At 69.5% G+C, this 57,381-nt stretch carries 52 protein-coding genes and 3 tRNA genes (2 of these 55 only partly in view); 11 read left to right on the forward strand and 44 right to left on the reverse strand.

Annotated features, from left to right (window positions below; translation table 11 throughout):
• Positions 1-319, forward strand: the 3' portion of a protein-coding gene (locus FK219_RS00550; RefSeq protein ID WP_152581946.1) for a molybdenum cofactor biosynthesis protein MoaE. 164 nt of this gene lie to the left of the window's left edge; the window shows 319 of its 483 coding nt (coding positions 165-483); its start codon lies off the left edge, out of view; it ends in the stop codon at positions 317-319.
• A gap of 9 nt (positions 320-328) precedes the next feature.
• Here FK219_RS00550 and FK219_RS00555 read toward each other — a convergent pair whose 3' ends face one another.
• Positions 329-586: a MoaD/ThiS family protein gene (locus FK219_RS00555; RefSeq protein WP_152581947.1), complete on the reverse strand. Its 258-nt coding sequence runs from the start codon at positions 584-586 to the stop codon at positions 329-331.
• Positions 579-1,649, reverse strand: a complete 1,071-nt coding sequence (gene moaA / locus FK219_RS00560) for a GTP 3',8-cyclase MoaA (protein WP_152581948.1) — start codon at positions 1,647-1,649, stop codon at positions 579-581. Before moaA ends, FK219_RS00555 begins: the two co-directional genes overlap by 8 nt.
• An 89-nt stretch (positions 1,650-1,738) precedes the next feature.
• On the opposite strand from moaA, the gene FK219_RS00565 reads away from it, so the two are divergent.
• Positions 1,739-2,512 carry a DUF1353 domain-containing protein gene (locus FK219_RS00565; protein WP_152581949.1) on the forward strand — a complete coding sequence of 258 codons (774 nt, stop codon included), beginning with the start codon at positions 1,739-1,741 and terminating at the stop codon, positions 2,510-2,512.
• A 31-nt stretch (positions 2,513-2,543) separates the two neighbouring features.
• On the opposite strand, the gene ilvC is transcribed toward FK219_RS00565, so the two are convergent.
• From ilvC to FK219_RS00625, 12 genes are all read right to left on the reverse strand, one after another.
• A complete protein-coding gene (gene ilvC, locus FK219_RS00570; RefSeq protein ID WP_152581950.1) occupies positions 2,544-3,569 on the reverse strand; it encodes a ketol-acid reductoisomerase in 1,026 nt (341 codons plus the stop codon).
• Positions 3,570-3,626: 57 nt separating this feature from the next.
• Positions 3,627-4,136: an acetolactate synthase small subunit gene (ilvN, locus tag FK219_RS00575; protein ID WP_100823200.1), complete on the reverse strand. Its 510-nt coding sequence runs from the start codon at positions 4,134-4,136 to the stop codon at positions 3,627-3,629.
• Between the two features lie 4 nt (positions 4,137-4,140).
• The gene (locus FK219_RS00580; RefSeq protein WP_152581951.1) at positions 4,141-5,979 is read right to left on the reverse strand and encodes an acetolactate synthase large subunit; all 1,839 of its coding nucleotides are present in this window, start codon (positions 5,977-5,979) and stop codon (positions 4,141-4,143) included.
• Positions 5,980-6,034: 55 nt separating this feature from the next.
• On the reverse strand, positions 6,035-7,729 hold the full coding sequence (ilvD, locus tag FK219_RS00585; protein ID WP_152581952.1) for a dihydroxy-acid dehydratase: 1,695 nt from the start codon (positions 7,727-7,729) through the stop codon (positions 6,035-6,037).
• A 55-nt stretch (positions 7,730-7,784) separates the two neighbouring features.
• The gene (gene mnhG, locus FK219_RS00590) at positions 7,785-8,183 is read right to left on the reverse strand and encodes a monovalent cation/H(+) antiporter subunit G (RefSeq protein WP_152582052.1); all 399 of its coding nucleotides are present in this window, start codon (positions 8,181-8,183) and stop codon (positions 7,785-7,787) included.
• Entirely contained in the window at positions 8,183-8,470 is a 288-nt protein-coding gene (locus tag FK219_RS00595) for a monovalent cation/H+ antiporter complex subunit F (protein ID WP_152581953.1), read from the reverse strand. The genes mnhG and FK219_RS00595 overlap by 1 nt, the downstream gene beginning before the upstream one ends.
• On the reverse strand, positions 8,470-9,072 hold the full coding sequence (locus tag FK219_RS00600; protein ID WP_152581954.1) for a Na+/H+ antiporter subunit E: 603 nt from the start codon (positions 9,070-9,072) through the stop codon (positions 8,470-8,472). The genes FK219_RS00595 and FK219_RS00600 overlap by 1 nt, the downstream gene beginning before the upstream one ends.
• Complete coding sequence (locus tag FK219_RS00605) at positions 9,069-10,634, reverse strand: Na+/H+ antiporter subunit D (protein ID WP_152581955.1); 1,566 nt, start codon at positions 10,632-10,634, stop codon at positions 9,069-9,071. The genes FK219_RS00600 and FK219_RS00605 overlap by 4 nt, the downstream gene beginning before the upstream one ends.
• Positions 10,631-11,068 (reverse strand): Na(+)/H(+) antiporter subunit C, encoded by a 438-nt coding sequence (locus tag FK219_RS00610; protein WP_152581956.1) that lies wholly within the window; start codon positions 11,066-11,068, stop codon positions 10,631-10,633. The genes FK219_RS00605 and FK219_RS00610 overlap by 4 nt, the downstream gene beginning before the upstream one ends.
• Positions 11,065-14,034: a Na+/H+ antiporter subunit A gene (locus FK219_RS00615; RefSeq protein ID WP_152581957.1), complete on the reverse strand. Its 2,970-nt coding sequence runs from the start codon at positions 14,032-14,034 to the stop codon at positions 11,065-11,067. Before FK219_RS00615 ends, FK219_RS00610 begins: the two co-directional genes overlap by 4 nt.
• 80 nt (positions 14,035-14,114) lie before the next feature.
• Complete coding sequence (gene otsB / locus FK219_RS00620) at positions 14,115-14,909, reverse strand: trehalose-phosphatase (protein ID WP_152582053.1); 795 nt, start codon at positions 14,907-14,909, stop codon at positions 14,115-14,117.
• Positions 14,906-16,342, reverse strand: a complete 1,437-nt coding sequence (locus tag FK219_RS00625) for an alpha,alpha-trehalose-phosphate synthase (UDP-forming) (protein WP_152581958.1) — start codon at positions 16,340-16,342, stop codon at positions 14,906-14,908. The genes otsB and FK219_RS00625 overlap by 4 nt, the downstream gene beginning before the upstream one ends.
• A 184-nt stretch (positions 16,343-16,526) precedes the next feature.
• On the opposite strand from FK219_RS00625, the gene FK219_RS00630 reads away from it, so the two are divergent.
• Complete coding sequence (locus FK219_RS00630) at positions 16,527-17,327, forward strand: sugar phosphate isomerase/epimerase family protein (RefSeq protein WP_152581959.1); 801 nt, start codon at positions 16,527-16,529, stop codon at positions 17,325-17,327.
• 43 nt (positions 17,328-17,370) lie between these two features.
• Here the strand turns inward: FK219_RS00630 and FK219_RS00635 are convergent, their stop codons facing one another.
• From FK219_RS00635 to FK219_RS00645, 3 genes are read right to left on the reverse strand one after another with little or no spacing between them, the layout of a single operon-like run.
• Positions 17,371-19,341: a YhgE/Pip domain-containing protein gene (locus FK219_RS00635; protein WP_152581960.1), complete on the reverse strand. Its 1,971-nt coding sequence runs from the start codon at positions 19,339-19,341 to the stop codon at positions 17,371-17,373.
• Complete coding sequence (locus tag FK219_RS00640; RefSeq protein ID WP_165638000.1) at positions 19,338-22,208, reverse strand: MMPL family transporter; 2,871 nt, start codon at positions 22,206-22,208, stop codon at positions 19,338-19,340. Before FK219_RS00640 ends, FK219_RS00635 begins: the two co-directional genes overlap by 4 nt.
• Before the next feature lies 1 nt (position 22,209).
• Positions 22,210-22,800: a TetR/AcrR family transcriptional regulator gene (locus FK219_RS00645; protein WP_152581962.1), complete on the reverse strand. Its 591-nt coding sequence runs from the start codon at positions 22,798-22,800 to the stop codon at positions 22,210-22,212.
• 176 nt (positions 22,801-22,976) lie between these two features.
• Here FK219_RS00645 and FK219_RS00650 point away from each other — a divergent pair, with 176 nt between their 5' ends.
• Positions 22,977-23,174, forward strand: coding sequence for a hypothetical protein (locus tag FK219_RS00650; RefSeq protein WP_152581963.1), 198 nt, complete (start codon positions 22,977-22,979; stop codon positions 23,172-23,174).
• Positions 23,175-23,231: 57 nt separating this feature from the next.
• Here FK219_RS00650 and FK219_RS00655 read toward each other — a convergent pair.
• A tRNA-Lys gene (locus FK219_RS00655) sits at positions 23,232-23,304 on the reverse strand.
• A gap of 154 nt (positions 23,305-23,458) precedes the next feature.
• On the opposite strand from FK219_RS00655, the gene bcp reads away from it, so the two are divergent.
• A complete protein-coding gene (bcp, locus tag FK219_RS00660; RefSeq protein ID WP_152581964.1) occupies positions 23,459-23,932 on the forward strand; it encodes a thioredoxin-dependent thiol peroxidase in 474 nt (157 codons plus the stop codon).
• A gap of 39 nt (positions 23,933-23,971) precedes the next feature.
• Here the strand turns inward: bcp and FK219_RS00665 are convergent, their stop codons facing one another.
• Positions 23,972-24,364, reverse strand: a complete 393-nt coding sequence (locus tag FK219_RS00665; protein ID WP_152581965.1) for a hypothetical protein — start codon at positions 24,362-24,364, stop codon at positions 23,972-23,974.
• A 198-nt stretch (positions 24,365-24,562) separates the two neighbouring features.
• On the opposite strand from FK219_RS00665, the gene FK219_RS00670 reads away from it, so the two are divergent.
• Positions 24,563-24,811, forward strand: coding sequence for a WhiB family transcriptional regulator (locus FK219_RS00670; protein ID WP_055859575.1), 249 nt, complete (start codon positions 24,563-24,565; stop codon positions 24,809-24,811).
• A gap of 22 nt (positions 24,812-24,833) precedes the next feature.
• Here the strand turns inward: FK219_RS00670 and thiL are convergent, their stop codons facing one another.
• Positions 24,834-25,955: a thiamine-phosphate kinase gene (gene thiL, locus FK219_RS00675; protein ID WP_152581966.1), complete on the reverse strand. Its 1,122-nt coding sequence runs from the start codon at positions 25,953-25,955 to the stop codon at positions 24,834-24,836.
• 25 nt (positions 25,956-25,980) lie between these two features.
• On the opposite strand from thiL, the gene FK219_RS00680 reads away from it, so the two are divergent.
• Entirely contained in the window at positions 25,981-26,481 is a 501-nt protein-coding gene (locus FK219_RS00680) for a DUF3515 family protein (RefSeq protein ID WP_152581967.1), read from the forward strand.
• Positions 26,482-26,833: 352 nt separating this feature from the next.
• On the opposite strand, the gene FK219_RS00685 is transcribed toward FK219_RS00680, so the two are convergent.
• The 10 genes from FK219_RS00685 to FK219_RS00730 form a co-directional block, all read right to left on the reverse strand.
• Positions 26,834-27,982 carry a D-alanine--D-alanine ligase family protein gene (locus FK219_RS00685; protein WP_152581968.1) on the reverse strand — a complete coding sequence of 383 codons (1,149 nt, stop codon included), beginning with the start codon at positions 27,980-27,982 and terminating at the stop codon, positions 26,834-26,836.
• A gap of 27 nt (positions 27,983-28,009) precedes the next feature.
• Entirely contained in the window at positions 28,010-29,608 is a 1,599-nt protein-coding gene (locus tag FK219_RS00690) for a Mur ligase family protein (RefSeq protein WP_152581969.1), read from the reverse strand.
• Positions 29,608-30,357 (reverse strand): alpha/beta fold hydrolase, encoded by a 750-nt coding sequence (locus tag FK219_RS00695; RefSeq protein ID WP_165638001.1) that lies wholly within the window; start codon positions 30,355-30,357, stop codon positions 29,608-29,610. Before FK219_RS00695 ends, FK219_RS00690 begins: the two co-directional genes overlap by 1 nt.
• Before the next feature lie 87 nt (positions 30,358-30,444).
• A complete protein-coding gene (locus tag FK219_RS00700) occupies positions 30,445-31,491 on the reverse strand; it encodes an NAD(P)H-dependent glycerol-3-phosphate dehydrogenase (RefSeq protein ID WP_407941877.1) in 1,047 nt (348 codons plus the stop codon).
• 28 nt (positions 31,492-31,519) lie between these two features.
• Positions 31,520-32,305, reverse strand: coding sequence for a lysophospholipid acyltransferase family protein (locus tag FK219_RS00705; RefSeq protein WP_246299299.1), 786 nt, complete (start codon positions 32,303-32,305; stop codon positions 31,520-31,522).
• A 66-nt stretch (positions 32,306-32,371) separates the two neighbouring features.
• Entirely contained in the window at positions 32,372-33,739 is a 1,368-nt protein-coding gene (gene murA / locus FK219_RS00710) for a UDP-N-acetylglucosamine 1-carboxyvinyltransferase (RefSeq protein WP_152581971.1), read from the reverse strand.
• A 38-nt stretch (positions 33,740-33,777) separates the two neighbouring features.
• On the reverse strand, positions 33,778-34,374 hold the full coding sequence (gene leuD / locus FK219_RS00715) for a 3-isopropylmalate dehydratase small subunit (protein WP_152581972.1): 597 nt from the start codon (positions 34,372-34,374) through the stop codon (positions 33,778-33,780).
• Positions 34,374-35,864 carry a 3-isopropylmalate dehydratase large subunit gene (gene leuC / locus FK219_RS00720; protein WP_152581973.1) on the reverse strand — a complete coding sequence of 497 codons (1,491 nt, stop codon included), beginning with the start codon at positions 35,862-35,864 and terminating at the stop codon, positions 34,374-34,376. Before leuC ends, leuD begins: the two co-directional genes overlap by 1 nt.
• A 155-nt stretch (positions 35,865-36,019) precedes the next feature.
• Entirely contained in the window at positions 36,020-37,102 is a 1,083-nt protein-coding gene (locus FK219_RS00725) for a TerC family protein (protein WP_152581974.1), read from the reverse strand.
• 239 nt (positions 37,103-37,341) lie between these two features.
• Entirely contained in the window at positions 37,342-39,375 is a 2,034-nt protein-coding gene (locus FK219_RS00730; protein WP_210416740.1) for a heavy metal translocating P-type ATPase, read from the reverse strand.
• A gap of 78 nt (positions 39,376-39,453) precedes the next feature.
• Between FK219_RS00730 and FK219_RS00735 the strand changes: the two genes are divergently transcribed.
• On the forward strand, positions 39,454-39,786 hold the full coding sequence (locus tag FK219_RS00735) for an ArsR/SmtB family transcription factor (protein ID WP_152581976.1): 333 nt from the start codon (positions 39,454-39,456) through the stop codon (positions 39,784-39,786).
• A gap of 237 nt (positions 39,787-40,023) precedes the next feature.
• Here FK219_RS00735 and FK219_RS00740 read toward each other — a convergent pair.
• The 4 genes from FK219_RS00740 to FK219_RS00755 all read right to left on the reverse strand — a co-directional run bounded on the left by FK219_RS00740 (position 40,024) and on the right by FK219_RS00755 (position 43,459).
• Positions 40,024-40,099 (reverse strand) — tRNA-Glu (locus tag FK219_RS00740).
• Between the two features lie 62 nt (positions 40,100-40,161).
• Positions 40,162-41,064 carry a diacylglycerol kinase family protein gene (locus FK219_RS00745; protein WP_152581977.1) on the reverse strand — a complete coding sequence of 301 codons (903 nt, stop codon included), beginning with the start codon at positions 41,062-41,064 and terminating at the stop codon, positions 40,162-40,164.
• Positions 41,065-41,126: 62 nt separating this feature from the next.
• Positions 41,127-43,175, reverse strand: a complete 2,049-nt coding sequence (locus tag FK219_RS00750; protein WP_152581978.1) for a heavy metal translocating P-type ATPase — start codon at positions 43,173-43,175, stop codon at positions 41,127-41,129.
• Positions 43,176-43,177: 2 nt separating this feature from the next.
• Positions 43,178-43,459, reverse strand: a complete 282-nt coding sequence (locus tag FK219_RS00755) for a metal-sensitive transcriptional regulator (protein ID WP_152581979.1) — start codon at positions 43,457-43,459, stop codon at positions 43,178-43,180.
• Positions 43,460-43,530: 71 nt separating this feature from the next.
• Between FK219_RS00755 and FK219_RS00760 the strand changes: the two genes are divergently transcribed.
• Positions 43,531-44,169, forward strand: a complete 639-nt coding sequence (locus tag FK219_RS00760) for an MBL fold metallo-hydrolase (RefSeq protein ID WP_152581980.1) — start codon at positions 43,531-43,533, stop codon at positions 44,167-44,169.
• 9 nt (positions 44,170-44,178) lie between these two features.
• Here the strand turns inward: FK219_RS00760 and FK219_RS00765 are convergent, their stop codons facing one another.
• Both FK219_RS00765 and FK219_RS00770 read right to left on the reverse strand, forming a co-directional pair.
• Positions 44,179-45,639: a phytoene desaturase family protein gene (locus FK219_RS00765; RefSeq protein ID WP_152581981.1), complete on the reverse strand. Its 1,461-nt coding sequence runs from the start codon at positions 45,637-45,639 to the stop codon at positions 44,179-44,181.
• 9 nt (positions 45,640-45,648) lie between these two features.
• A complete protein-coding gene (locus FK219_RS00770) occupies positions 45,649-45,936 on the reverse strand; it encodes a hypothetical protein (RefSeq protein WP_152581982.1) in 288 nt (95 codons plus the stop codon).
• Positions 45,937-46,031: 95 nt separating this feature from the next.
• Between FK219_RS00770 and FK219_RS00775 the strand changes: the two genes are divergently transcribed.
• Positions 46,032-46,742: a DUF3800 domain-containing protein gene (locus FK219_RS00775; protein WP_152581983.1), complete on the forward strand. Its 711-nt coding sequence runs from the start codon at positions 46,032-46,034 to the stop codon at positions 46,740-46,742.
• A 151-nt stretch (positions 46,743-46,893) separates the two neighbouring features.
• On the opposite strand, the gene FK219_RS00780 is transcribed toward FK219_RS00775, so the two are convergent.
• From FK219_RS00780 to FK219_RS00800, 5 genes are all read right to left on the reverse strand, one after another.
• Positions 46,894-49,323, reverse strand: a complete 2,430-nt coding sequence (locus tag FK219_RS00780; RefSeq protein WP_152581984.1) for a GIY-YIG nuclease family protein — start codon at positions 49,321-49,323, stop codon at positions 46,894-46,896.
• Positions 49,320-50,993: an Eco57I restriction-modification methylase domain-containing protein gene (locus FK219_RS00785; RefSeq protein ID WP_152581985.1), complete on the reverse strand. Its 1,674-nt coding sequence runs from the start codon at positions 50,991-50,993 to the stop codon at positions 49,320-49,322. The genes FK219_RS00780 and FK219_RS00785 overlap by 4 nt, the downstream gene beginning before the upstream one ends.
• On the reverse strand, positions 50,990-51,490 hold the full coding sequence (locus FK219_RS13540) for a hypothetical protein (protein WP_235923643.1): 501 nt from the start codon (positions 51,488-51,490) through the stop codon (positions 50,990-50,992). Before FK219_RS13540 ends, FK219_RS00785 begins: the two co-directional genes overlap by 4 nt.
• Before the next feature lie 236 nt (positions 51,491-51,726).
• Positions 51,727-51,801, reverse strand: a tRNA-Gln gene (locus FK219_RS00795).
• A gap of 34 nt (positions 51,802-51,835) precedes the next feature.
• Positions 51,836-52,507 (reverse strand): hypothetical protein, encoded by a 672-nt coding sequence (locus FK219_RS00800; protein WP_165638002.1) that lies wholly within the window; start codon positions 52,505-52,507, stop codon positions 51,836-51,838.
• Between the two features lie 117 nt (positions 52,508-52,624).
• Between FK219_RS00800 and FK219_RS00805 the strand changes: the two genes are divergently transcribed.
• A complete protein-coding gene (locus tag FK219_RS00805) occupies positions 52,625-53,560 on the forward strand; it encodes a cytochrome b/b6 domain-containing protein (RefSeq protein WP_165638003.1) in 936 nt (311 codons plus the stop codon).
• A gap of 152 nt (positions 53,561-53,712) precedes the next feature.
• On the opposite strand, the gene gltX is transcribed toward FK219_RS00805, so the two are convergent.
• The 3 genes from gltX to FK219_RS00820 all read right to left on the reverse strand — a co-directional run.
• Positions 53,713-55,212, reverse strand: a complete 1,500-nt coding sequence (gene gltX / locus FK219_RS00810; protein WP_152581987.1) for a glutamate--tRNA ligase — start codon at positions 55,210-55,212, stop codon at positions 53,713-53,715.
• 64 nt (positions 55,213-55,276) lie between these two features.
• Complete coding sequence (locus FK219_RS00815; RefSeq protein WP_235923665.1) at positions 55,277-56,761, reverse strand: cell wall-binding repeat-containing protein; 1,485 nt, start codon at positions 56,759-56,761, stop codon at positions 55,277-55,279.
• A 142-nt stretch (positions 56,762-56,903) separates the two neighbouring features.
• Positions 56,904-57,381: the 3' end of an MFS transporter gene (locus tag FK219_RS00820; protein ID WP_152581989.1), read on the reverse strand. 806 nt of this gene lie beyond the right edge of the window; the window shows 478 of its 1,284 coding nt (coding positions 807-1,284); its start codon lies beyond the right edge, outside the window — the gene reads right to left on this strand; it ends in the stop codon at positions 56,904-56,906.

Below are 57,381 nucleotides of genomic sequence, written 5' to 3' on the forward strand. Positions count from 1 at the left end.
GTTCCGCGGTGTCGTGCGCGACCACGACCACGGTGTGACCGTACGGGGGCTCGACTACCGCGCCCACCCGGAGGCCGAGAGCATGCTGCGCGCCGCGTGCGCGCGCCTCCACGAGCGCACGGGCCTGCGGGTCGCGGCGGCGCACCGCACCGGATCTCTCCTCGTCGGTGACATCGCCCTCGTCGCCGTCGTCGCCTCCCCCCACCGTGCAGAGGCGTTCGCCGCCGTCGACGGGCTCGTGGCGGAGATCAAGGCGAGCGTGCCGATCTGGAAGCGCCAGCACCTCGCCGACGGCTCGACGGAGTGGGTCGGGCTCTAGCTGTCGCGCTCAGCCGCCCGCGAAGGGCGGCAGCACGTCGACGCGCGCCCCGATCGGCGTCGCGTCATCCCGTTGCACGACGCCATCGACGAGGAACGAGCCGTTCTCGAGCACGCGCGCCATCGGCTCGCCGTACCGGGCGATGAGGTGCGCGCGCACGGCTCCGACTGTCGTGAGGGTGTCGGACTGCTCGGCGCCGAGCACCTCCTCCTCGCACCCGGCAGCGTCGGCCGCCGCAGCGAAATAGCGCACGAGCAGCTCAGCCACCGATGGCCCCCATCGTGCGCTCGGGGCGGCGGAACCCGGCCAGGGACATCCCGTGGCCGGCCTGCTTGCCCCACATCGCCGCGCGCCAGCGCTCAGCGAGCTCGTCGTCGGTCGCACCGCCGCGCAGCAGGCCGCGCAGGTCGGTCTCGTCATCGCCGAACAGGCACGAGCGCACCGTGCCCTCCGCCGTCAGGCGCGTGCGGTCGCACGCCTCGCAGAACGACCGCGTGACGGAGGCGATGATGCCGATCGAGGCGGGGCCGCCGTCGACGAGCCAGGTCTCGGCGGGAGCGTGCGGGTCGTCGCGGTGCGGGTGGCTGAGCACGAACCGCGGTGCGAGGGAGTCGATGAGCTCCGCCGCATCGACCATGTTCTCGCGCACCCATGCCTCGTCGGCGTCGAGCGGCATCTGCTCGATGAAACGCAGCTCCACCCCGTGGTCGAGCGCCCAGGCCACGAGATCGCCCGCGCCGTCGAGCGTGTCGCGCATGAGCACGGCGTTGATCTTGAGCGGCGTCACACCCGCGCGCCGCGCCGCCTCGATGCCCCGCAGCACGGCCGGCAGACGGTCGCGGCGCGTGAGGCGCGCGAAGTGGTCGCGGTCGACCGTGTCGAGGGAGATGTTGAGGCGGGTGAGCCCGGCCGCAAGGAGCGCATCGATGCGCCTCTCGAGGCCGATGCCGTTGGTCGTGAGAGACAGGGATGCTCCTGCCGCCACCCGCGCGCTGCGCTCCACGATCTCCACGAGGTCGGGGCGCAGCAGCGGCTCGCCCCCCGTGAAGCGGATGTCGCGCACGCCGAGGTCGTGCACCGCTAGAGCTACGAGCCGCGCGATCTCCTCCGCGCTCAGCAGCTCGTCCCGCGGGACGACGGGCAGCCCCTCGGCCGGCATGCAGTAGGTGCACCGCAGCGAGCACGCACTGGTGAGCGAGATGCGCAGGTCGCGCGCGACGCGGCCGAACCGGTCGACGAGGGCCGGCGTGTCGGGGCGCCCCGAGGTGTCGAGCGCGGCGTCGGGGTCCGCGCGGCGTAAGCCGGGCATCCCGAGAGCGATCATCGACATGACGTCACCCTAACCGCCGCGGCCGAGTACTCCGTTGTCGCTCTCGACCGACCATGCCCGCCCCGTACGATCGAGGAGGAGGTTGCCTCATGCCGTTTCTCACCGCCGCGGGCGAGCCGCTCGACGCGCTGCCGCTGATCTACCGGCGCGGTCGCGACTTCCAGGTCGCGGAGGACTTCCTCTACCTGAACCCGCGTGACGGCATCCGCACGCTCGTGCCCGCGCACGAGCTCGACCTGCCACCGCGGGACGGCAACAGCACTGACTTCGCCTCGGTGCCGCCGTTCCTGTGGGGGCTCATCGCCAACTACGGCACGCAGACGCTGCCGGCCATCATGCACGACGCGCTCGTCGGGCAGCTGCTGCGGGAGCCGGAGGAGCAGCGGCTCGCGCTGCGGCGGGAGGCCGACGAGCTGTTCCGCGTCGCCCTCATCGACAACGGCGTGCACCGTCTGCGCGCGCGCGTGATGTGGGCGGCGGTCGGCCTCGAGAGCTGGGGACGGCACGGTGGAGCGCTCGGGAGGCTGCTCATCGGGCAGGTCGCCGTGGGTGTGCTCGCGATCGTCGCGGCCGTCGCCCTCGGCGTCGCGGTATCGCCGTGGTGGTTCGCGCTCGCCCTCGCACCGCTCCTGCTCGCCGCCCCGTGGGGTTCCACGTTCGGCCTCGTGAGCACAGCGACCTACCTGGCAGCGCTCTATGCTCCGCTCATCCTCGGCGCTTTCCTCGCCTCGCACGTCGAGAACGCGATCGCGATGATCGTGTGGCTCGCGACCGGGTGCAAGGGTCCCCGGCCGCGCGCCGAGCCGACGGTCGCGTGGAAAGAGGAGTACGCGCCCGAGTCGGCGGCCCCGAGGGCCCGCTGACCCGGGCGCGCCCGGTCATGCTGTGGTGCTGCTAGCGCGCAGCAGAACCATCGGTGTAATCCGAGTCCTGCTGCTTCCACGCGAAGAGCGAGCGCAGCTTCTTGCCGGTCGCCTCGATGGGGTGAGCGGCGCCCTGGTCGCGCAGCTTCTGGAACTCGACCGCACCGTTGTCCTGGTCGTCGATGAAGCGCTGCGCGAAGGCTCCGGACTGGATGTCGGCGAGAACGGCCTTCATGTTCTCCTTGACGTTCGGATCGATGACGCGCGGGCCGGAGACGTAGTCGCCGTACTCGGCGGTGTCGCTGATGCTCCAGCGCTGCTTGGCGATGCCGCCCTCCCACATGAGGTCGACGATGAGCTTGAGCTCGTGCAGCACCTCGAAGTAGGCGATCTCGGGCTGGTAGCCGGCTTCGGTGAGGACTTCGAACCCGTACTGGACGAGCTGCGAGGTGCCACCGCAGAGCACGGCCTGCTCGCCGAAGAGGTCGGTCTCGGTCTCCTCGGTGAAGGTCGTCTTGATGCCGCCGGCACGCAGGCCGCCGATGCCCTTGGAGTACGACCAGGCGAGGTCCCAGGCCGAACCGGTCGCGTCCTTCTCGACGGCGACGATGACGGGAACGCCGCGGCCGGCCTCGTACTCGCGACGGACGGTGTGACCGGGGCCCTTGGGGGCGACGAGGACGACGTCGACACCCTCGGGGGCCTCGATGTAGCCGAAGCGGATGTTGAACCCGTGGCTGAAGAGCAGCGTCTTGCCCTCGGTCAGGTTGTCCTTGACGTCGGCCGCGTAGAGACCGCGCTGGTGCTGGTCGGGGGCGAGGATGACGATGACATCGCCCCACGCTGCCGCCTCGGCGGGCGTGTGCACGGTGAAGCCGGCCTCTTCCGCCTTGGCGCGGCTCTTCGACCCCTCCTTGAGGCCGATGCGCACCTCGACGCCCGAGTCGCGCAGGTTGAGCGCGTGGGCGTGGCCCTGCGAGCCGTAGCCGATGACGGCGACCTTCTTGCCCTGGATGAGGCTCAGATCGGCATCCTTGTCGTAGATGACGTCAGTCATGCGTGTGATTCTCCTTGTATTCGGGGTGGATGGGCGGGGCCGGCCGGTGGGCTGGCGCTAGTTCTTGAGGACGCGCTCGCTGATGCTCTTCGAGCCTCGACCGATCGCGAGCAAGCCCGACTGCGCGATCTCCTTGATGCCGTACGGGTCGAGGACGCGCAGGAAGGCCTCGACCTTGGGGGTGTCGCCCGTGACCTCGATCACGAGGGAGTCGGGGGCGACGTCGACGACGCGGGCGCGGAAGAGGTTGACGGCCTCGAGCACCTGCGAGCGCGTCGAGTTGTCGACACGCACCTTCACGAGCATGTGCTCGCGCTCGACGGCCTGGGAGGAGTCGAGTTCGACGATCTTGAGCACGTTGATGAGCTTGTTGAGCTGCTTCGTGATCTGCTCGAGCGGCAGGCCGGAGACCTGCACGACGACGGTGATGCGCGAGAGGCCCTCGACCTCGGTCGTGCCGACGGCGAGGGAGGAGATGTTGAACCCGCGGCGGGCGAAGAGCCCGGCGACGCGCGTGAGCAGGCCGGGCTTGTCCTCGACGAGCAGGGAGAGCACGTGGTAGGTCATCGGTCTACTCCTCGTACCAGTCGGGGGCGTGGTCGCGGGCGTATTGCACCTGCGAGTTGCCGACGCCCTGCGGAACCATGGGCCACACCATCGCGTCGCGGCTCACGATGAAGTCGATGACGACCGGGCGGTCGTTGGTCTCCATGGCGAGGCGGATGGCCGGCTCGACCTCCTCGGGCGTCGTGACGCGGATGCCGAGCGCGCCGTAGGCGTCGGCCATCTTCACGAAGTCGGGGATCATGACCGTGTCGTGCCCGGTATTGAGGTCGGTGAACGAGTGCCGGCCCTCGTAGAAGAGGGTCTGCCACTGACGCACCATGCCGAGCGAGGAGTTGTTGATGATGGCGACCTTGATGGGGATGTTGTTGATGGTGCAGGTCGCGAGCTCCTGATTGGTCATCTGGAAGCAGCCGTCGCCGTCGATGGCCCACACGAGCCGGTCGGGCTGGGCCACCTTCGCGCCCATGGCGGCAGGCACCGCGTAGCCCATCGTTCCCGCACCGCCCGAGTTGAGCCATGCGCCGGGGCGCTCGTACTTGACGAACTGCGCCGACCACATCTGGTGCTGACCCACGCCCGCGGCGTAGACGGCCTCGGGGCCGGAGAGCTCGCCGATCTTCTCGATGACCCACTGCGGGGAGAGCTGGCCGTCCTCCGGGATGGTGTAGCCGAGCGGGTACTGCGACTTGAGGGTCTTCAGCCGGGTCCACCAGTCGGCGGTGTCGCTCGGGTGCGCGGCGACCGCCTCGTCGTAGGCGGGCAGGAGGTCGAGCAGCACTTCGCGCACGTCGCCGACGATGGGCACATCCGCATGGCGGATCTTGCCGATCTCGGCGGGGTCGATGTCGACATGGATGACCTTGGCACCGGGAGCGAACTCGCTCACCTTGCCGGTCACGCGGTCGTCGAATCGTGCTCCGAGGGCGATGAGCAGATCGCTCTCCTGCAGTGCGAGCACCGCCGGCACAGTGCCGTGCATGCCGGGCATGCCGAGCTGCTGGGGGTGGCTGTCGGGGAAGGCTCCGCGCGCCATGAGGGTCGTGACGACGGGCGCCCCGGTCTTCTCGGCGAACTCGAGCAGCTCGCGGTGAGCACCGGCGCGCACGACGCCGCCGCCGACGTAGAGCACGGGCTTGCGGGCTTCGGCGATGAGCTGCGCGGCGGCCTGGATCTGCTTGCCGTGCGCCTTGGTGACGGGTCGGTAGCCGGGCAGGTCGATCTTGGGGGGCCAGATGAACGGCGCGCTCTTCTGCTGAGCATCCTTCGTGACGTCGACGAGCACGGGGCCGGGGCGCCCGGTCGTGGCGATGTGAACCGCCGCGGCGATCACTCCGGGCACGTCCTCGGGCTTGGTCACGAGGAAGGAGTGCTTCGTGATGGGCATCGTGATGCCCGTGATGTCGACCTCCTGGAAGGCGTCCGTGCCCATCGAGGTGGAGAACACCTGGCCGGTGATGGCGAGCATGGGCACAGAGTCCATGTGAGCATCCGCGATCGCCGTCACGAGGTTCGTCGCGCCGGGCCCCGAGGTCGCGATGCAGACGCCGAGCCGGCCGCTCGAGGAGGCGTAGCCCTCGGCCGCGTGGCCGGCGCCCTGCTCGTGACGGACGAGGATGTGCCGGATGGCGGTGGACGCCATGAGCTCGTCGTAGAACGGCATGATGGCGCCGCCGGGCAGGCCGAAGACATCGGTGACGCCGAGGCGCTCGAGAGAGGCCAGAATCGCACCGGAACCGGTGAGGATGGGCGGCTCAGCGGCGGCCTTGGCGGAGGCCGCCGAGGTGGCCTTGCCCGCAGCGGCACGCGCGGGCGGGTTCGGCACGGGAGTCGATTCCGTGGTCATGAAGTTGCACGTCCTTGCAGAGTGTCGGCGATCGTGGGCGGGCGCACCGCGCGCATCACCCGGTGACCGCTCCCTGTGCGGCGGACCGCACGAGCTTGGAGTACTTGGCGAGAACGCCACGGGTGTAACGCGGGGGCAGGGGCGCCCAGTGGGTGCGGCGCGCCTCCAGCTCGGCCTCGTCGACCAGTAGGTCGAGTGAGCGAGCAGCGATATCGACCCGTATGAGATCACCATCGCGCACGAAGGCGATGGGACCAGCGTCCACCGCTTCGGGAGCTATGTGGCCGATGCACAGCCCGGTTGTGCCGCCTGAGAATCGACCGTCGGTCAAGAGTAATACATCCTTGCCGAGTCCCGCGCCCTTGATGGCGGCGGTGATGGCGAGCATCTCGCGCATGCCGGGGCCACCCTTGGGGCCCTCGTACCGGATGACGACGACATCGCCCGCCGTGATCTCTCCGTTGGTGAGGGCATCCATCGCCGCGCGCTCGCGCTCGAAGACGCGCGCCGGGCCCTCGAACACCGCGGCGTCGAAGCCGGCCGTCTTCACGACGGCGCCCTCCGGGGCGAGGGTGCCCTTGAGGATCGTGAGACCGCCGGTCGCGTGGATCGGATTGTCGAGGGTGCGCAGCACCTCGCCGTCGAGCGGATCGGGGTCGAGCTCGGCGAGGTTCTCGGCCATGGTCTTGCCGGTGACGGTGAGCGCGTCGCCGTGCAGGAGCCCGGCATCCAGCAGCGCCTTGAGCAGCACCGGCAACCCGCCCTGCCTGTCGACGTCGTTCATGACGTAGTTGCCGAAGGGCTTGAGGTCGCCGATGTGGGGCACCTTGCTGCCGATGCGGTTGAAGTCGTCGAGGGTGAGCTCGACCTCGGCCTCATGCGCGATCGCGAGCAGGTGCAGCACCACGTTCGTGGAGCCACCGAGGGCCATCGCGACCGTGATCGCGTTCTCGAAGGCCTCCTTGGTGAGGATCTGCCGTGCCGTGATGCCCTTCTTGAGCAGGTTCACGACAGCCTCGCCGCTGCGGTGGGCGTACATGTCGCGACGGCGATCGTAGGATGCTGGGCTCGCCGACCCCGGAAGGCTCAGGCCGAGCGCCTCGGCCACGGAGGCCATCGTGTTCGCGGTGTACATGCCGCCACAGGCACCTTCACCGGGGGCGAAGGAGCACTCGATGCGATGAGCGTCCTCGGCGGTCATCTTGCCGGCCTTCACCGCGCCGACGGCCTCGAAGGAGTCGATGATCGTGATGGGCTTCTCGGTGCCGTCGCTGAGCTTGACCCAGCCGGGCGCGATCGAGCCGGCATAGAGGAACACGCTCGCGAGGTCGAGGCGCGCCGCGGCCATGAGCATGCCGGGGATCGACTTGTCGCAGCCGGCGAGCAGCACCGAGCCGTCGAGGCGCTCCGCCTGCATGACCGTCTCGACGCTGTCGGCGATGACCTCGCGGCTCACGAGCGAGAAGTGCATGCCCTCGTGGCCCATCGAGATGCCGTCGCTCACGCTCACGGTGCCGAACTGCAGGGGGTACCCGCCGCCCGCGTGCACGCCCTCCTTGGCGCCCTGCGCGAGACGGCCGAGCGAGAGGTTGCACGGGGTGATCTCGTTCCAGGAGCTCGCGATGCCGATCTGCGCCTTGTCCCAGTCGTCATCGCCCATGCCGACAGCGCGCAGCATGCCGCGCGACGTGGTCGCTTCGATGCCATCGGTGACGACGCGGGAACGGGGCTTGTGATCGACCTCGGTCATGCCCTCGAGTCTAGGACGTGCGGCTGATGCTCGCCGACCCGCGCCCGGGCTCCGCTCAGGCCTCGTCGTCGTCGCTCGAGACGACACTCGAGCGCGAGGCCTCCTCGATGTCGGGAGCAAGCTCGTCGGCCACGAGACCGTCGGGATCGTAGGCGCCCGTGCGGTACCCCGAGCGGCCGACCATGTGAGCCGAGATGGGCGAGGTGAGCATCTGGAAGACGATGACGGGCAGCAGGAGCAGGAGCGCCGCCCAGCTGCGCACGCTCAGGGCGAGCGCGATGACGATGAGGATCAGACCGAGGATCTGCGGCTTGGTCGCCGCGTGCAGCCGTGCGAGGGCATCCGGGAATCGGATGAGGCCGACCGCGGCGGCCAGCGAGAGCGCCGCTCCCACGACGAGGAGGACGGCGGAGGAGATGTCGAGAATCGTGTCCCAGGGCTCGAGGTCGAACATCACGGCACGTCCTTCCGCCACGGGCTGCCCTCGGTCTTCGTCACGAAGCGCGCGACCGCGACGGTGCCGAAGATCGCGGTCGCCGCGAGGATGACCATGAGAGGGATCGTGCGCGTGTGGGCGTTGATGACCATCTCCGTCGCGACCACGAGGATGAGCGTCGTGAGCAGCACGTCGGAGGCGATCACGCGATCGAGGATCGTCGGGCCCACGATCACGCGGTACATGGAGATGATCGCCGTCGCGGCGAGCAGAGCGGCGGCGATGCCGTAGAGGATCTCGACCATCAGCGCACCAGCTCCCACTCCGCCTTCGAGCCGATCGCGGCGATGATGAGGCGCTCGATGCTCAGGGTGTGGTGCCGTGCTTCCTCGACATCGTCGGCGCTCGAGGCTCCGAGCACGTGCACGTAGAGCACGGCGTGCCGTCGATCGACCTCGATCACGAGGGAGCCGGGTACGAGCGAGATCGTGATGGAGGTGAGGGTCATGATGATGTCGGCGCGCGTGCGCAGCTGCACGCGCACGATCGCACTGCGGGATCGACCCTTCGGGGCGAACGCGAGCGCCGCCACCTGGAAGGACGCGACGAAGAGCTCGCCGAAGAATCGGGTGAGGAAGGCGATCGCCCAGAAGGGGTTGAAGCGGCGCGAGAGCTCGACGGGCGGCAGGTAGAAGGCGCGCGTCACCAGTAGCGCGACGACGATGCCCGTGAGGATGGTCAGCACGGAGACGGAGCCCCACAGCATCATCCAGAGGAGCACGAGTGCGACGAGCAGCGGCAGCTGCTGCAGGAACGTAGCGTGGGCGCGGTCCTCCGACATGGTCGGCAGGTCGTCATCCGCGGTCTCGTTCCGAGGTGCGCCGTCGTTGACGGTGTCGTCGATCATGGCTCCACCCCCTGCGGGAACACGATCTGGATGTACTGCTCTGGGCCATCGAGGTTGTCGGCAGCGCGATCGGCGAGACCGTAGAGCGGCCCGGCGAAGACCGTGAGCGCGATGCCGACGACCACCATGAGGACGGTGCTCACGGTCATGAGTCGCGAGGTCGCGCGGGTCGCGGCGATCGTCGTCGTGGAGTGCGGGGCCTCCTCGACGGTGCGCAGGAGGCGCGTCTCGTCGCCCTCGACCTCCCCCGCCGGACGCCAGAAGGCGAGGTTCCAGACGCGCACGAGGGCGTAGAGGGTGAGAAGCGAGACGAGGGCACCGGCACCGATGAGGACGTAGGCGAGAGCATCCCCCTGCTCAGCGGCGGCCTGGAAGAGCCCGAGCTTGCCGATGAAGCCCGAGAACGGCGGAATGCCACCGAGGTTGAGCGCGGGCACGAAGAACAGCACGGCGACGAGCGGCGCACTCGCGAGCAGCCCGCCGATGCGCGTGATGGACGTGCTGCCGGCCTCGCGCTCGACCAGGCCTGCCGCGAGGAAGAGCGTGGTCTGGATGACGATGTGGTGGGCGATGTAGTAGATCGCGGCCGCCGTGCCCGCCGCCGTGCCGAGTGCGACACCGAGGATCATGTAGCCGATGTGGCTCACGAGAGTGAAGGAGAGGATGCGCTTGATATCCGCTTGGGCGACGGCACCGAGTGCGCCCACGACCATCGTGAGCAGCGCCACGACCATGAGTGCGGGGTTGAGCTCAGGGCCAGGGAAGATGACCGTCTCGACGCGGATGATCGCGTAGACGCCGATCTTCGTGAGCAGCCCTGCGAACGCCGCCGTCACGGGTGCGGGAGCGCTCGGATAGGAGTCGGGCAGCCAGAACGAGAGCGGGAAGACCGCGGCCTTGATGCCGAAGGCGACGAGGAGCATGACGTGCAGCAGCACCTGGACGTCGGCAGGCAGGTCTTGCATGCGGGCGGCGACCTGGGCGAGGTTCACGGTTCCGAGCGCACCGTAGACCATCGCGATCGAGGCCAGGAAGAGCAGGGACGACAGGAGGCTCACGATCACGTACGTCACCCCGGCGCGGATGCGCGCCTCGGTGCCGCCGAGCGTGATGAGCACGTAGCTCGCCACGAGGAGGATCTCGAAGCCCACGTAGAGGTTGAAGAGGTCGCCGGAGACGAACGCGACCATGACGCCCGTCGTGAGGATGAGGTACGTGGGGTTGTAGATCGAGACCGGCGTCTCCTCGTCGCCGTCGGCGATTCCCTGACCGACCGAGAACAGCAGCACCGCGAGCAGCACGAGGGCCGACACGAGCACCATGACGGCCGAGAGGCGATCGACCACGAGGACGATGCCGAACGGCGCCGACCAGCCGCCGAGCTCCATGGCGAGCGGGCCACCGGCGTCGACCGCGATGAGGAGGGCGATGCCCAGGCCGAGCTCGATGACGAGGGCGACGATCGCGACGATGCGCTGCGCCTGAGGCCGGAACCCGAGCGCGAGCGTGACCGCCGCGCCCAGCAGCGGCACGAGGACGACGAGGGGAACGAGCGCGGTCATGCGCGACTCCTCGCATCGTCGGTGGGGAACTCGGTGTCTTCGGCGTCCGGCGCGGTCTCTTCGACCGGCATCTCGACGGCCCCCTCCCGCAGGGCGACGTCATCGGCGTCGTCGGAGACGTCGTCCGCGTTCGCGAGTCGCCACGACCGGTAGATGAGAGCGAGGAGGAACGCGGAGACCGCGAAGGTGATCACGATCGCCGTGAGGATGAGCGCCTGCGGCAGAGGGTCGGTGTAGGCGTCGTCGGCGACGCCCTCCTCGACGATCGGGGCGATGCCCGCCTCCCCCGCCATGATGAGCAGGAGCAGGTTCACGGCGTTGCCCAGCAGGAGGAAGCCCAGCACGACGCGCGTGAGACTGCGCTCGAGCAGCATGTAGACGCCCGCGGCGAAGAGCGCACCCATCGTGATGACGAGGATCAGCGAGATGCTCATGAGCGGCCCTCCTTCGTCGAGTCGGCCTTCGTCGAGTCAGCCAGAGTCGAGTCCGCCAGAGTCGAGTCGACGCGGCGGCCGCTCGCCCGGTCGGACGCGTCGTCGCCCTGGCGGTCGACCTCGGCGCCGAGGCTGCGCAGCACGTCGAGCACGAGCCCGACGACGACGAGGTAGACGCCGATGTCGAAGATCGTCGACGTCACGAAGGAGACCTCGCCCAGGAGCCAGAGCTCCGCCTTCCAGTAGGTCGAGGTGAGGGCATCCGCGCCGAACAGCAGGGGCACGATCGCGGCACCAGCGGCGATGGCGATGCCTGTGCCGAGCACGGCCCCCGCGCCCACGGGCACCGCAGCGGTGAGCTCGTGCCGACCGCCCGCGAGGTAGCGCGCGACGAGAGCGAGCCCCGCGATGAGTCCGCCCGCGAAGCCGCCGCCGGGCAGATTGTGCCCTGTGAAGAGCACGTAGAGAGACAGCACGATGACGGCGTGGAAGATGAGGCGCACGACCACCTCGAGAAGGATCGACCGATGACGCGGGTCGAGCGTCGGCCCCGCGAGGATCCAGGCGTTGCGGCGCTCGCCCGGGATCGACTCGACGCGCGACTGCTGCACGCGAGCACGTGCACGACGGCGCATCGTGACACGCTGCGCCCGCGAGGTGGAGTCGACGCGGCCCCGGATGAAGAGCAGGCTCGCGACGCCGGTCGCCGCCGCGATGACGACGGCGAGCTCCCCCATCGTGTCCCACCCGCGGATGTCGACGAGGGCGACGTTGACGATGTTGCTGCCGCGACCATCGACGAAGGCGAGTTCGGGCCAGGCGAGGGAGATGCGCTCGGTCGTGCGCGCCCCGGCCGCGACGAGGGCGATGAGCACCATGACGATGCCCGCGGCGATCGCGATGACGGCGCGCAGCACTCGATGATGGCTGCCGTGCCGGTCACCGAGCTTGGCCGGGAGGCGGCGCAGCACTAGTACGAACGCGATGAGCGTCACGAGCTCGACCAGAATCTGCGTGATGGCGAGGTCGGGTGCACCCTGCAGCGCGAACAGCGCTGACATCCCGAAGCCCGTGACGCCGACCGTGACGAGCGCGGCGAAGCGCTTCTGCACCTGCGTCGCCGCGATCGCCGCGGCGATCATGACGACGGCGATCGCGAGCTGCGCGGGGTAGTCCCACACCCGCACATCGGTGCGCCAGGTCGAGCCCGCGACGAGGCCCGCGGTCGTGACGGCGATGAAGACGAGCAGGATGACGCCGAGGTAGAACGAGAGGGAGCCGCGCTGGGTGAGACTCGTGATCCGCGCAGAGAAGCGGTCGACGCCCGACATGACGTCCCAGTACGCCTCGCTCGCGCTCAGCCCCGTCGAGAGCCGCTTCTGCGCGGCCGCCACGCGAGTGCGAGCGACGAAGAGCGCGGCCCCCAGCACGATCGTGAGCGCCGAGAGACCGAGAGCGGGCTCGAACCCGTGCCAGAGCGCGAGGGTGTACGGCTTGCCCTCCGGCGCCTCGAACAGGGTGGGATAGCCCGCGAGGGCGCGATCGGCGAGACCCGCGAGCGGCCCGAGGGCGAGCGACGTGATGGCCAGGACGGTGGGGGCGAACAGGAAGCCGCGGCGCACGTGCTCGAGCGAGGTGACGTCGTCGACGCCGGCCTTGCGCGCGAACGCACCCCAGAAGAAGCGCAGGCTGTAGGCCACCGTGAGGACCGAGCCGAGCACGACCCCGACCACGGCAACGACGGCGATCGGGTCGCCGGACTCGACGCCCACGAGGAGCCCGTAGAGCACGGTCTCTTTCGCGACAAAGCCAAAGAGCGGTGGCACGCCCGACATCGAGGCGAGCGAGAGCGCCGCGATCGTCGCGAGGATCGGGGAACGTCGACCGAGACCGGAGAGCTTGCGCAGGTCGCGCGTGCCCGCCTCGTGGTCGATGATGCCCACGATGAGGAAGAGCGCACCCTTGAAGAGGGCGTGGGCCATCAGGAGCGCGAGCGCCGCGAGTGCCGTGTCTCGCGTGCCGTAGCCCGCGACGACCGTGAGGAAGCCCAGCTGACTGACGGTCCCGTAGGCGAGGAGGAGCTTGAGGTCGGTCTGCTTGAGGGCGATGTAGCCGCCGAGCAGCATGGTCGCGACGCCGAGCCCGACCAGTACTTCACGCCACCCCGGCATGTCGAAGAACGCCGGCGCGAAACGGGCGATCAGGTAGATGCCCGCCTTGACCATCGCGGCGGCGTGCAGGTAGGCGCTCACGGGGGTCGGCGCGGCCATCGCTCCGGGCAGCCAGAAGTGCACAGGGACGATCGCGGACTTCGAGAGGGCGCCGACGAGCACGAGGAAGACCGCCGTGGTCGTGAGGGCACCCGCGGGCGAGGAGGAGAGGATCACGTCGAGGGAGGACGATCGCGCCTGCACCGAGAGCAGCACGAGGCCCACGAGCATGACGAGCCCGCCGAGGGTTGTCGTGATGAGAGCCTGCAGAGCGGCACCGCGGCTCGCCCTCCGACCCGTGTAGTGGCCGATGAGCAGGTACGAGAAGACGCTCGTGGCCTCCCAGAAGACGAAGAGCAGGTAGACGTCGTTGGCGGTGACGAGCCCGTACATCGCTCCCGCGAAGGCGAGCAGCACGGCGGCGAAGCGCCCGAGGCCCGGCTCGTCGTCGGCGAAGTACCAGGAGCAGTAGACGAGCACGAGGCTGCCGATGCCCGTGATGACGAGCGCGAGCACCCACGAGAGCGGGTCCATGCTGAGGTCGAGGGTGAGCTGCAGCTGCGTGACCCACGCGAGGCGCTCGATCGGGTACGCCTCCGGGTCGCCGTCGAGGATCGCGGGAGCCTGCAGCAGGGTGTGCACGAAGGCGCCGAAGGAGACGAGTCCGGCGACGAGGAACACCCGGCGGCCGAGGGCGCGCACGAGGGCCGGGAGGATGATCGCGGCCACGCCGAACACCGCTAGGACGAGGAGCAAGCGTCCTCCCTCGGTGTCGGTACGGCACGAACGGGATGGGGCGCCGCATCGAGCGGAGCTGTGGGTCTAGCCTATCGAGCCTAAGCCGAGAGAATCCCGCGACGGCGCACGGCGAGCTCGGCGAGCACAGCGGCCATGGCGGCCGGGTCGGCAACGCGGTGCTCGGCGACGGTCGCGGCAGCGCCGACCTTGACGCCGAGGTCGCGCTCGCCGAGCGTGCGCAGAGCATCCTCGTCGGTCACATCGTCTCCCGCGAAGAGCACGGCGTCGACGCCGAGCCTCTCGCGCAGGATGCGCAGACCGTCGCCCTTGGTCGCGTCGCGCACGGCGAACTCGACGACGTTCTTGCCGTCGCGCACCGTGAGGCGGGAGTCGAGAGAGGATGCGCGCTCACGCGCGTCGCGCTGGAGCGCGGCCGCCGCGTCCTGCTCGACGACCCGCGTGTGCACGGCGAACCCCGCGGGCTTGTCCTCGATCCAGGCGCCGTCGACGGCGGCGACGAGCGGGGCGAGCGCAGCACGGAGGGTATCGACTCGCTCGCGATCGGCGGCATCCACCGCGGGCTCCGGCGCGCCGGCGCCGAGCCTCACCTCGAGCCCGTGGGAGCCCACGAGCGGCGTGTCAGGCGGCAGCTGGCCGACGTGGGCGAGGCTCTCGAGCGATCGCCCGGAGACGAGGGCGACGATCGTCTGGGGCAGCGCTCGAAGGGCCTCGAGCGCGACCGCAGCCTCGGGGAGCGCACGCGCCGAGAGCGGGTCGTCGACCTCGGGCGCGAGGGTGCCGTCGAAGTCGAGAGCCACGAGCAGTCGGGGGGCAGCGGCGAGGCGCTCGAGCGCGGCGTCGAGTGCCGGGGCGAGCCGATCGGCCGGGGTCACACCGACCTCGCCGCGTCGGCGCTCTGCCGCAGGGTCGAGAGGAAGGAGTCCGACCACGAGGAGACGTCGTTCTCGCGCACGCGCCGACGGAGCGAGCGCATGCGCGACGCGCGCTCCTTCTTCGGCATGCGCAGCGCCTTCACCATCGACTCCTTGAGCCCGTCGATGTCGTGCGGGTTGATGAGCAGCGCGTTCTTGAGCTCGTCGGCAGCGCCGGCGAACTCGCTCAGCAGCAACACGCCGTCATCGTCGTGCCGACACGCGACGTACTCCTTGGCGACGAGGTTCATGCCGTCGCGCAGGGCCGTCACGAGCATGATGTCGGCGGCGAGGTAGAGCGCGGCCATCTCCTCGCGCGGATACCCGTGGTGCAGGTAGGCGATCGCATTGTGGCTGATAGTCGAGTAGGTGCCGTTGAGGCGGCCGACGGTGAGCTCGATCTCGTCGCGCAGCTGCATGTAGGCGGCGACGCGCTCGCGGCTCGGGCTCGCCACTTGCACGAGCACGGCGTCACCCACGTCGATGTCGCCGTCGCGCAGCAGCTCGCCGTACGCCTTCAAGCGGTGGCGGATGCCCTTCGTGTAGTCGAGCCGGTCGACGCCGAGCATGATCGTGGTGGGGTTGCCGAGCTCCTCGCGAATCTGCCGCGCGCGCTCGATCGTCTCGGGGCGGCGCGCGAGCTCCTCGAAGCTCGCGACGTCGATGGAGATGGGGAACGCCTTCGCGATCGCGACGCGCTCCGGCCCGCCGTCAGGGCTCGGTACGCGGATGCTCGTGCCCTTCGTCGTCGTCGGCCCGTACAGTCGCCGCACCGCGCGCGTGAAGTTGCCCGCGTCGGCGACGCGCTGGAAGCCGATGAGGTCGGCGCCGAGCAGCCCTTCGACGATCTGGCGCCGCCACGGGAGCTGCGCAAAGATGCCGTAGGGCGGGAACGGGATGTGGTTGAAAAAGCCGATGACGAGGTCAGGGCGCTGCGCGCGGAGCATCGCGGGCACGAGCTGCAGCTGGTAGTCCTGCACCCACACGGTCGCGCCCGGCGCGGCGACCTCCGCCGCAGCGTCGGCGAAGCGCTGGTTGACGACCTGGTACGCCTCCCACCACTCGCGGTGGTAGCTCGGCGCGGCGATCACGTCGTGATAGAGCGGCCACAGCGTGTCGTTGCTGAAGCCCTCGTAGTAGCGCTCGACCTCGAGCGCGCTGAGGGGCACGGGCACGAGGTCGATGCCGTCTTCGGTGAAGGGCTCGAGCTCGAGGTCGGGCTTGCCCGCCCAGCCGACCCAGGCGCCCTCGGAGGCGCGCATGACGGGTTCGAGCGCGGTCACGAGCCCGCCGGGCGAGCGCCGCCAGTGGGCGGTGCCGTCGGGCTCGATGACGCGGTCGACGGGAAGTCGGTTGGAGACGACGATGAAGTCGTTCTGGCTGGAGTCGGTCATGGCGCGCGGGCGTCTCCTCAGGGGGATGCGTCGATGGGCGGGGGCCGGCGCTCGAACCGTATCAGCCGAAGGTCAGAGACCTCCCAGAGTCGCGGCGGGCAGCGTGCGCGGTTCTCCCGCGCGTCACCGAGAGTTCACGGGTCGCTCCCGCGTCGCGGCCCGGGTCACGACGTACAGTGACGGTGTGGCTCAGATCGGCATGGGTACGACGAGCGTCCTCCCCCGACGCCTGCGCGAGGCCTTCCGCCTCGCCGCGGAGGCGGGCTTCGACGGCATCGAGGTCATGATCACGAGCGACCGCGGCACGCAGGACCCGTCGCGGCTGGCAGCGCTCAGTGACGAATTCGGGATGCCCGTGCTGAGCATCCACGCACCGGTCCTGCTCTTCAGCAGCCACGTCTTCGGCCGCAACCCGCTCGTCAAGCTGCGCCGCAGCGTCGAGCTCGCCGAGGCCGTCGGCGCGACGACCGTGGTCGTGCACCCTCCCTACCGCTGGCAGCGCCGCAGTGCCGCGCTCTTCGTCGAGACCGTGCGGCGGCTCTCCGAGCGGCACGGCATGCGCATCGCGGTCGAGAACATGTTCCCCGTCACTCGAGGCGGCATCGAGCACGATCCCTTCGCCCCGAGCTGGAACCCCGGCGTGCTCGAGGTCGACGCGCTCACCCTGGACTTCTCGCACGCGGGCATGAGCGGGCGCTCAGCCGCCGACCTCGCGCGCGAATGGGGCTCGCGCCTGCAGCACGTGCACCTGTGCGATGCGGCGTGCACTGCGCCCGGCGGCGCGCTGCTCGACGAGCACCTCGTGCCCGGGCGCGGTGCGCAACCGGTCGCCGAGGTGCTGCAGGGTCTTGCCGAGTCGGGGTTCGCGGGCCACATCATCGCCGAGATCAATACGCGCGCGTGCGGTCGCGATGACGAGCAGCGCGTCGCGTGGCTGCGGGAGACGCTCGAGTTCGCACGCTCGCACTCGCGCGTGCTGCGCTAGCGCTCCCCCGGTTCCCGAGGCCCCTGGCGCTGCCCAGCACCGCTCACGCCATCGACGGCGCGAACCTCCTCAGTACCGCGCGGCGCCGCGCTCGACCCGCGGCCAGGCGGGCGATGATGAGCGAGATCGCCGTGAGGATCACGAGACTCACCGCCGCCGACACTGCTCGGTCGGCCGAGCCGCCCGCGATGATCGCGGTGAGGCCGTCGGTCGCCTGCGAGAGCGGCAGCACGGCGCTCAGGGCGGGGAAGGGCGCCGCGAGCGCCTCGATGGGGATGACGCCGCCCACGACGATGACCTGCACGGCGAGCGCGAGAAGCGACACGACGAGCCCGCCGCGGCCGAGCCACTGGGCGAGGGCAACGTGGAGTGCCGTGAACGCGACCGCGATGAGCGTCATGAGGCCAAGGATGGCGGGCGCGAGCGCCCACGAGACTCCCGCCACGGTGTGCGCGAGCAGGGTGACGAGGCCCGCCTGCGCGAGCGAGAGCCCGGCGAGCAGCAGTAGTCGGCGCCGCAGGAGGGCTCCCGCCCCGAGCGGAGAGCCCACCATCGCCGCACCGCGGGCGGGCAGCGCGAGAGTCACGGCCATGGCGCCGAACCAGAGGCCGAGCGGGCCGAGCACGGCGATGATGAGCCCGCCGACCCCCTCGAGCGCGTTCGCGCGCTCGGCCTCGAGGGTGATCGGCTCGGTCACGGCATCGGGCACGGTCGCGACGTCGTCGGGCACGGATGCTGCGCCCTCGTCGAGGCCGGCCGCGAGCTCCTCCGTCCCGGCCGCGAGCTCGCTCGCGCCGTCGGCGAGCTCGGCGTTGCCTGCGGCGAGCTGCGCAGCACCGTCGGCGAGCGAGAAGGCGCCATCGCGCGACTGACCGAGCCCGGCCGCGAGTTCGCCGAGTCCCGCGGCAAGCCCGCGGGCTCCCCCGCGCAGAGCGGCGCTCTCGCTCGACAGCGCGGCGGCACCGCTCGCGCTGTCGCTCACGCCCGCCTCGATGCCTGCGAGCGCCGGGGTGACCTGCGCGCTCGTGCCTGCGGCGGTCGCGGCGAGTGTCCGCGCGTCGACGAGCACGGCCTGCGCCTCCGCGATCGTCTCTGCGCTCGCACCGGAGGTCTGCGCCTCGTCCAGTGCCGCTTGAGCCTGTACCACGAGAGCGTTCGCGAGACTCGAGACGTTCGCGACGGCACCACTGAGGGCACCGAGCGAGCCCGCGGCCGTGTCGAGCTGGGCGAGCCCGGAGGCCAGGGCGTCCACGCCCTGTGTATACCCGGTGATGCCGGAGGAGAGGGCCGCGGCGCCGTCGGCCGACTCGCGCGCGCCCGCCGTCGCCGAGCCCAGCCCGCTGCCCAGCGCGCTCGCGCCGCTGCCGAGACCGGAGACGCCGTCGCCGATCTCGCGCACGCCGCCCGCGATCTCGCGGGAACCGTCGGCGAGTTCACCCGCACCGTCTGCCGCGGTCTCGAGCGACTCGCCGAGCTCACCGAGACCGCCCGCGAGCTCGTCCAGGTAGAGCGCCGTGATCTCCGAGCCGAACTGCGCGACGAGGCCGCTGCCGATCGCCTGCATGACCGAGCCGGCCAGGTAGCTGTGGGCGTCGTCGGTCTCGACGCGGATCGACGCCGGCTGAGCATCCGTCTCGGAGATCTTCGTGAGCGACGCGGAGAAGTCGGAGGGGATCGTGACGACGGCGTAGACCTCTCCCTCCTCGAGGGCGCGTGCCGCTTCCTCCTGGCCCGTCGGGGTCCAGTCGAAGCCCACCGAGTCGGGGCCGGTCAGCTCGGTCACGAGCTGACGGCCGGCGAGGAACGGCTGCTCCTCGCCGTCGGCGTCGACCATCGTGACGAGCTCGTCGTTGTTGACGATCGCCGCGGGAATGCGGTCGAGCGCCTCCTCGCCGTCGCCGACGGCGGCCAGCGCGAGCCCCACGAGACTGAGCGGCACGAGCACGGCGCCGACGACCATCGCGATGCGGCGCCGCGAGCGCCGGGCGGGCTGGGGTGCGGAGCGGTCGGTCATGAGAGGAGGGCCTCCGGAGTTCGGGCGTCGTGGGCGTCGACGGGCGCGAGGGGTTCGAGAGCGAGCGCCGCGGCGTCCTCGCTCGCGGCGTCGCCCGTCACGATGCGGGCAGGGTGCGGCTCGGAGAGGGCGACGATGAGAGCGTCGACGGCGTCGACCGTCGCGCGTGCGAGCCCACCCGCATCGATGAGGTGCACGGTGGCGCGATGCGCCGTCGCGAGTGCGACGAGGGCGAGCGCTCGGCGCTCGGGCGACAACGACACGAGGGTGTCGTCGAGCTCGACGGACGCGAGCGGGGCGGCGGCGCCTCCCAGTCGTCGGGCGGTCGCCGCGACTCCGCGCCACCAGCGCTCGATCTCGCGCTGCCCCGTGCGGCCGGGGTGCGACGCACGATGCTCGGTCGCGAGTTCGCGCACCGTGACGCTCGGGTCGAGTCGATGAGGCTCCAGCTCGAGCAGACTCACGCGCTCGCTCGCCGTCCCCGCCTCGGAGGGCAGGAGGGCGCCCGCGATGCGCGCGCGCCCGCTCGGTGCCGCGAGGTAGCCGGCGAGGGTCGCGAGCACGAGACCGCGCTCGGCGGGCGCCGCATCGACGAGGATGCCCTGCCCCGACTCGACGCGCAGGCTGAGGGTCTTCTCGGTGCCCGCGATCTCGAGCCGGTCGGCCACGACCTCCGCATCGCCCGCCCCGGCCGCCCACTGGACGGTGTCGCGATGGTGCCGCAATCGGGCGCCCTCGACGTCGAGGTCGGGCAGCAGCCGGTCGAGGAAGCGCGGGAACCACCAGCCCGCGCGGCCGAAGAGCGTCATGAGCGCGGGCCCGAGCAGCATGCGCACGACGAACGCGTCGACCGCGATGCCGACGGCGAGCCCGAGGGCGATGGGCTTGATGAGCCCCGCACCCTCGGGCACGAAGGCGGCGAAGACGAAGAACATGATGAGGGCCGCAGCCGTGACGACGCGGGCTCCGGTCGTGAAGCCCTCCTCGATCGCCTCGCGCGGGGTCGCGCCGTGCACGTGCTCTTCGCGCATGCCCGAGACGAGGAACACCTCGTAGTCCATCGCGAGGCCGAATAGCACCGCCATGAGGATGATGGGCATGAAGCTCAGGATGGGGCCGGGCTCGGCGTGCAGCAGCTCGGCGCCCCATCCCCACTGGAAGACGGCGACGGTCACGCCGATCGCGCTGCCGACGGTGAGGAGGAAGCCCAGCGCCGCCTTCACGGGCACCAGCACCGAGCGGAAGACGGCCATGAGCAGCACGATCGAGAGGCCGACGACGATGATGCCGAAGGGCACGAGCGCGCCCGTGAGGCGCGTCGAGATGTCGATGCCGACGGCCGTGACGCCCGTCACGGCGAGCGGGGTGCCGTACTCCTCCTCGATGAGCTGCCCGGTCTCGCGCAGCTCGGCGACGAGAGCCTTCGTCTCCTGCGCGTCAGGAGCGGTCGTGGGGGCGACGCGGAAGATCGCCAGCTCGAGACCCGGCGACGGGATGCCCGGACTCACGCTCGCGACGCCGTCGACCGCCTCGAGGTCGTCCCGAATGCCCTCGAGGTCGCCCATGATGTCGGTGGACTGGGTGATGTCGAGGGTCACGAGGAGGGGGCCTGCGGTGCCGGGGCCGAAGGAGTCGGCGATGAGGTCGTAGGCGATGCGCTGCGTCGAACCCTCGGGCTCCTTGCCGCCATCGGGAAGGTTGAGGTCGAGCGAGAACGCCGGGATCGAGATGGTGCCGAGCACGAGCACGACGCCGACCGTGGAGAGGATCGGACGGCGCATGACGCCGCGCACCCACCGGCGCCCCATGGTCGGGCGGCTCGACGACGTGGGGTGTGCGCGCTTCCAGGCGCGCGACCCCTCGCGGGGGACGAGGCGGTCGCCCGCGAGCCCCATGAACGCCGGGAGCAGCGTCGTCGCGGCGAGCATCGCGACGGTCACCGCGACTGCCGCACCGATGCCCATGACGGAGAGGAACGGCACACCGACGACGAGGAGCCCGAGCAGGGCGATGATGACCGTCACGCCCGCGAACACGACGGCACTGCCCGCGGTGCCCACAGCGATGCCGGCCGACTCGAGTGGTCGCTCGCCTCGGGCGAGCTGGGTGCGGTGTCGGGAGAGGATGAAGAGCGAGTAGTCGATGCCGACCGCGAGCCCGATCATGAGGGCGAGCAGGGGCGCGGAGCTCGAAACGGGAACGAAGGCCGCGACGCCGAGAATGCCGCCGAGGGAGATCCCGATGCCGATGAGGGCGGCCGCGAGCGGCATGCCGGCGGCGAGGAGAGACCCGAAGGTCACGACGAGCACGGCCCCCGCGACGAGCACGCCGATGACCTCGATCACGGTGATGCCGACCGTGGTGTTCTGAAAGACCTGGCCGGCGAACTCGACGCGCACATCGCGCGCGTCGGCGGTCGCGGTGATCGCGTCGAGAGTCTCGGTCGAGATCGACTGGGAGGTGCCCTCGAGGCTCGCCTGCACGATCGCGACCGACTCGTCGTCACTCACCTGGTTGCTCGCGAACTCGTCGAACGGGCCGAGGACGGTCTCGACGCCGGGGATCGACTCGAGGTCGGCCATGAGCGCGTCGATCTCGCCTCGGATGTCGGCATCCGTCACGAGGGAGTCGTCCTCGGGCGCGACGACCGCCTGCACGGTGGTGCCGGCGGCTTCGGGGAAGAGCTGGTCAAGCTGATCGAGCGCCTCCTGCGACTCGGTGCCGGGAATCGAGAAGCTCTCGTCGGTCTGGCCGCCGAGGCTCAGGCCCACGCCGAGAGCCGCCGCGAGGGCGATGACCCACACGGTGATGACGAGCGCGGCGCGGCGGTAGGCAAAGCGCCCGAGACGGTAGAGGAGGGTGGCCACGTCAGTCCTTGGGGGTCGGGTCGGCGAGGGAGGCGGGGGCAAGCGACTGCTCGGAGGGCACGAGCAGTTCGTGCAGGATGACCAGGAGTGCGCCGCGCAGGTCGTCGACGTCGATCTCGCCGCTGAGGCCGAGGCGCTCGGCGGCCGCGAGCGTGTAGGCGACTCCGCCGAATGCGACGCCGAAGCGCAGCTTCTCCATGGTCGAGCCGCTCGCGAGCCGGAAGAGTTCGGCGACGCGGCGCATGATCTCGGTCGCGCGGTGCATGACGGGAACGTCATCGAGGGTCGCGCCCTGGTTGATGACGAGGGGAACAACCTCGCGGTGCCGCAGCAGGAGGTCGACGAAGTTCTCGACGAAGTCGGCGTGGCGTAGCCCGCTCGCGGTGTCGATCGAGTCGAGCAGGCGATCGAGGTCATCGACGGCGGGGCTCACGATGTCGGCGAGCAGCAGCTCTTTCGACGCGAAGTGGTAGAGCACGCTCGCCTTCGATGTGCCCGCGAGGTCGGCGATGCGCTGCAGTGAGGTCGCGGCGTACCCGGAGGTCGCGAATTCGGCAAGCGCGATCGCGCGCAGTTCGTCATGGAGAGTCACGGCGGCCACGTTAGTTGACCGATCGGTCAGGATTTGACCAATCGGTCAGATGCCAAGGTTGCGCTGGGCGACTTCCCAGCCCCGCGCAACAGCCTGGACACGAACTGGACGCTGGCGGCATCCGCACCGGGCAGGAACGATAGCGTGGAGCACACACGACGAGGGAAGGTCACCGCATGCGCAAGTACATCCTCAACGGTGCCGTGGTGAGCGCCGTGTTCTCCGCCTGGAATGTCATCTCGACCACTCGGCACGGCCCGCGCGACTGGCGCCTCGCCCTCATGTGGGCCAGTTGGGGCATCAGCGTCGCGATTGCCGTCGGCACGGTCATGGAGGAGAACAAGGCGATCGACGCCCCCGGCATCGACGACTAGAGCGTCGCCAGGCACGAAAAAACCCCGGCAGCTGGCGAGAGCGAACCGGGGTTTTCGTACACCCCCCGGGACTTGAACCCGGAACCCACTGATTAAGAGTCAGTTGCTCTGCCAATTGAGCTAGAGGTGCGTAGGCCTTGACGGCCGAGAGGAAACACTACCACCGTGGCGGGGCAGCCTCCACTCGGGCGGCTTTCAGCGAGCATCCTGCCCGCATTCATACACTGAAACCCTCACCGCGGAGCCGACCTGCGCCGCGCATCCCGTTCACACTAGGAGCCCTCATGGCCAGCACGCGCCTCGAAGCCGGAACCGCCGCCCCCGCCTTCACCTTGCCCGACAAGGACGGCACGCCCGTCTCGCTCGGCGACTACGCCGGCCAGAAGGTCGTGCTCTACTTCTACCCCGCCGCCTCGACGCCCGGCTGCACGACGCAGGCGTGCGACTTCCGCGACAACCTCGCCTCCCTCGCGAGCGCCGGCTACCAGGTGCTCGGCATCTCCAAGGACTCCGGGGATGCTCTGCAGACGTTCGCCGACGAGCAGAACCTGACCTTCCCCCTGCTGAGCGACCCCGATCTCACGGTGCACAACGCCTACGCGGCGTACGGCGAGAAGTCGATGTACGGCAAGACGGTGACGGGCGTGATTCGCTCCACCTTCGTCGTCGACGAGCAGGGCACGCTCGAGCACGCCCTCTACAACGTCAAGGCCACCGGCCACGTCGCGAGCCTGCGCAAGAAGCTCGGGCTCGACTGAGCCACCCGCCCCTCCCCCGGCGCGCCGCTCGGCGCGGGCTCAGTCGCGCCGCGACAGGTACTCGGTGATCGTCGGCGTGAGCGCAAGCACGATGCCCACGATCGAGGGGATGATGATCCACGACGCGATGTCGGGCCGCGGCACAAAGCCCTGAAGGCTGCCGACCCCGATCGCGAGCTGCAGGAAGTGGTAGACGAGAATGCTGCCACGCGTCCACGCCCGCGCGCGCCAGACGCCCGCCGTCATCGCGACGAGCCACACGACCACGAGCGCAGTGAGGCCGACGAGGGCGAGCGCCGTCACCGGGAAGTCGGCCTGCTGCCCGACGAGCTCGACCGTGAGCGCAACCGTCACGACGGCGAGGAAGACCGCCTCCAGCGCCAGGATGGTGACGAGCAGGATGACGAGAGGTGTCCGCCGGGTGTCCGACACGAGAACCGTCCTATACAAAGCTATTGATTTGACTCAGGCCCTGTGAGAGCCTATATGCGGTTGATCAGACGCCTACAGTGACGTGGGCGGCATCCCTCACTGTCTCACTTGCCCCCTTTTCGTCGGCGAGTTCACGGATGTAGCGCGTCCCCAACCTCACTCGACGTGCTACGGCAATGCACAAAAGGAGCACGTCCTATGGATTGGCGCGACAAAGCAGCCTGCCTCACCGCTGACCCGGAGCTCTTCTTCCCGGTCGGCAACACTGGTCCCGCCGTGGACCAGATCGAGAAGGCGAAGACCGTCTGCGGTCGCTGCTCGGTGACCGAGACCTGCCTGCAGTACGCTCTCGAGACCAACCAGGACTCCGGCGTCTGGGGCGGCCTCAGCGAAGACGAGCGCCGCGCCCTCAAGCGCCGCGCCGCCCGCGCGCGCCGCGCCTCCTAGCCTTCCCCGCGCCGTCCGGCGTTCAGCCGACGCCGCCGCTCCACTCGTCGAACGAGTCCCACCCGCCGCGCGCGGCGAAGACCCGGCCCCCGACGAGCAGGGCAGGGCCCTCTGCGCCCGCCTCGACGACGCGGCCGATCACCCGGAACCCGCCCGGCAGCGACTGGCCCGGGCCCGTCGCGGGCGGGAACGTCGCGAGCAGCGAGTGATCCTCCCCGCCCACGATCACGTGCGGCAGCCGGGAAGCATCCACCCCCGCCGCCATGCACACGGCAGCCGCATCGAGGTCGAGGCTCACGCCGCTCGCGCGCGCAATCCGCCGCGCGTCGAGGGCGAGGCCGTCGCTCAAGTCGAGCATCGAGGTGGCTCCCGCGAGCGCGGCGGCGACGCCGTCCGCGATCGGCGGGTGCGGCGTGAGCTGGGCGGCTACGGCGACGGGATGCTCGGAGCGCAGTCGAGCGGCGGCCCGCGCATCCGGCACGCCGTCGCCATTGACCGCGCGCTCGAACAGCAGGGCCAGACCCTCTGCGGCCGCACCGAGCGGGCCGGAGACCGCGACCACGTCGCCCACGCGCGCGCCGTCGCGCCGCACCGGCTCACGCCCTTCGAGGTCGCCGAACGCCGTCACGGCGATCGTGAGGGTGGGTGAGACACTCAGGTCTCCCCCGACGACTCCGCAGCCCGGAGCGAGCTCGGCGCACGCTTCCCGCAAGCCGTCCGCGAGGGCCTCAAGGTCGCTCACGGGCGTCTCGGCCGGTGCCGCGAGCGCCACGACGAGAGCCGTCGGTCGCGCGCCCATCGCGGCGACGTCGCTCAGGTTCGTCGCCGCGGCCTTGAACCCCAGATCGCGCATGCTCGACCACGCGAGGCGGAAGTCGGGGCCGTGGATCATCATGTCGGTCGTCACGACGTAGAGACCGTCGGGCGCCGCGAGCACGGCTGCGTCGTCGCCCGGGCCCAGCATGGTCGCCTCGCTCGGCGGCAGGCGCGGGATAATGCGGGCGAGGGCATCGAGCTCACCGACGGAGCCGAGAGTGTCGAGGGTGTGCTTCGAGTCGTCTCCGCCGCCCGGTTCTGCGGCTGCCCGGGTGCCCTCGACGCCGGCGCCGTCGCCGTCGGGCCCGCTCGACTCGGCTTCGCTCATGCGCTCAACGGTAGCCTGAACGACGATGAGAACCCGCTCCCCCCTCCTGGCCCTTGCCGTCGCCGCGCTCGCCATCATGCCCCTCGCGGCGTGTGCTCCGACCGTGCCGCTCGAGGCGGCGCCCGAGGCGAACTCCGTGGCGTGCGCCGAGATCTCGGTGCGGCTGCCGCAGACCATCGGCGAGCTCGACCGCCGCAGCACGAACGCGCAGGCCACTGCGGCGTGGGGTGAACCCACGGCCGTCATCTACCGGTGCGGGCTGCCCGATCTCGGCCCGAGCGACCTGCCGTGCTTCGACGTCGACGGCGTCGACTGGCTGCTCGACGAGAGCGACGCCCCGCAATACGTCTTCACGACCTACGGACGCACGCCCACGACCGAGGTCATCGTCGACATCACCTACATCGCCGGCGCGGACGCCGTGCGCGCCATCAGCGGAGCGGTCGCCGCGACCCCGGCCGAGGCCCGGTGCCTCGCTACGACCGACGTCTTCGGCGGCGGCACGGTCGCACCCGAGACCGAGTAGCGCCCCGCGCATCCCCGCTCACCCCGCACGACCCGCGCACGCCCGCTCACCCCACACGACCCGCGCATGCCCGCTCACCCCACACGACCCGCGTGGCCCACGCACCCCGCATGGCCCACGCACCCCGCGCAACCCCGCAGATTCGCCGCAAAACGGGAGTATCGCGCACCGCGAGCGCCCATTCGTGCCAGATCTGGCACGACATAGCGCGCGGGTTCGCCCTCGCGCGCCGCGAGCGCCGCCGCAGATTCGCCACAAAGTGGCCGAATCGCGGGCGACGAGCGCCCTTTTGCGCCAGATCTGGCACCGACGCCCGTGCGCGCGTGCGCGGGCGCGCGAGCGCGCCGCGCGGCTACGCGCGGGGGCCGTCGAGGCCGACGAGCTTGCCGGCGATGCCGCCCGCGGCTCGTAGCGCGGCGCCGCCGCCGAACCCGGCCTGGGGGAAGACTACGCGGCGGTCCCGGGCCTCGGTGAGAGCATCCACGAGGACGGTCGCCGCCGGCTGCTGCGGCGCCCACAGGTACAGCGAGAGCGCGCCGGGGATCGTGTTGACCTCGTTGACGTAGAGCTCGCTGCTCGCCTCGTCGAGCAGCAGGTCGACGCGCACGATGCCGGTGAGCCGCGTGACGTCCGCGACGCGCTCGGCAAGCTCGCGCGCCCGTGTGTGCACGGCCTCGGGCACCTCAGCCGGGAACTCGCGGGGAGCGCTCGTGAGGCCGGCATCGGCGCCCGCGCCGCCTGCAAGGTACTTCTCGGCGTAGCTGTAGAGCGCACTGCCGGCGGGCCCGCGCAGCGGCTTCTCGAGCTGCGTGATCTCCAGGCTCGGGAAGGTGCGGAAGGCGATGTTGAGGTCGACGAGCTCGGGGCGGTAGGGCTCGACCACGGCGCCCGTGCGCAAGTGCACGCTGCTGGCCGCGAGAGCGCGGGCCGCGGCGACATCCTCGGCGATCTCGATGCCGATCGAGGAGCCGCCGAAGCGCGGCTTGACGATGTAGGGGCCCTCGAAGGCGGGCTCGGTGAGCGTCGACACCGCTTCGCGGGGAAGGCTCGGGATGCCCGCGGCCGACATGAGGCCGCCGAAGGCGAGCTTGTCCATGCCGACCGCGCCGGCGAACAGCGTGGACCCTGTCGCGGGAATGCCCAAGAGCGAGAACACCGCAGCGGCGCCGCCGCCCTCGCCGACGCCGCCGTGCAGGCACAGCAGCGCGGCCTCGAGGTCGAGGCGCTCGGCGCCGAACGTCTTGCGGCGGTACAGCCCGGGGTCGCCCGAGACGCGCGCTTCGAGCGGCGTCGACTCGCGCGGAGCGCCCTCGAGGTAGTCCTTCGCCTCCGTGCCCGCGGGCACGCGGAACCAGTCCCCCGTCGGCGACCAGTAGATCGGCACGACGTCGTGACCGGCAGCGGTCAGAACGCGTTCTGCCTGGAGACCCGTGAGGATCGAGATCTCATGCTCGGGGCTCGGACCGCCGAAGACGACGGCCCAGGGGGCGGTTCCAGCCATGTGCACCTTAATCAGTGGGTTCTGAGATCACGGATAGTGATCGGGCAAGTCGTTCTCATAGAGGATAACGCCCCGCTCCCCCGCGACCGTGACCGCCTCGGCGACCGCGTGCTCGCGCGAGCGCACGGCGTCCGCACCGAGCGCCTCCGCCGTCGCCGTGCTCGCGTAGCCCGCGAGCAGAGCGGCCCGGTTGGTGCGTGCGACCGCGAACAGTCGCGCTCCGACAGCGCCGATTGCGGCGCCGAACGCGTGGTTGCGCTCGGCCTGCACGGGGCCGAGCTCGACCATGCCCGGCGTCACGACGACGAGAGGGCCTCCCCGCTCGGCGGCGAGCGCCGCCGCGCTCTCGAGCGCGCGTAGCGACCCGACGGGGTTCGCGTTGTAGGTGTCGTCGATCACGAGCGCTCCGCTCGGCGACTGCTGCACCTCGGCGCGGTGCTGGGAGCCCGGCAGTGCGTCGATGCGAGACGCGATGACAGCGGCGGGCACACCCGCGGCGAGGGCGATGCCCGACGCGACCGCGACGTTGACGGCGTGGCCCGTGCTCGCGATGGTCACGGGCACCGGCTCGGCACCCCGGCCGAGAACGATCGTCGCCCCCGCATCGCCCGATGCAGGAGACAGCACCACGTCGGCGTCCGTACCCGGCACGCAGCTGACCGTGACGACCCGCTTCCCGTTCATGCGGTCGGAGGAGGCAAGAGCAGCGAGACGCGCGTCGTCGATCGGCAGCACGACCGTGCGCGCACGATCGGTGATCGTCGACTTCTCCTGCAGAATCGCGTCCGTCGTGCGCATGCGTTGCAGGTGGCCCTCACCGATGACCGTGATGGCCGCGATGTCTGGTGGGAAGTGCTCGCAGAGCTCCGCGATCTGGCCGGGAGCATCCATGCCCATCTCCGCAACGAACATCTCGGTGCCCGGCACGAGCTTGTCATTCACCGACCGGGCGAGCCCCAAACGATTGTTGAAGGATGCTGGGCTCGCGACCGTCGTGAACGTAGCGCTCAGCAGGTGGGCCACGTAGTTTTTCGTGCTCGTCTTGCCGTAGGACCCGGTGATCGCCACGACCGTCGGCCGCACCTGGGCGAGCCGCTTCTTCGCCGCGGCCACGTACCGCTGCGAGGCGGACTTCTCGACGGGCGCCATGATCGCGAGCGCGAGGTCGGTGAGTGGTGCGCTCAGCAGGAGCGTCAGCGCCGGGCCTGCGGGGCCGAGGAGGAGTGTGAGCGCCGCGCCGACCGCAAGGTGCACGACAACCCACACCACGAGCAGTCGCTTCACGCGCGACGTGACCGCGAGAGGCTTCGAGGTGCCCCGGAACCCCAGCCCCAAGGGCAGCAGGCCCAGCAGGACGATGGCGGGGAGCGGGAGCGCCTGCAGGGCGGGAATCGGCACGAGCACCGCCACCGCAATCGCCACGATGACAACGGCCGTCGCGGGGCCGGACCCCGGCTCGCGGCGCAGCCACAGCCAGGCCATGCGCGACACCGAGCCGGGTACGTAGTGCTCCCGCTGGGCGACGCGCACCCAGCGGCCCGCGATGAGGATCGCCGCGAGCGCACCGAGGACGCTTGCTGTGACCACGAAGGGCAGATAGAGCACCGAGGCGACGATGCCGGCCATCAGCCCTGCCCCGCCGTCTCGGCGATGAGGGCGAGCAGCTCCTCGCGCACGGCCAGTTCGAGGTCGCCCTCGAGCAGGTGGGCGCTGCCGGGCACGACGCGGAAGGGCGAGCCGACGCGCTCGGCGGCCCGCCGCCCGGCCTCCGTCGGCGCCGCCGTGTCGTGCTCGCCCCACACGAAGCGCACGGGCACCGTGCCGGCGGCGAGGGCGTCGAGCTCCTCGTCGTAGGACTCGTTGACCACGCGCACGAGGACGCCGCGCAGCACGCCCTCGGCGGCGCGGTAGTCGGTGGATCCGCGCGCGTTGCGCAGGGCATCCATGCGCTCGTCGCTCAGCAGGCCGCGCCGATTCGCCCAGCGCGCCAGGCGATAGCCCAGCGGAGGCGCGGCGGGCGCCTGCAGCCTCAGCAACGGCACGCCCGTGAGAACGAGCCCGCGCACGAGCTCGGGGCGGCGCGCGGCCAGCCGAGCCGCCACGCGCCCGCCGAAGGAGTGGCCGACGACGATGACCGGCGCGTATGCCGCGACAGCCTCGGCGACCAGCTCGGCGTAGTCCTCGCTGCCCCACACGTCGTCGGGCGCCGGAGCCGGGCCGAAACCGGGAAGGTGCAGGCACACGGCGTCGAGGCCCGAGACGATCGTGCCGAAATCGGTGCCGTCGCGCGCCCAGCCGTGCAATGCGACGACCGTCGGAGGAGTCGCCCCGTGCTTCTCGGCGAGGACGCGGCCGCCGGCGAGGGTCGTGATCACGAGAGCCAGCCTACCGAGGCGCCACTCGCCCTGAGGCTCGACGCGACCTATCGCCTACTCCCCCTGAGGCTCGACAGCGCGCGCAACCTACTCGCCTTGAGGCTCGTCGGAATCCGTGGCGAGGTGCGGGGCGAGCTCGCGCGGGTCGAGGGTTCCTTCGAGCACGCGCGCGACCTGTGCGACGATCGGCATCGAGACGCCCTTGGTCGATGCCAGTTCGAGAATCGGGCCGACGGAGGAGAGACCCTCCGCTGTCTGGTTCATCTGGGCGATCACTTGCGCGAAGGCGTAGCCCTGACCGAGCAGCCGGCCCGCCGTGTTGTTGCGCGAAAGCGGGGATTCGCACGTCGCGATGAGGTCGCCGAGACCTGCGAGCCCCGTCATGGTCTCTGAGCGGCCGCCGAACGCGACCGCGAAGTCGGTGATCTCGACGAGCCCGCGGGTGATGATCGATGCCTTCGTGTTCTCGCCGTAGCCCACGCCGTCGGCGATGCCCACGGCCACGGCGATGAGGTTCTTGAGCACTCCCCCGAACTCGGTGCCGACGACGTCGGTGTTGACGAAGCAGCGGAAGTACTCGTTCGACGCCACCTGCGCGACGGCGACGGCGGTGTCGCGGTGGGCGCTCGAGACGACGGCCGCGGTCGGCTGGCGCTTCGCGATCTCGAGGGCCAGGTTGGGGCCGCTCACGACGGCGATGCGCTCCTCGTCGATGCGCAGCTCGTCGCGGATCACCTCGCTCATGCGCAGCCCGCTGCCCTTCTCGACCCCCTTCATGAGGCTCACGACGGGCACGTCGGCGGGCACGATGTCGCGAATCGAGGCGAGGTTGGCGCGCAAGCTCTGGCTCGGCACCGAGAGGTACACCTGCTCGGCACCCGCGAGCACGTGCTCGAGCGAGTCGTGGCCGCGCAGATTGCCGGGCAGGTTGATGCCGGGCAGGTAGCCGCTGTTCCGATGCGTCTCAGTGATCTCCTGCGCAACCTCGCGCCGGCGTGCCCACATGACGACGTCGGCACCGCCATCGGCGAGGATCTTCGCGAACGTCGTGCCCCACGAGCCGGCGCCGAGCACGGCGACGCGCGGCGCGTCAGCATCGAGGTTCGGCAGCGGCAATCGCACCGCTTCCGTCAGAGGCGGATGCTCGCGTGACGCGCCCTCGTCACTCAAAGCGGCCCGTCTCGGCCTGGTTGTTCTTCGCGGGATCCCAGCGCTCCGCCGGCGGCTGCTCGTCGCGCAGGTCGCCGAGCAGGTCGGCGATCGCCGTCATGACGCGACGCGTGCCCTCGGCGAGCGTCGCCGAGTCGAGCGGACGCCCCTCGAGGTCGCTCAGGTCGACGGGATCGCCGATCTTGCAGTAGATGGTCTTGCGGGGGAAGAAGCTGATCTTCTTCGAGTAGCGCGCCATGATCTGCTGCGTGCCCCAGTGCGCGGCGGGAATGATCGGCACGCCCGCGGTGAGCGCCATGCGCACCGCGCCGCTCTTGCCCCGCATGGGCCACAGGTCGGGGTCGCGCGTGAGGGTGCCCTCGGGGTAGATGATGATCGCGAGCTCGCGATCGACGAGCTGCTGCGCCGCCTTGAGCGGAGCATCCGGCCGCCCCCGCCCCTCCCGCTCCACCGGAATCTGACCGGACCAGCGCAGGATCGCACCGAGCACGGGAACACGGAAGACGGAGGCTTTCGCGAGAAAGCGCGGAACCCGCCCGAGCTTCCACATGAAGCGGCCCATGATGACGGGGTCGATCTCGCTGTAGTGGTTGGGCGCGAGGATGAAGGCGCCCTGACGGGGAAGCTTGTGGCCGTCGATGACGGGGAACCGCGCCATGAGGGTCAGGAGCGGGAGGCACAGGGCCGCGATCACGTACCAGAGTGCGGTCTTCTCCCGGCGTCGACGGCGCGCGGGGCGGCCGTCGTCGTCGACGGTCGCGGGGGTGGCGTCAGTCACGGGTACAGGCTAGTGCGTGACGAATGCCGGCGCAGGAATGGAGTCGGTCATGACGGTGCGAGCAGCTCAGGAGGGCAGCTCGAAGTCGGCGCCCAGCTGCCGCAGCTTGTCGATGAACAGCTCGTAGCCGCGGCTGATGATGCCCACGTTGCTCACCGTCGACGTGCCCTCCGCCGCGAGCGCGGCGATGAGGTGGCTGAAGCCGCCGCGCAGGTCGGGCACACGCACGTCGGCGCCGTGCAACGGGGTCGGCCCCGTGATGACAGCGGCCTGCTCGAGCGGTCGGCGCGGCACGCGGCGCGTGATGGAGGCGAGCCCCGACTGGTGCACGACGATGTTCGCGCCCATCTCGTTGAGCGCCTCCGTGAAGCCGAAGCGGTTCTCGTACACCGTCTCGTGCACGACCGACTCGCCCTCCGCCTGGGTGAGGGCCACGATGAGCGGCTGCTGCCAGTCCGTCATGAAGCCGGGGTGCACATCCGTCTCGATCATGACGGGCTTGAGCGGGCCTCCAGGGTGCCAGAAGCGGATGCCGTCCTCGAGCACGTCGAATTCGCCGCCGACCTTGCGGTAGACGTTGAGGAAGGTCATGAGCTCTTGCTGCGTCGCACCGCCGACAGTGATGTCGCCGCCCGTCGCGAGCGCCGCCGCCGCCCAGCTCGCGGCCTCGTTGCGGTCGAAGATCGCGGTGTGGTTGTAGCCGCGCAGCGTCTCCACGCCCTCGATGACGATGACGCGGTTGGGCTCGACCGAGATGATCGCGCCCATCTTCTGCAGGATCGCGATGAGGTCCATGATCTCGGGCTCGATCGCGGCGTTCTTGAGCTCGGTCGTGCCCTCCGCCCGCACCGCCGTGAGGAGCACCTGCTCGGTCGCCCCGACGCTCGGGAACGGCAGGTCGATATCGGCGCCGACGAGCTTGTGGGGCGCCGTGAGGTGGATGCCCTGGTACGACTTCTCGACGACCGCCCCGAAGGCGCGCAGGGCGTTGAGGTGGAAGTCGATGGGGCGGTCGCCGATGCGGCAGCCGCCGAGGTCGGGAATGAAGGCCTCGCCGAGCTGGTGCAGGAGGGGGCCGCAGAACAGGATCGGGATGCGGCTCGAGCCGGCGTGCGCGTCGATCTCGGCGAAGTGCGCGCCGACCACGTTGCTCGGGTCGAGCGTGAGCACGCCGGGCGCGGAGGAGTCGATCGCGACCCCGTGCGCCTTGAGCAGCCCGCTCACGACGGCGACGTCGCTGATCTCGGGCACGCCCTTGAGAGTGCTGGGGGTGTCGGCGAGCAGAGAGGCGACCATCGCCTTGGTGACGAGGTTCTTGGCGCCGCGCACTTCCACGCGACCCCGCAGCGGCTTGCCGCCGTGGATGGTGATGCTGTCGGAGACGAGACCGACGCGTGCGGCGGCCTTCTGCGAATCCTGGGTGAGCGAGTTCATGCGCCCTTTCCTGGTGCGTTGTCTCTGCGCCGCCCGCGTCAGCGAGCGGGCAGAGTCGTCGGCCGCCAGCTTTCGCGGCGGGCTTCGAAATCGGTGATCGCCTGCTCGTCGCGCAGCGTGAGCGCGATGTCGTCGAGCCCTTCGAGCAGGCGCCAGCGCGTGTAATCGTCAATCTCGAACGGGGCCGTGATATTCCCCACCGTCACGGTGCGGGCCTCGAGGTCGACCGTCGCCTCCATGCCGGGGCTCGCCTCGAGCTCGGCCCAGAACTGCTCGACCGTCGCCTCGTCGACCTGGCCGGCGAGCAGCCCCTGCTTGCCAGCGTTGCCGCGGAAGATGTCGGCGAACTTGGGGCTGATCACGGCGGCGAAGCCGAAGTCGCGCAGAGCCCACACGGCGTGCTCGCGGCTCGAGCCGGTGCCGAAGTCGGAGCCCGTGATGAGGATGCGAGCGCCGGCGTACTCGGGGCGGTTGAGGATGAACTGCGGGTCCTTCCGCCACTCGTGGAAGAGCCCGTCGTCGTAGCCGGTCTTCGTGACGCGCTTGAGGAAGACGGCGGGGATGATCTGATCGGTGTCGACGTTGGAGCGCCGCAGGGGCACGGCGACGCCGGTGACGGTTGTGACCTTGTCCACTACGCGCTCACCCCCTCGACGCCCGTGTACTCAGTATCGACGGCAATGCCGTCCGCGAGCAGGTCGGCCGGGCTCGAGAGCGTGCCCCGGATGGCCGTGGCCGCCGCGACGAGCGGGCTCACGAGGTGGGTGCGACCGCCCTTGCCCTGCCGACCCTCGAAGTTGCGGTTGCTCGTGGAGGCGCAGCGCTCCCCCGGGGCGAGCTGGTCGGGGTTCATGCCCAGGCACATGGAGCAGCCCGCGAAGCGCCATTCAGCACCGAACTCCTCGACGATCTTGTCGAGCCCTTCGGCCTCCGCTTCGAGACGCACGCGCGCAGAGCCGGGAACGACCATGACGCGAACACCCTCGGCCTTCTTCTGGCCCTTGATGATCGAGGTGAACGCGCGCAGGTCGTCGAGCCGGCTGTTGGTGCAGGAGCCCATGAACACGGCGTCGACGGGAATCTGCTTCATGGGCGTGCCCGCGGCGAGGTCCATGTACTCGAGGGCGCGCTCGGCCGCGGCACGCTCGTTGGCGTCGATGATCGTCGCGGGGTCGGGAACGCTCTCGCTCAGCGAGACTCCCTGACCGGGGTTGGTGCCCCACGTGACGAAGGGCTCGAGCTCGTTCGCGTCGAGGTACACCTCGGCGTCGAACAGGGCGTCGTCATCGGTGCGCAGCGTGTTCCAGTACTCGACCGCTGCATCCCAGTCGGCTCCTTCCGGAGCGTGCGGGCGACCCTTGAGGTAGGCGTAGGTCGTCTCGTCGGGGGCGACCATGCCTGCCCGCGCACCCGCCTCGATCGACATGTTGCAGATCGTCATGCGGCCATCCATGGAGAGGGCGCGAATCGCCGAGCCGCGGTATTCGAGCACGTAGCCCTGCCCGCCGCCCGTGCCGATCTTGGCGATGACGGCGAGGATGATGTCTTTCGCCGTCACGCCGGGCTTGAGCTCGCCCTCGACCGTGATCGCCATGGTCTTGAACGGCTTGAGGGGCAGCGTCTGGGTGGCGAGCACGTGCTCGACCTCGCTCGTGCCGATGCCCATGGCGAGGGCGCCGAATGCGCCGTGGGTGGATGTGTGGCTGTCGCCGCACACTACCGTGATGCCCGGCATCGTGAGGCCCAGCTGCGGGCCGACGACGTGCACGATGCCCTGCTCGACATCGCCGAGCGAGTGCAGGCGAATCCCGAACTCTTGCGCGTTGGCGCGCAGCGTCTCGATCTGCTTGCGGCTCGTCGGCTCGGCGATGGGCTTGTCGATCGCGAGCGTCGGAGTGTTGTGGTCTTCCGTCGCGATCGTCAGGTCGGGGCGGCGCACAGGACGGCCGGCGAGACGGAGGCCGTCGAAGGCCTGCGGGCTCGTGACCTCGTGCACGAGGTGCAGGTCGATGTAGAGCAGGTCGGGCTCGCCCTTCGCGCCTTCGGCGACGAGGTGGGAGGCCCAGACCTTCTCGGCGAGAGTGCGGGGCCGGTCAGTCGTCGTGCTCACGGAATCGGTCGTCATGGGTGGTCACCCTTCTAGCAGTTCGAATCGAAGCGGCCGCGTCGAGACTCCGCGGCGAGAATGCGACCTGGGGTGATCAGGACTCGCCGCGGCGACGAAGGAGAAGGAACCGCTCGCGCTGCATGGAGCCAGGTTACCACCGGGGGATGCTCGGCTCAGCGCCCGCTGCGAGTCTCGGTGTTCTCGGTCCCCGCCGCAGCAGACGCGGCTTCGGACCCCTCCTCCTCGTCGTCCGCACTGCCGATGATCGCGGTCGGCAGGTAGCGGCCCTCGCGGCGGATCTTGAGCAGGCTCAGCACGACCGCCACCGCCATGGCGACGAGGATGACGATGAGCGACGTCCAGGTGTCGATCTCGGGCACGGGCACGTGCTCGCCGCCGTTGATGAAGGGCAGCTCGTTCTCGTGGAGCGCGTGCAGCACGAGCTTGACGCCGATGAAGGCGAGGATGAACGCGATGCCGTACTTGAGGTATTCGAGCTTGTCGACGAGATGGCCGAGCAGGAAGTACAGCTGGCGCAGCCCCATGAGGGCGAAGACGTTGGCCGTGAAGACGATGAAAGGGCTCTGGGTGATGCCGAAGATCGCGGGAATCGAGTCGAGGGCGAAGATCACATCGGTCGTGCCGATCGCGATGAGGACGATGAGCAGAGGCGTGAAGAAGGCCTTGCCGTCGATGCGCGTGCGCATCTTCATGCCGTCGTACTCGTCGGTGATCGGGATGCGCTTGCGCAGGAACCCGATGAGCTTGCTCTCGCGCTCTTCATCGTCTTCGCGGCCGCTGAAGGCCTGCTGCGCGGCCGTGACGAGCAGAAACGCTCCGAAGATGTAGAACACCCAGCTGAAGTTCGCGATGAGTGCTGCGCCGAGCAGGATGAAGATGCCGCGGAACAGCAGCGCCAGGATGATGCCGATCATGAGCACGCGCTGCTGCATGCGCCGAGGAACGTTGAACTGCGCCATGATCAGCACGAACACGAAGAGGTTGTCGATCGAGAGGCTGTACTCGGTGAGCCAGCCGGCCACGAACTCGCCGCCAGCGTCGGCACCCGCGATGACAAACATGAGCCCCGCGAAGATGAGAGCCAGGGTCACGTAGAAGGCCACCCACAGTCCGGATTCGCGAGGGCTTGGCACGTGCGGGCGCTTGATGACGAGCAGCAGGTCGGCGATGAGGACGGCGCTCAGGATGACGAGCGAGCCGATCTCGAACCAAGCGGGAATGACGACGTCGCTCACGGGAGCCTTTCGATGGGAGGGGTCAGAAGAACTCGACGGTCTCTCCCCCACCGTGCCGGTGGCGCCGCGCCCGGAGCTGCTGTCGTAGCAGCTCGTGATGACGATCGCGGCGATTCGGGATACTCCCCCTCGCGCGTGACAGCCTAGCGAATCCCGGCGGCTCCGACCGCCGAGCCGCCGAACGCGCTACGTCGGCGCACTGAGAATCGCCCTCGCGACTGGCCGAGGCCGCGTTCGGTTCAGGGGGCGGGCTTGTCCTCGTGGTCTATCCCGTGGTGCTCCTTGCCTCGCTCGAAGTTCAGGAGCCGCAGTGCGTTGGCGACGACGATGAGGGTAGAGCCTTCGTGAATGAGCACGACGGCCCCGATGTTCAGGCCGACGAAGGTCGCGACGATGAGGAATGCGACGATGGCCAGACTGGCGATGAGGTTCTGTCGGATGATGCGGCTGGTGGCGCGGCTGAGCCGCACCGCAAAGGGCACGCGCCCTAGGTCGTCGCTCATCAGAGCGATGTCGCAGGTCTCCAAGGCGACCGTTGACCCGGCGGCGCCCATGGCGATGCCGATGTCGGCACGTGCCATGGCGGGGGCGTCGTTGACGCCGTCGCCGACCATCGCGATGGGGCGGTGGGTCGCGGCGAGGCGAGTGATCTCGGTGACCTTGTCTTCGGGCAGCAATTCTCCGATCGCGGTGTCGACGCCGACCTCTCGGCCGATGGCGTCAGCGACGCGCTGGTTGTCCCCGGAGATCATGACGAGCTGCTTGATGTTCGCGTCGCGGAGGGCGCTCAGTACCTGGGCGGATTCCTCACGCGAGGCATCCATCACGCCGACGATGCCGAGGAACCGGTCGCCGCGGCGCACGATCACCAGGGTCTGGCCCGAGTCCCGCACTCGCCTGTACTCATCTGCCAGAGGAGCAGGCAGGGTGAGCTTCTGCTCGTCGAACATGCGAAGGTTGCCGACTTCGACGGAGTCACCGTCGATCGTTGCACGGATGCCGCGGCCGGTCACAGACTCGAGGTCTGTTGCCGTAACCGGGTCGCTCTCCGTCACGCGTGGTGTCAGATCGCGAACGATCGCGGCGGCGAGGGGGTGGTCGCTGAGGGCCTCGACGGCGATCAGTGCGACGATCAGCTCGGCCTCAGATGTGCCCTCGGCGGGGATGACCGTCGTGACTCGCGGCATGCCCCAGGTCAGTGTGCCTGTCTTGTCGAAGGCGATCGCCTTGACCTTTCCCAGCGTCTCGAGCGGCGCGCCGCCTTTCACGAGTAGGCCGGCTCTCGCCGCACGCGCCACCCCCGCGAGGACGGCTGCCGGTGTCGCGATCGCGAGAGCGCAGGGGCTCGCTGCGACCAGCACGGTCATCGCGAGATAGAACGCATCCTGGAAAGGCTGGGCGAATACCAGCATCGCCACCAGCAGAGTCGCGGCGACACCGACGATCACGGCGGGGACATACCAGCGCTGGAAGCGGTCGATGAACTGCTGCGTGGGCGACGCAGCCTGGTCGGCGGTGCGCACGAGCTCCACCACTTTGCTCAGGGTCGAGTCTGCCGAGGTCGCGGTGACGACGATCTCCAAGACCCCCGATCCGTTGACAGTGCCTGCGAATACCCTGTTGGCGGCGGGGAGCGTGTCGACGGTGCGCAGTGCCCGCTCCCGGTCCGGGACGGGTTCCTTTTCGACCGGGATCGACTCCCCGGTCACCGCGGACTGGTCGACGGCGGATTGCCCTGTGGAGACGAAGCCGTCTGAAGGGATACGGGAATTCGGGCGCACCACGACCACGTCGCCCACGACGATCTCCTCCACGGGAACCTCCACGGGCTCCTCGCCGTCGCGGCGGACCAGGGCGCTACGGGGTGCCAACTCCGCGAGCGATTCGATCGACTTGCTGGCGCGGCTGAGTGCGTACTCCTCGAGCGCGTGGCCGAGGCTGAACAGGAACAGCAGCACTGCACCTTCCGCCCATCGACCGATCAGGGCCGCGCCCACTGCCGCGACGAGCATGAGGAAGTCGACCTCGAACTTCCCACGCAGTGTCGACGAGATTGCCGTGCGAATCGTGAAGTAGCCACCGAAGAAGTAGGTGGCGAGGAAGAACGCCAGAGGCCATCCGACCATCGGTAACCCGAGCGCGATCTCCGCGACCATCCCTGCGGCGTAGGTGACGCCGGCGGCGATGGCGAACCAGAGCTCCCAACGGGCAGACCCGTGCTCGTGATCCTGAGAAGTCGCGGTGGGAGCGGTGGCGGTCGAAGAGGCACTCATAGGTCGACCATACATCATAACCTTGTGATATATTGATGGTGTGAATGATAATCGTGATCAGTGGCGAGAATCTTGAACATGATCAGTCCGATGCCACGTCAGGGCCTTGGCCCTCTCTCCGGGACGGATGCCGAACGGCTCGCAGAGATCATGCAGGCACTGGCATCGCCGGTTCGTCTGCGCATCCTGAGCGTTCTCCGCTCCCGATCGAGCACGGTGACCGAGCTCGGCGAAAGGCTGGCGATCGGTCAGACCACAGTGTCGAACCATCTGCGTCTGCTTCGGCATCTGAGCTTGGTGACCGGGACGCGTCACGGCCGTCACATCCACTACTCGTTGTTCGACGCGCATGTCAGCGATTTGCTGGATGAGGCGATCGGTCATCTTCAGCATGTGCCGCGCAGAGATTGAGCAGCGGGGTGTAGCGAGAGCGCCGTGACGCGTGCCAGTGGCAGCACCGGATCCGACCACGAACACGACGAGAACCTGGTGACACGCTGTCACCCGCGCGCCCGAATCCGCGTGTCAACGCGATCACCTGCAACCAACGCCACTCGCAGCCGTGGGTGAAATGGGGGCAGAAGAGACACTCAGCTAGGTCATGCTGAGCCGGAATGACAAGAACCCCCGGAAAACCGGGGGTTCTTGTGGTGACCCCAGCGGGATTCGAACCCGCGTTACCGCCGTGAGAGGGCGGCGTACTAGGCCGCTATACGATGGGGCCGTCACGCAACCAGTCGAGTATGCCATAGGGCTCACACCCCGACCAAACCGGGGCCGCGACCGCTACGCGAGCACTCGCAGGGAGCCCTCCTGCATGTGGATGTCGACGGGCAACGGTGCGATCCGCTCTCCGTCGGCGTAGGCCACGACACCCGCCGCCTCGATGCGCACCTCGCGCGCGCGGTGCACGACGACGCGGCTGTCGGTCACGTGGGTTCCGGCGAAGACGCGGGGGTAGATGCGCAGGAAGGCGAGCCGCCCGAGGGGCCGCACGAGCACGACGTCGAAGAGCCCGTCGTCGAGGGAGGCGTCGGGGGCGACCTTCATGCCGCCGCCGAAGGACAGGTTGTTGGCGACGGCGACGAGCAGCGCACGCTCGACGTGCTCGACGCCGTCGAGCGTGAGCCGGTACTCGATCGGGCGCAGCCGTGCGAGCTCGATGAGCAGCGCGATCGTGTACCGGCTGCGGCCGCGCGGCCAGCGCATGCGGTTGGCGCGTTCGTTGACGAGGGCGTCGAACCCGGCCGCGAGGATGCACGCGAACCGCGCCCGGCCGCCGTCGAACGCGATGCGACCAGCGTCGATGACGCGCGGCGGCCGATGCAGCGCCGCGGTGAGCGCCGTGATCGCCGCCTCGGTGTCTCCGATCGGGATGCTCAGCCCCCGCGCCATGTCATTGCCGGTGCCGCTCGGCACGATCCCGAGGGGTATGCGCGTGCCCTCGAGCGCCGTGACGCCGAGGTTCACCATGCCGTCGCCGCCGCCGACGACGAGAGCATCGGGCTTCTCGCGCAGCGCCGCGCGCGTCGCGTCGAGCAGTTGCGCGAAGTCGGGCTCGGTGAGGCTCGTGACCTCGTGGCCGAGGCCGCGGAGCGTCGTGACGAGGGCCGGCCCGACCTCGCTGCCGAGGCCGAAGGATGCTGCCGGGTTGATGGCGACGACCACGCGACGCGACGACGATGTCATCCGCTGATTATGGCGCGAAACCGCGTCACGATCCGCCGGACGGCCGCCGGCGGACCGACGCGTCAGCCTCGCCGCAGCAGTTGTGCGTTGAGCGCGACGACGATCGTCGACACGCTCATGAGCACGGCGCCGAGCGCGGGCGAGGGCAGGAAGCCGACGCCCGCGAGCACTCCTGCCGCGAGCGGAATGCCGACGACGTTGTAGCCGGCCGCCCACACGAGGTTCTGCTGCATCTTCGCGTAGGTGCGGCGACTGAGCTGGATCGCCTGGTCGACGCCGCGCGGGTCACTCGAGGCGAGCACGATGCCTGCCGACTCGATGGCGACGTCCGTTCCCGCTCCGATCGCCATGCCCACATCGGCGCGAGCCAGTGCGGGGGCGTCGTTGACGCCGTCGCCGACCATCATGACGCTCGTGCCGCCGCGCTGCAGCTCGGCCACGACGTCGGACTTCTGGCCGGGCAGCACCTCGGCGTGCACCTCGTCGATGCCGAGCTCGCGGCCGACCCACTCGGCGACGGGCTGCGCGTCGCCCGTGAGCAGCGCGACCCGCACGCCGCGCTTCTGCAGAGCCGCGACGGCGTCGCGCGATTCGGGACGGATCACGTCGGCGATCGCGAAGAGCGCGAGTACGGCATCCCCCTCGAGAAGATAGACGACCGTCTGCCCGGCCTCGCCCGCCTCGCGGGCCGCGGCGACGAGAGTGCTCGGCACCTCGATGCTCTGCTCGGTCACCCAGCGACCGCTCGCGACCGAGTACTCCGTGTCGCCGACGCGCGCGGTCACGCCCCTGCCGGAGACCGCGGTGAACTGCGCGCTGCGGCGCTTCTTCAGGTCGCGATCGGCGGCTTCGGCGATGATCGCGCGGGCGATGGGATGCTCGCTCTTCGCCTCGACGGCGGCGGCGAGCGTCACAGCCTCGTCCTCGTCGACTCCGTCGCCGACGACGACCGTCTCGACGCCCTGACGGCCCTCGGTGAGGGTGCCCGTCTTGTCGAACAGCACGACGTCGATCGTGCGCGCGGTCTCGAGTGCGGGGCGCGAACGGATGAGCAGGCCCTGCTTCGCACCGCGCGACGTCGAGATCTGGGCGACGAGCGGGATGGCGAGGCCCAGAGCGTGCGGGCAGGCGATGACAAGCACCGTCACGACGCGCGCCAGCACGAAGTCGGGCTCGCCCGGGCGCACCACGGTCCACACGATCGCGGTGATGATCGCCGCGGCGAGGGCGAGGTAGAACAGCAGCGCGGCGGCGCGGTCGGCGAGCAGCTGGGTGCCCGACTTCGAGCTCTGAGCGTCGGCGACGAGCTTCATGACGCCCGCGAGCGCAGTGTCCTCCCCCGTCTTCGTGACCTCGACGGTGAGGGATCCGCCTCCCACGACCGACCCGGCCACGACGGCGTCGCCCTTGTGCTTGCCGATCGGCTCGGATTCGCCCGTGAGGAGCGACTCGTCGACGTCGCTCTCGCCGTCGACGACCGTGCCGTCGGCGGGGATCGCCGACCCGGGGCGCACGATCACGCGGTCGCCGACCACGAGCTCGGAGGCCGCGACCGTGCGCGTCTCGTCGCCGCCGTCGCCCACCACGAGCTCGGCCTCATCGGGAATGAGCGCGGCGAGCTCGCCGAGAGCGTTCTGCGCTCCCATGACCGCCGACATCTCGAGCCAGTGGCCGAGCAGCATGATCGTGATGAGGGTCGCGAGCTCCCACCAGAAGTCCATGCCGTCGAGACCCAGGGTGACGGCAGCGCTGTAGCCGAAGGCGACGACGATCGCGAGCGAGATGAGGGTCATCATGCCGGGCTGCTTTTGCCGCAGCTCGACCCAGGCGCCGCGCAGGAAGACCCAGCCACCGTAGAAGAAGAGGAACGCGCCGAGCCCGGCGGAGATGAACTCGCTGCCCGGGAACCGCGGGCCGTCGAGGCCGAGGAGGTTCTGCAGCCCGGGCGAGAAGACGAGGATCGGGACGGTGAGCGCGAGGCTCAGCCAGAACTTGCGCTGAAATTGCGCGGGGTCGTGCCCCGTGTGGTCGCCGTCGGCCCCGTGGCCGTGCGGCGCATCCTTCGTCGCGGTGGTCTCGTGACGCGTGTGCGTCTCGTGGTCGTGCGCCATGCTTACTCCCCCCGGTTGTTCTTGAGCTCGAAGACGGCGAGCAGCTCGGCCATCGCCTTCTCGCGCTCCTCGCCGCCCGCGTCGAACATGTCGGTCACGTGCGTGCGCAGGTGGTTCTCGACGAGGAGCTTGTTGAGGCTGCGCAGGCTCTTCTGCACGGCGAGGGACTGCGTGATGATGTCGACGCAGTAATCCTCGTTCTCGATCATCTTCTCGATGCCGCGCAACTGACCCTGCAGGATGCGCGAACGGTGCAGGGCCCTCTTCTTGATGTCCTCGATCACGAGGGCGACCATACCCCCCTGGGGTATCGCCCGTCAAGGGCCGGCCCACCCCCGGTGAGTACAGTGTGCCCATGATCCTCACCAAGCGCGAGCACGCGTGTCTCGTCATCGAGCACGAGGGCGCGAGCCTTGTCATCGACCCGGGGAGCTTCACCGCCCCCTTCACCGCCGAGAATCTCGCCGCGATCGTCGTCACCCACGAGCACGCCGACCACGTCGCGACCGAGCACCTCGACCGCCTGCTGGCTGCCGCACCCGGGGCCGTGGAGCTCTTCGCGCCCGCGGGAGTCGCGGCCGAGCATCCGGGATACGACTGGACCATCGTCGTGGCGGGCGACGTGCGCGCGGCCGGCCCCTTCGCCCTCGCGTTCTCGGGCGGGCGCCACGCGACGATCCATCGCAGCATTCCGATCGTCGACAACCTCGGCGTGTTCGTGAACGAGACCCTCTACTACCCCGGCGACTCCTACACCGTGCCCGAGCGGCCCGTCGACGTGCTCGCCGTGCCCTCGAGCGCGCCGTGGCTCAAGATCGGCGAGGTCATGGACTACCTCGACGTCGTGCGGCCACGTCGCTCCTTCCCGACCCACGAACGGGTCAACTCTGAGATCGGGCAGAGGATGGCGAACGCCCGCATTCAGCGCGTGACCGAGCTGCACGGCGGCACCTTCGTGGCCCTCGAGGCGGGAGACTCGCTCGACCTCGACTAGCGGCTCGACCTACCAGCCCTGCCCGATACCGAGGGCGGGGAGCCGGTGCAGGCCGAACTCGTGCTTGAGGGCGCTGCGGGCGGCGTACGCGCCGCTGAGGCCGTGCACCCCCGGCCCGGGCGGGGTCGCCGACGAGCAGAGATAGAGGCCGGGGACGGGGGTTCGCCACGGCTCGGGCGAGAGCGACGGGCGGGCGATGAGCTGCCGCAGCGTTGCGGCGCCGGCCGCGATGTCGCCGCCGATGTAGTTGGGGTTCTCGATCTCCATCTGGGCCGCCGTGGCGCTCGTGGAGGCGAGGATCAGGTCGCGGAAGCCCGGGGCCCAACGCTCGATCTGGCGCGTGATCGCCTCCGTCTGGTCCACGGTCGACCCGCTCGGCACGTGCGTATAGGCCCACAGCACGTGGTGCCCGGCGGGTGCGCGGGAGTCGTCGACGATCGACGGTTGCGACACGAGCACGTACGGGTCGTCGGAGTGGCGCCCGCGCGCGACGGTCGCCTCGGAGGCGGCGATCGCCCGCCGCGCTCCCCCGAGGTGCAGCGTCGGCGTCTTTCCGAGTTCGGGGTCGGACCACGGTACGGGGCCGCTCAGCGCGAAATCGACCTTCGCGATGCCGGGGCCGTACCGGTAGTCGAGCAGCGTACGCCGGTAGCGGTCGGGCAGCGCGTCCCCCGCCAGACGCTCAAGCGCGCGCGGGGTCACGTCGAGCAGCACGACGTCGGAGGGCGGCAGCTCGGCGAGCGAGGTAATCTCGACGCCGGCCTCGATCGTGCCGCCGTGGGCGAGCAGGTCGTCGACGAGCGCGTCGGTGATCGCCTGACTGCCGCCCACCGGGATCGGCCAGCCCCCGGCGTGACCGGCGGTCGCGAGAGAGAGGGCCGTGCCGGCGGTGCCGAGCGAGGGCATGGGCTGCACCGAGTGCGCCGCGACGCCGGTGAGGAGGGCGGGCGCCGCGTCGTCCCGCCACCGCAGATTCCACGCCGCACCGCCCTGCTCGAGGGAGCGCAGCCCGAACAGGGCCGCCGCGATCGGATGGTCGGGCACGCGCACGAGGCTCGAGCCCGTGAACTGGGCGACGTGGGCCGCGCGGTCCACGAGGGGCGCGAAGAACCGTTTCCACGCCGGGCCGTCGACACCGAGACTGTGGGTGGTGCGATCGAGGCTGCGGTACGCGATCGCCGCCGGGCGACCATCAAGAGGATGCCCGTACGAGCGCTCGGGAGTGCGCAGCTCGACGCGCCTGTCGAGCTGGAAGCGTCGGAAGAAGCCAGACGACACCGCGAGGGGGTGGACTGCCGACCCGACATCGTGCCGGTAGCCCGGCAGCGTCAGCTCCGCGGTGCGCGCCCCACCGCCGACATGAGCCGATCGCTCGAAGACCGTGGTGCGGATGCCCGCCCTGGCCAAGATCACGGCCGCCGCCAGACCGTTCGGGCCCGAGCCGACGATCGACGCGGCGTGAGGTGCCATGTCTCGAACCTAGGGCGTGGGCGCGGGCTCCGTCGACTCGCTCACAGCAGATGCGCGGCCTCGGCGGTCGTCTGCGGCGGGGAGGGAGCCCGCGCCCGTGAGGACGAGGCCGCGGCGTACCGCGGGGGCGCGCAGCAGCGCGATGTGCCGCGCACCGACCTCGAATAGCAGCGCGAGCGGCGGGATCGCACGAGGGATGCGCCACGGCGCGACCGCGGCCACGAACGTCAGGAGCGCGCGGGCGAGGGCGAGCAGACGGACGGTGTTCGAGCCGCCGTCGATCACTCTGAGGCGCACGTGTCGAGCGTACGCGCCCTGGTCCCGAAGCAAGCGTTGCGAAAGCTGTGGGCAACCAGCCCGGCAGCGTCGGTGAGTAAGAGAAGGATGGCTGAGTGAGAATTGTCTATGCGGATGAGTCGGCCCACCTCAACCTGCTGTACGTCATCGGCGCGCTTGTCGCTGACGACGACGCCGTAGGCCACCTGCAGTCGAGCCTCGACCGCATCGGTCAGATCGTTGCGCACGAAGTCGAAGGCTTCGACCCGACAACGGAGTTTCACGCATATGACATGTTTCATGGCGAGAGAGCTTGGGACTCCGTCCCTGTTGGCCTCCGCGTGAAGGCAAGCGTTCTCACGGCGAAGGCGATTGCTCGCTCGGGCGCGACGTTCATCTTGCGCGGGCTCGACATGCCCCGCCTGGAGCAGCGCTACCGCTACCCCTTCCCGCCTCACGAGTTGGCTTTCGCCCAAGCACTCGAGACCGCCGACGAACATCTGGCCCGTCTGGGCGAACGGGCGATCGTCGTTGCTGATGAGCACCACACCGCCGAGGATGGACGCAGACGTTTTCGTCGGATGCGGGCGGACACGCTCGCCGGATATTCGGGTCGGCGGATCACGAATCTCGTCGACACGGTGTACTTTGGGCCGTCGCATCACAGCAGACTTCTGCAGGCCGCTGATGTCGCGACGTACTTCATGTGCCGACGGCATTGGAAGCCCATTCGGGAAGAGGACGCCCGGGCTCGACCTCACATCGCCAAGATTGTGAATCTGATCTGGTCATGTACGGCGCGCGACTATGTCTGGCCGAACTCCTAAGGCCCGACAACACGAAACCCCGCTCAAGGCGGGGTTTCAGCAGGTGCGGGAGACCACTAAGGCGTCCTGCAGTGACATTCTATCAGCGAACCACTGACGGCCGCCATGTCGCGGGCCAAGTGGACTTGTCGACCACTCTTCGAGAGTCTCATTATGTGACGGGCTGCGAATCAACCATGGCTTCGATGCTCTTCTTCTCGAAGTAGCGGAACTTCTGGATCGCGTCCGTCATGTTGCCGACATCGATGACGCCGATCTCCGTCAGCTTGCGATAGCTCTCGAGGCTCAGACCTGTCGATCTCACGAACAGGTCAGTGTCGAGCGACTCAATCACATGAGCGAGCCGCTCCTCCCGGAAGTCGGTCAAGTACATGAAGATGAGCACCTTCGCCGAGACCTTCTTGAGCTTCTCGCGAATGTTCTTCCGCTTCTCCGCGATCTCCTTCTTGGGCTTCCTCTGCTCGGCTGCGCCGCCACCCTCGCGCTTCACCGTACCGAGCTTCTTCGACGCTGTGACGATTCTCTCCGCCTCTTCGCGGATGCTGCGGAAGTCTTCGATCTGCTCGAGTTCGGCGATCAGGTCGGCGTCGTTGAGAAGGCGATCCATGGTCACGCCGTTGAGGTTGTACAGATCGACCGAGCGCCACCGTCGTGCGAGCGAGTTGGCGCCGATGCCGCCGTGCGCCCAGTCGAGGATCGCCGTGACATCCAGCCGCTCCATGCGGCCCCCGTCGACTGCGAAGATGGGGAGGAAGTTGATGAGCTCCCCCAGCACCGACGCCTGGGTCTCCTTGCGGTCGGGCGAGTTGTTGGCCAGCTCGGTGCCGTACAGCGCAACCAGGCTCAGTGCGCGATTGGGATCGAACTCAAACACGTAGGCGACGTGCTTCTTGATTTGCCCGTCGACCTTCCACGGCGACTGAACACGAAACGCGGCCTGGAAGTAGGATTCGGGCGCCTTGAGGGAGCGCAGCATGAAGATGGAGGCCCATTCGGGCACGGTCACGCCGGTCATCAGCTTTCCGCAGGAGAGCGTGATGGATCCCGACTTGGCTGTCTCATCCGCGCGACGAATCGCTTCCCGGGCCGGTTCGAGGGCGGCCGCGCCGATCTTGGCCTTCGTGCCAGCTGCCACGTAGATCTCGAAGGAGCTGAAGAACGGGTCCGCTCGCAAGATCGTGGCCATGGCTTCGCATGATGCGACGTCCTGCATGAACCACACCGAGTGTCGCACGGCGTCGGTGAACCTCGCCGACTCGTACGGGAACTCCGCATCATTGTCGGCGCCATCGACGATCCGGGACGGCAACGACTTCTTGCCGCGGATGAGGTCGAGGAAGGCTAGGACGTTGTCCGGCTTGTCGAACTCGTACGCCTCGCCGATTTTCTTGGCTTTGAAGTAGGTGTTCAGGTCAAACCCTGCGAACTCGCCGTCATCGGCGAAGTTGTCGGCGGCAGCGCCCATCGCGTAGGTGTACATCTCCAAAGGCGGTAGTTCGTCGTAGGGGTTGGCGCCCTTCGCGGGCGGCCAGCTGGTCTTCGCGCGCTGCTCGTCGATGTAGGTCCAGGTGAAGACCTGCGAGTCGTCGTAGTCGCCATTGGTGATGGCCCTGAAGGGCGTGCCCGACAGGTGCAGGTGGCACCGGGTCTTCAGGCCAACGTCGAGGTCGGGCACGACGTCGGCTTCGGTATCGCTCGACTCGTCGGCAGCCTTCTCGAGCAACTGGGCCAGCGCGAGCTCTGCCCTGTCCTGCGGGTCGTAGATCTCCCGCGCAGCGGCCGTTGACGCACCGAAGTGGAACTCGTCGATGACGATGCAGTCCCAGTCGACAAGATGCAGGGTCTGGTTCTTCTCCTTCGGCTGACCGTCTGGCCCGCGGCCGATGACGTCTTGGAACGAGGCGAACCAGGCGGTCGGCCGGCCGTTCTCGAGCATGGAATCCGCCATCGTCGACGGGATGCTCGCATCAACGTACTGCCAGTCGACGAAGTCGACGTGGCTCAGCAGGTCGTCGCGCCAGGCACTGCGCACGGCCGGCTTGTAGGTGAGGATGAGCATCTTCGTCCAGCCCATGCGCTTCGCCAGCTGGTACGTGGTGAAGGTCTTGCCAAAGCGCATCTTGGCGTTCCAGAGATACTTCGCTGCCCCGTCATCGTGCGACTCGAAGAACGCGGCCGTCGCGTCGACGGCGCGCATCTGCTCAGGCCTCATCGCGAAGTCGTGCACGCGCGTCGGCTCGAAGCCGATGCCGTGCTGCAGAGAGCGGATCGCCGCAAGCACCTCGTGCTGCGTGGCGGCGAACCACTCACCACCGGTCTTGACAACTCCGTGGCTGGTCAGAACGCCGTGCACGTCCCGGTCGCTGAAGTCCGACCCGTCGGGGCGCTGCGCCTTTTCGGAGTGGAAGAGGATGTCGACACCGTGCAGCCCAGGAAATGCGGTGCCGACCTGCTGGCGCACACGTTCGATGCCGGGGTTGCGCGTCTCGCCGACCTTGATCTCGAAAGCGCCCCGCAGATCACCCCGGCGCCATTTCGTGGACTTGCCGGTGTGGGTGTAGGCGTAGATGTAGTTCGTCACTCGTCGACGTCGCCCTCGGGCTCAACCTCGTCAGACACGTCACCGGGGCGGTATTTGCGGCCGCCGGGAAGGTGCGTGGCGGGGATTGGCGAGTCGAGCGACAGGATCGGTTCTCGTGACGCAATCATGCGCTCGATGTATTCGACCTCCTCGTCGCTAAGTCGGAACTGCTGGTACAGGTCGCTATCGGTCCAACGGCGGCTCATATCAAGGAGCGGGACAAACGTGAAACGTGCATTCGTCAGATGCTGCGAAATCTTTCGCTGAAGCACCAGGAATCGAACGAACTTTGTGGTCAAGTAGTAAGCGTAGTTCTGCGTCTCCTGGCTGTTGTCGAAGGTCCCGGCAACGAGGTAACTCTGTGTGCACGCCGAGCCGGGCGCGAGAGCTATGGGTTCACCGGTCACACTAAAGTTCTCGGCACCCGAGTCGCCAAAGGCCATTGGAATGAGCACCTTCCAACGCTCAACCCACGCGCGGTTGCGTTCCAGCATGTCTGGATCGATGTGCCCGACCTTGGTTGCAAATACGAGAGGAATCGAGCCCTCGAACGGCGAGTCCGAAGCACCCTTGAAGTTTGTCTTGATGGACTGCCCAAAGGGGTCACTGGCGGACACGAGGTCCGCCAGAGACCCCTTTGAAAAGGGGTCACTGGCGATTTTCTGCACGATTCCTGCAGCAAAATTGTCACGCAGCAATACGCCTCGACCGAGCCGCAAGTCTCGAGTACGCGTGTCCCGGACATTCCCGCCGATGCGCGTCGAGAATTCGCAATCACCTAGATACTCGCGGTCCCACAGAAAGTAGGACACGCCCCCTTCGATCTTCGCCATGGGAAACACGTCGTAGAGCTTGGGATTGTCCACAAGTACGCGCAAGCGGCGGTCCGCGATCATCTTGTCTCGAAACTCGTTCAAACCCTTGCCGCCGGCGAACCACCGAGACGGCGTGATCATCACGACATACTTCGGGTTCATCGCGATCGCCTTCTCGACGAAGAGGTTGTAGAGCGGTGTGATGTTCGCGGTGCGGTTGCCCTTCCCGTCGTCCATCCCGATCTGGTACGGAGGGTTTCCGACAATCACATCGAACTTCATGGCGGCCAGCTCCTTCGTGGGGTACGTGCCATGGATGAATGAGTAGGCGAACGACTCTCGACGCTCCCGAATAAGCGTCGCCGGCGCGCGGCACACCGTGCAGAACCGCTCCTTCTTGTCGAGAGTGTGCTCGGTCTCGACATACGGCACATTGCCGTGGGGCTCGTCGAAGTGCACGACGAGGTCTTCGAGAGACGGGTCCTTCACCTGCAGTCCGGTCGCGTCGCGCGTCTGGTACAGCGTGCGGCGGGCGATCTCGCCGTTGAGTTGCGTCGTCGCGGAGCCGAAGATCATGTTCTTCAAGATGTGCTCGCGGCGCTTCACGCCGTCTGGCTGCCACGGGGCGAGCCCGACCATCAGGCGTCGGAACACCTCGCGAAGGAAGATGCCCGACTTCGTCGCGGGGTCGAGCCACCGGTAGTCAGGCTCGCTCCACACGTGATCGGGGAGCACGTCGAGCATGGCGCCGACGACCTTCGGCGGCGTGTACACGTCGTCGTTGGGCAGCTGCGCGAGGGTCTCGAGCACATCCGGTACATGCTTCTCCGCCGCGATCACCGCCGCCTCGCTCATGCGCCCAACTCCAAGAAGTGCACCGTCGGCAACGACATCGGCGGCTCGTAGAAGAGGTCCATCGCCGGCGGTTCCAGCTCTGACGGCACGCGGTCAAACTTTTCCACGGCGACCGGCGTGTACTCGACGAGTACGATCTGGTGCGCCGCGTTCAGCGAGTCCCCCTGCACGATGTTGGTCGACAGAATCGTGATAACGGCCCTCGTGAACTGAGGGCTCGGGTCGTAGCCGCCGACAGCGTGCGCTGCATCGATGACGGTGGCCATCCGCTCGCGCGCCTCCAGCACGTTCGCATCGTCGATGTCTACCCCGTAGATGGAGGCGAGACAGCGCATCAGGGCGAACTCGAACCAGTGGGGCGTGCCGCCGTGAAATGCCTCGTCGATGCGCGCGATCTTGCGTTCGAGAATGGCCACCAGGAAGTTGCCGTTGCCCGCCGCTGGCTCGAGAAACCGAGTGTCGATCTGCGTGAAGGCATCCGGAATCAGGTCGAGCATCGCGTCTACCTCGCGTGGCTGCGTGTAGACCTCGCCGAAGTCGCGAACGCGATCCCGAGACCGAATGTGCAGGGGCGCGACAGGCTGCAGAAACTCGACTGACGACTCCCGGCTCATACAGGTATCTTGCCCTGCCCCGCCGACACGCGAGTGCGGCTCGCGCGTGCTCTCGCCTTGGCAGCCCGATCGCAACGAGAAAAGACCCGTAAGAGCGAGCCCGATCGACGATGCGGCATTGGCTGGGGTACCTGGACTCGAACCAAGAACAACTGAACCAGAATCAGCCGTGTTGCCAATTACACCATACCCCACCGGTGCCGACCGGAGCCGGACCAAGTGTCGAGTTTAGCCTACCTGCGGAGTGACGAGATACGACACCTGGCAGAACCCGGCCCCGAAGCACGTCACCTCGGCGACGACGTCCATCCCGGCCGCCGACCCCGTGTCGGACCGCACAGCCTCGGGTCGCCCGCTCTCGCGCGCATCGGAGATCGCCTGCGCGAGATCGCGTGCGGGCGGAGCCGTGAACCCCAGGTCGGGCACGCGCTCGCTCACCGCGAGGAAGGCGTCGGTGAAGGTGAGCGAGCCCCGCTCCTCAACACGCACCGAGGCGAGCTGGCCTCCTGACGTCGTCACGGTGAACTGCGGCGTCGTGAAGAGCGCACCGTTCGGCTCGGTCTCGGTCGCGATGAGCACGAGACGGTAGTCGAGACCCGTCGGGTGAGGCCCCACGGTGAGCGAGCCATCCGCCGGCAGGCCGAGCTCGACGGCATCGACGGGGGGCGAGCTGAGGTCGATGCGCGGGGTTCGTGCGTCGTCGATGAAACGCAGACCCTGCTCGGTGAACACCGACCAGTTGAGGTCGGTCACCTGGTCCTCGCCGGCGGGGCCTGGCCCCGCTGCGAGGCGCGGCCCCATGATCGCGGCCACGAGCACCGCGCCGACGATGACGACCAGCAGAATCGCGGCCGGAATCCAGCGCACCCACTCGGGGCGGTGCGGGTTCAGGGTGGCCATGCGTCATTCTCCCACTGCGGCTACGCCGGCTGCGACGAACGCGGGCGCGCCGACACGGTGCCGGATGCCCGGCCACCGCTCACCGTGCCCCCACCCGCCGACGACTACCGTAGAGGGGTGCCCGACGCGAGACTCCGCCGCCGACGCGTCCTCGTTGTCGCAGCCGCTGTGGCGCTGCTCGCGCTCGCGGCGGCCGTTCTGCTCGCCCGCTGGTGGCGGGACACGACGACCGGAGCCGCCTTCCTCACTGACTACCCCGGCACGGTCGCGCCGCCGCCCGGCGCGCCCGAGGGCTTCCCGGCCTGGCTGAGCTGGACCCACTACCTCAACGCGTTCTTCCTGCTCTTCATCGTGAGCTCGGGTCTGCACATCCGCTCGCGCACCCGGCCGATCGCGTTCGTCACGCGGCGCAACCGCGGACCGCTGCGCACGACGCGGCCCCCTCAGCGGCTCGGCATCCACACCTGGTGGCACCTCGTCGTCGTCGCCCTGTGGGTCGCGACGGGCCTCGTGTACGTCGTGCTGCTGCTCGCGAGCGGGCACTGGGCGCGCCTGCTGCCCACCGAGTGGGCGGTCGTGCCGAACGCGTTCTCGGCGGGCGTGCAGTATCTCTCGCTCGACTGGCCGGCCCACGACAGCTGGCGCAGTTACAACAGCCTGCAGGTGCTGTTCTACTCGGCGACGGTGTTCGTCGCCGCACCGCTCGCGCTGCTCACCGGGCTTCGACTCTCGCCCGTGTGGCCCCGCGGCTGGATGCGCGCCACGGGCCTCCTCGGCGACGTCACCGCTCGACGTACCCACGCCTGGGTGCTCTGGTACTACCTGGCTTTCACCGCCGTGCACGTCGGCCTCGTGTTGCTCACGGGCATGCGCGAGAACCTCAACGGCATGTACGCGGGCGTCGAGGATGCGACGAGTTGGCTCGGTTTCGCCGTCTTCGCCGCGTCGACGCTCGTCATGGTCGCCGCCTGGGTGCTGCTGCGCCCACCCGCGCAGACGTCCATCGCCGAGCGGGTCGCCGACGTGCGCCGCCTCCCCACCCCACCCGCGTAGCCCTTTTCCCGCCAGATCTGGCGGGAAAAGGCGCTCGGCCTCGAGCGCAAGCGCCCTTTCGCGCCAGATTTGGCCCAAGCGCGGAGCGCGGCGGCGCGCGGAGCGCGGCGGCGCGCGGCGGCGCGCGGCGACGCGGCGACGCGGCGACGCGGCTAGAGGGTTGCTCGGAGGGCGCGCAGGCGCGCGAGTGTCGACTCGCGGCCGAGCAGCTCCATCGACTCGAAGAGCGGCGGGCTCACGCGGCGCCCCGACACGGCGACGCGCAGCGGCCCGAAGGCGAGGCGCGGCTTGAGGCCGAGCCCGTCGACGAGGGCCGCGCGCAGGGCCTCCTCGATCGCCGCGGTCGTGAAGTCGTCGAGCGGCTCGAGCGCCGCGACCCCGGCGTCGAGCACGGCGGCAGCGTCGTCCTTGAGACTCGCGGCGGCGTCCGGCTCGATCTCGAGCGCGTCGTCGGCAGTGAAGAGGAACGCGACCATGCCCGGCACCTCGCCGAGCAGCCCGACGCGCTCCTGCACGAGCGGCGCGGCCGCGATGAGCAGTTCGCGCTCGGCCGGGCGCGGAACCTCGTTGAAGAGACCCGCATCGGCGCAGTACGGGATGCTGCGCTCGACGAAGTCGTCGAGACCGAGCATCCGCACATGGTCGCCGTTGATCGATTCCGCCTTGGCCAGGTCGAACCGCGCCGGGTTGGGGTTGACGTCCACGATGTCGAACGCGGCGACCATCTCGTCCATCGTGAACACGTCGCGGTCGTGCGTGAGCGACCAGCCGAGCAGGGAGAGGTAGTTGAGCAGCCCCTCGCGGATGAAGCCGCGCTCGCGGTGGTGGAACAGGTTCGAGGCCGGGTCGCGCTTGGAGAGCTTCTTGTTGCCCTCCCCCATGACGTAGGGCAGGTGGCCGAACTGCGGGATGGCCTGCGCGATGCCGATCTCGATGAGCGCGTGGTAGAGCGCGATCTGGCGCGGCGTCGACGACAGCAGGTCCTCGCCCCGCAGAACGTGGGTAATGCCCATGAGGGCGTCGTCGACGGGGTTGACGAAGGTGTACAGCGGTGCTCCGTTGGGGCGCACGACGACGAAGTCGGTGAAGCTGCCCGCGGGGAAGGTGATCTCGCCGCGCACGAGATCGGTGAAGCTCAGCTCGCTGTCGGGCACGCGCAAGCGCATGGCCGGCTCGCGCCCCTCCGCCCGGTACGCGGCCTTCTGCTCCTCGGTGAGGTCGCGCTCCGAGTTGTCGTAGCCCATCTTCGGGTCGCGACCGGCGGCGACGTTGCGCGCCTCGATCTCCTCGCCCGTGAGGTAGCTCTCGTAGAGGTGCCCTGAGGCCGTGAGCTGCTCGATGATCGCGCGGTAGATGCTCGAGCGCTCCGACTGGCGGTAGGGCGCGTGCGGCCCGCCGGTCTCGACGCCCTCGTCCCAGTCGATGCCGAGCCAGCGCAGGCCGTCGAGCAGCTGGTGGTAGCTCTCCTCGCTGTCACGCGCCGCATCGGTGTCCTCGATGCGGAACACCATGGTGCCGCCCGTGTGGCGCGCGTACGCCCAGTTGAACAGGGCCGTGCGAACGAGCCCGACGTGCGGGGTTCCGGTCGGCGAGGGGCAGAAGCGCACGCGCACGTCGGCGCCGGTAGCGGTGGAGAAGGCGGGGCTGGTCACGGGGAGCCAGTCTAGGCGGTGCGGGATGCCCGGCCCGCGCTCGACCGCGCCCGAGCGCCCCGGCTCAGCAGCGGTAGAACCCCGCCACCCGTGGCGAGAGCGCGCCGAGCCCGCCGAGCAGCACGAGGTCGTCGGGGTTCTGGGCGCGCAGCGCGGAGTGGGCCTGCGACGGCACGCATCCCGGCCGCACGGTGAACAGGGGTGCTCCCAGTGCGCCGGCGGCGGCACCGCCCGAGAGTGCGTCGGCGAAGCCCGTGCCGGTCGCGAGATACCCGCGCGGGGCATCCGGGAAGTGCGCGGCGCCGATGAGCGCCGCCGTCGCGTAGCGGTCAGCGCCCGCGATGCGCTCGACTGCCAGCCCTGCCGCGTTCAGCGACTGCTGGATGCCCGACGAGACGGCACCCGGACCGCCCACGATCACGACCCGTTCCGTGTCCAGGTGGCGCAGCAGCGCGAGAGTGGCGGAGTCGGCAGACCGGGACGCGCCGGGCACCAGCACGACGGGTGCGTCCACGGAGGCGGCAGCGGGGCCGGCGGCGAGCGCATCGGCATACCCCGCCCCGGTAGCGATGTAGACGACGGGAGCGCCGACGCCGCCGTAGGAGTCGAGGGCGAGCCTGCGAGAGGTGTCGTACCGGTTCGCGCCAGCTATGCGATCCACATCCGATGCGACCGTGCGCAGGCGGGAGATGACGGAGGACGTGACGACGCCGGAGCCGCCAGCGACGACGATGCGGTCGGGGTCGAGGCGTCGCAGCTCGCGCAGGATCACCGACGGCACGGAGGAGCGCGTGACGAGCAGCAGGGGCGCGTCGGCCGCACCGGCGAGGGCCGCCGCGCTCAGGGCGTCGGGGAAGTCGAGACCCGACGCGACGTAGACGGTGCTCGCACCCGAGGGGAAGGTGCGGGAGGAGATCTGGGCGGAGGTCGCGAAGCGGTCACTGCCTGAGAGGCGGTAGACGTCACCCGGAGGGGTCGGCGGCGCGCTCGAGTATCGGCCGAAGTTCTGCGTGTAGTAGAGGCGCCCCGTCGAGCTCACGGCGACGCCGATGCCGATGTCGGTGTGGTTGGCGAGCATGTTGGCGCGGTGGCCCGTCGAGCCCGCCCAGGCACCCACGACCGCGCTCGGGCTGTAGCCCGCGGCGACGTTCTCCGCCGCGCGCGACCACCCGGAGGGGTACAGGAGGTGGAAGCCGGGCCGGTGCGACATGCGGGAGCTTCGCGCCTGCTGCACGGACCAGTCCTGCGCGATGTCGTTGAGGGCGGCGTTGAGGCGCAGCGGCGGCAGGCCCCGCGTCGCGCGCAGGTCATTCGTCTGCTGGAGGATGAGGGCACGCTCCGACTCGTAGACCCCCGCGGTAGGCAGCAGTCCCGTGGCCGACGTGATCGTGGTCGGCACGATCGTCCCCGAGGCCGGCTCGAGCTCGCGTTGCTCTTCGGGCGCAGAGGCCACCAAGCCCGGCTCGACGGTGTCGACCTCGGCGGCGGTCGCGCTCACGGGTGCGGCCACGAGCACCGCTGACATCACGATGGTGACGACGACACGCATTCTCACGGTTCCCCCCGAACCCGCTGCAGCACCCTCGACCCCCTGGTCAGCCGCGATCAGATCGCGCAGTGCCGCATCACGGCCCCCTGCCGCAGCGTGCCCTCAGTCTAGGCGGAGCGATCGAGGAAGCCGAGGGGCTGCGCTACCCCCTGTTCGCGGGGCGAACACCGCGTGGTGACACGATCAGCGCGGAGAGCACGACGCCGACGAGTGCCATCGTCACGAACGACAGCCCCGAGTAGCCGAGCCCCGCGAGCAGGGGGCCCGCGAGCGCCCCGCCGACGGCCCCGCTGCCGCTCATGAGCAGGTCGCTGCGCCCCTGGACGATGGGGCGCCGTGCCGGGGCCGCCGACTCGGTGAGCAGCGCGGACCCCGCGACGGTGCTCGCGCTCCACCCGAGCCCGAGGAAGATGAGCCCGGCGACGACCCAGCCCTCGCTCTCGGCTCCGAACCCGGTCATCACGAGGCTCGCGAGCAGCATTCCCTGGCCCAGGAGGATCGTCGGGCGCCGCCCGAGGCGGTCGGAGAGGATGCCGAAGAGGGGCGCGAGCGCGTACATGCCGGCGATGTGCAGGCTGATCGTGAAGCCCACGATCACGAGGCTCGCACCGTGATCGGTG

Source organism: Microcella pacifica (assembly GCF_009371975.2).
Taxonomy (GTDB): domain Bacteria; phylum Actinomycetota; class Actinomycetes; order Actinomycetales; family Microbacteriaceae; genus Microcella; species Microcella pacifica.

Bases quoted from the DNA above. Each gene is read 5' to 3' on its own strand.
- moaA (WP_152581948.1), bottom strand. From the start codon at position 1,649: ATGTCGATGATCGCTCTCGGGATGCCCGGCTTACGCCGCGCGGACCCC.
- FK219_RS00565 (WP_152581949.1), top strand. From the start codon at position 1,739: ATGCCGTTTCTCACCGCCGCGGGCGAGCCGCTCGACGCGCTGCCGCTG.
- ilvC (WP_152581950.1), bottom strand. From the start codon at position 3,569: ATGACTGACGTCATCTACGACAAGGATGCCGATCTGAGCCTCATCCAG.
- ilvN (WP_100823200.1), bottom strand. From the start codon at position 4,136: ATGACCTACCACGTGCTCTCCCTGCTCGTCGAGGACAAGCCCGGCCTG.
- FK219_RS00580 (WP_152581951.1), bottom strand. From the start codon at position 5,979: ATGACCACGGAATCGACTCCCGTGCCGAACCCGCCCGCGCGTGCCGCT.
- ilvD (WP_152581952.1), bottom strand. From the start codon at position 7,729: ATGACCGAGGTCGATCACAAGCCCCGTTCCCGCGTCGTCACCGATGGC.
- mnhG (WP_152582052.1), bottom strand. From the start codon at position 8,183: ATGTTCGACCTCGAGCCCTGGGACACGATTCTCGACATCTCCTCCGCC.
- FK219_RS00595 (WP_152581953.1), bottom strand. From the start codon at position 8,470: ATGGTCGAGATCCTCTACGGCATCGCCGCCGCTCTGCTCGCCGCGACG.
- FK219_RS00600 (WP_152581954.1), bottom strand. From the start codon at position 9,072: ATGATCGACGACACCGTCAACGACGGCGCACCTCGGAACGAGACCGCG.
- FK219_RS00605 (WP_152581955.1), bottom strand. From the start codon at position 10,634: ATGACCGCGCTCGTTCCCCTCGTCGTCCTCGTGCCGCTGCTGGGCGCG.
- FK219_RS00610 (WP_152581956.1), bottom strand. From the start codon at position 11,068: ATGAGCATCTCGCTGATCCTCGTCATCACGATGGGTGCGCTCTTCGCC.
- FK219_RS00625 (WP_152581958.1), bottom strand. From the start codon at position 16,342: ATGACCGACTCCAGCCAGAACGACTTCATCGTCGTCTCCAACCGACTT.
- FK219_RS00635 (WP_152581960.1), bottom strand. From the start codon at position 19,341: ATGACCGACCGCTCCGCACCCCAGCCCGCCCGGCGCTCGCGGCGCCGC.
- FK219_RS00650 (WP_152581963.1), top strand. From the start codon at position 22,977: ATGCGCAAGTACATCCTCAACGGTGCCGTGGTGAGCGCCGTGTTCTCC.
- bcp (WP_152581964.1), top strand. From the start codon at position 23,459: ATGGCCAGCACGCGCCTCGAAGCCGGAACCGCCGCCCCCGCCTTCACC.
- FK219_RS00670 (WP_055859575.1), top strand. From the start codon at position 24,563: ATGGATTGGCGCGACAAAGCAGCCTGCCTCACCGCTGACCCGGAGCTC.
- thiL (WP_152581966.1), bottom strand. From the start codon at position 25,955: ATGAGCGAAGCCGAGTCGAGCGGGCCCGACGGCGACGGCGCCGGCGTC.
- FK219_RS00680 (WP_152581967.1), top strand. From the start codon at position 25,981: ATGAGAACCCGCTCCCCCCTCCTGGCCCTTGCCGTCGCCGCGCTCGCC.
- FK219_RS00685 (WP_152581968.1), bottom strand. From the start codon at position 27,982: ATGGCTGGAACCGCCCCCTGGGCCGTCGTCTTCGGCGGTCCGAGCCCC.
- FK219_RS00690 (WP_152581969.1), bottom strand. From the start codon at position 29,608: ATGGCCGGCATCGTCGCCTCGGTGCTCTATCTGCCCTTCGTGGTCACA.
- murA (WP_152581971.1), bottom strand. From the start codon at position 33,739: ATGAACTCGCTCACCCAGGATTCGCAGAAGGCCGCCGCACGCGTCGGT.
- leuC (WP_152581973.1), bottom strand. From the start codon at position 35,864: ATGACGACCGATTCCGTGAGCACGACGACTGACCGGCCCCGCACTCTC.
- FK219_RS00730 (WP_210416740.1), bottom strand. From the start codon at position 39,375: ATGAGTGCCTCTTCGACCGCCACCGCTCCCACCGCGACTTCTCAGGAT.
- FK219_RS00735 (WP_152581976.1), top strand. From the start codon at position 39,454: ATGATCAGTCCGATGCCACGTCAGGGCCTTGGCCCTCTCTCCGGGACG.
- FK219_RS00745 (WP_152581977.1), bottom strand. From the start codon at position 41,064: ATGACATCGTCGTCGCGTCGCGTGGTCGTCGCCATCAACCCGGCAGCA.
- FK219_RS00750 (WP_152581978.1), bottom strand. From the start codon at position 43,175: ATGGCGCACGACCACGAGACGCACACGCGTCACGAGACCACCGCGACG.
- FK219_RS00760 (WP_152581980.1), top strand. From the start codon at position 43,531: ATGATCCTCACCAAGCGCGAGCACGCGTGTCTCGTCATCGAGCACGAG.
- FK219_RS00765 (WP_152581981.1), bottom strand. From the start codon at position 45,639: ATGGCACCTCACGCCGCGTCGATCGTCGGCTCGGGCCCGAACGGTCTG.
- FK219_RS00785 (WP_152581985.1), bottom strand. From the start codon at position 50,993: ATGAGCGAGGCGGCGGTGATCGCGGCGGAGAAGCATGTACCGGATGTG.
- FK219_RS13540 (WP_235923643.1), bottom strand. From the start codon at position 51,490: ATGCTCGACCTGATTCCGGATGCCTTCACGCAGATCGACACTCGGTTT.
- FK219_RS00800 (WP_165638002.1), bottom strand. From the start codon at position 52,507: ATGGCCACCCTGAACCCGCACCGCCCCGAGTGGGTGCGCTGGATTCCG.
- FK219_RS00815 (WP_235923665.1), bottom strand. From the start codon at position 56,761: ATGCGTGTCGTCGTCACCATCGTGATGTCAGCGGTGCTCGTGGCCGCA.